The 57,671-nt window shown below is 46.1% G+C and carries 48 protein-coding genes (2 of these 48 cut by a window edge); 32 read left to right on the top strand and 16 right to left on the bottom strand.

What is annotated here, in order from left to right; translation table 11 throughout:
• A protein-coding gene (locus QTP81_RS08920) for a helix-turn-helix transcriptional regulator (RefSeq protein WP_289365006.1) crosses the window boundary here: on the bottom strand, window positions 1–528 show its start. It extends 627 nt beyond the left edge of the window; only the first 528 of its 1,155 coding nucleotides appear in the window; it begins with the start codon at window positions 526–528; the stop codon falls past the left edge of the window.
• A 191-nt stretch (window positions 529–719) separates the two neighbouring features.
• Here QTP81_RS08920 and QTP81_RS08925 point away from each other — a divergent pair, with 191 nt between their 5' ends.
• Together QTP81_RS08925 and QTP81_RS08930 are read left to right on the top strand one after the other, a co-directional pair.
• Window positions 720–1,412 carry a hypothetical protein gene (locus tag QTP81_RS08925; protein ID WP_289365007.1) on the top strand — a complete coding sequence of 231 codons (693 nt, stop codon included), beginning with the start codon at window positions 720–722 and terminating at the stop codon, window positions 1,410–1,412.
• A 107-nt stretch (window positions 1,413–1,519) separates the two neighbouring features.
• Window positions 1,520–3,268: an ATP-binding protein gene (locus QTP81_RS08930; RefSeq protein ID WP_289365008.1), complete on the top strand. Its 1,749-nt coding sequence runs from the start codon at window positions 1,520–1,522 to the stop codon at window positions 3,266–3,268.
• A gap of 91 nt (window positions 3,269–3,359) precedes the next feature.
• Here QTP81_RS08930 and rne read toward each other — a convergent pair whose 3' ends face one another.
• On the bottom strand, window positions 3,360–6,287 hold the full coding sequence (gene rne, locus QTP81_RS08935; RefSeq protein ID WP_289365009.1) for a ribonuclease E: 2,928 nt from the start codon (window positions 6,285–6,287) through the stop codon (window positions 3,360–3,362).
• 521 nt (window positions 6,288–6,808) lie between these two features.
• Between rne and rluC the strand changes: the two genes are divergently transcribed.
• Window positions 6,809–7,765, top strand: coding sequence for a 23S rRNA pseudouridine(955/2504/2580) synthase RluC (gene rluC / locus QTP81_RS08940; RefSeq protein ID WP_289365010.1), 957 nt, complete (start codon window positions 6,809–6,811; stop codon window positions 7,763–7,765).
• 8 nt (window positions 7,766–7,773) lie between these two features.
• Window positions 7,774–8,424: an HAD family hydrolase gene (locus tag QTP81_RS08945; protein ID WP_289365011.1), complete on the top strand. Its 651-nt coding sequence runs from the start codon at window positions 7,774–7,776 to the stop codon at window positions 8,422–8,424.
• On the opposite strand, the gene QTP81_RS08950 is transcribed toward QTP81_RS08945, so the two are convergent.
• Complete coding sequence (locus tag QTP81_RS08950; protein WP_289365012.1) at window positions 8,418–9,053, bottom strand: Maf family protein; 636 nt, start codon at window positions 9,051–9,053, stop codon at window positions 8,418–8,420. The genes QTP81_RS08945 and QTP81_RS08950 overlap by 7 nt on opposite strands.
• A gap of 59 nt (window positions 9,054–9,112) precedes the next feature.
• Between QTP81_RS08950 and yceD the strand changes: the two genes are divergently transcribed.
• The 14 genes from yceD (at window position 9,113) to QTP81_RS09020 (ending at window position 20,089) form a co-directional block, all read left to right on the top strand.
• Window positions 9,113–9,640 (top strand): 23S rRNA accumulation protein YceD, encoded by a 528-nt coding sequence (yceD, locus tag QTP81_RS08955; RefSeq protein WP_289365013.1) that lies wholly within the window; start codon window positions 9,113–9,115, stop codon window positions 9,638–9,640.
• Window positions 9,641–9,643: 3 nt separating this feature from the next.
• On the top strand, window positions 9,644–9,814 hold the full coding sequence (gene rpmF / locus QTP81_RS08960; RefSeq protein ID WP_289365014.1) for a 50S ribosomal protein L32: 171 nt from the start codon (window positions 9,644–9,646) through the stop codon (window positions 9,812–9,814).
• Window positions 9,815–9,842: 28 nt separating this feature from the next.
• The gene (plsX, locus tag QTP81_RS08965; RefSeq protein ID WP_289365015.1) at window positions 9,843–10,868 is read left to right on the top strand and encodes a phosphate acyltransferase PlsX; all 1,026 of its coding nucleotides are present in this window, start codon (window positions 9,843–9,845) and stop codon (window positions 10,866–10,868) included.
• 2 nt (window positions 10,869–10,870) lie between these two features.
• Window positions 10,871–11,830, top strand: coding sequence for a beta-ketoacyl-ACP synthase III (locus QTP81_RS08970; RefSeq protein WP_289365016.1), 960 nt, complete (start codon window positions 10,871–10,873; stop codon window positions 11,828–11,830).
• 14 nt (window positions 11,831–11,844) lie between these two features.
• Window positions 11,845–12,768 carry an ACP S-malonyltransferase gene (gene fabD / locus QTP81_RS08975; RefSeq protein WP_289365017.1) on the top strand — a complete coding sequence of 308 codons (924 nt, stop codon included), beginning with the start codon at window positions 11,845–11,847 and terminating at the stop codon, window positions 12,766–12,768.
• A gap of 11 nt (window positions 12,769–12,779) precedes the next feature.
• Entirely contained in the window at window positions 12,780–13,514 is a 735-nt protein-coding gene (fabG, locus tag QTP81_RS08980) for a 3-oxoacyl-ACP reductase FabG (RefSeq protein ID WP_289365018.1), read from the top strand.
• A 179-nt stretch (window positions 13,515–13,693) separates the two neighbouring features.
• Window positions 13,694–13,933, top strand: coding sequence for an acyl carrier protein (gene acpP, locus QTP81_RS08985; RefSeq protein ID WP_018981476.1), 240 nt, complete (start codon window positions 13,694–13,696; stop codon window positions 13,931–13,933).
• Window positions 13,934–14,012: 79 nt separating this feature from the next.
• Window positions 14,013–15,254 carry a beta-ketoacyl-ACP synthase II gene (gene fabF, locus QTP81_RS08990; protein ID WP_289365019.1) on the top strand — a complete coding sequence of 414 codons (1,242 nt, stop codon included), beginning with the start codon at window positions 14,013–14,015 and terminating at the stop codon, window positions 15,252–15,254.
• Window positions 15,255–15,290: 36 nt separating this feature from the next.
• On the top strand, window positions 15,291–16,181 hold the full coding sequence (pabC, locus tag QTP81_RS08995; protein WP_289365020.1) for an aminodeoxychorismate lyase: 891 nt from the start codon (window positions 15,291–15,293) through the stop codon (window positions 16,179–16,181).
• The gene (gene mltG / locus QTP81_RS09000; protein ID WP_289365021.1) at window positions 16,174–17,181 is read left to right on the top strand and encodes an endolytic transglycosylase MltG; all 1,008 of its coding nucleotides are present in this window, start codon (window positions 16,174–16,176) and stop codon (window positions 17,179–17,181) included. The genes pabC and mltG overlap by 8 nt, the downstream gene beginning before the upstream one ends.
• A gap of 13 nt (window positions 17,182–17,194) precedes the next feature.
• Complete coding sequence (gene tmk, locus QTP81_RS09005) at window positions 17,195–17,818, top strand: dTMP kinase (protein WP_289365022.1); 624 nt, start codon at window positions 17,195–17,197, stop codon at window positions 17,816–17,818.
• On the top strand, window positions 17,815–18,732 hold the full coding sequence (gene holB / locus QTP81_RS09010) for a DNA polymerase III subunit delta' (RefSeq protein ID WP_289365023.1): 918 nt from the start codon (window positions 17,815–17,817) through the stop codon (window positions 18,730–18,732). Before tmk ends, holB begins: the two co-directional genes overlap by 4 nt.
• The gene (locus tag QTP81_RS09015; protein WP_289365024.1) at window positions 18,733–19,506 is read left to right on the top strand and encodes a TatD family hydrolase; all 774 of its coding nucleotides are present in this window, start codon (window positions 18,733–18,735) and stop codon (window positions 19,504–19,506) included. It abuts the gene before it with no gap.
• A gap of 13 nt (window positions 19,507–19,519) precedes the next feature.
• Complete coding sequence (locus QTP81_RS09020) at window positions 19,520–20,089, top strand: pyridoxamine 5'-phosphate oxidase family protein (protein WP_289365025.1); 570 nt, start codon at window positions 19,520–19,522, stop codon at window positions 20,087–20,089.
• Between the two features lie 10 nt (window positions 20,090–20,099).
• Here QTP81_RS09020 and QTP81_RS09025 read toward each other — a convergent pair whose 3' ends face one another.
• Complete coding sequence (locus QTP81_RS09025) at window positions 20,100–20,453, bottom strand: hypothetical protein (RefSeq protein WP_289365026.1); 354 nt, start codon at window positions 20,451–20,453, stop codon at window positions 20,100–20,102.
• Between the two features lie 130 nt (window positions 20,454–20,583).
• Window positions 20,584–22,998 carry a PAS domain-containing hybrid sensor histidine kinase/response regulator gene (locus QTP81_RS09030; RefSeq protein ID WP_289365027.1) on the bottom strand — a complete coding sequence of 805 codons (2,415 nt, stop codon included), beginning with the start codon at window positions 22,996–22,998 and terminating at the stop codon, window positions 20,584–20,586.
• Between the two features lie 249 nt (window positions 22,999–23,247).
• Between QTP81_RS09030 and QTP81_RS09035 the strand changes: the two genes are divergently transcribed.
• Window positions 23,248–25,335: a S9 family peptidase gene (locus tag QTP81_RS09035; RefSeq protein WP_289365028.1), complete on the top strand. Its 2,088-nt coding sequence runs from the start codon at window positions 23,248–23,250 to the stop codon at window positions 25,333–25,335.
• A gap of 50 nt (window positions 25,336–25,385) precedes the next feature.
• Here the strand turns inward: QTP81_RS09035 and QTP81_RS09040 are convergent, their stop codons facing one another.
• Both QTP81_RS09040 and QTP81_RS09045 read right to left on the bottom strand, forming a co-directional pair.
• Window positions 25,386–26,072, bottom strand: coding sequence for a substrate-binding periplasmic protein (locus QTP81_RS09040; RefSeq protein WP_289365029.1), 687 nt, complete (start codon window positions 26,070–26,072; stop codon window positions 25,386–25,388).
• A gap of 61 nt (window positions 26,073–26,133) precedes the next feature.
• Complete coding sequence (locus QTP81_RS09045; protein ID WP_289365030.1) at window positions 26,134–27,063, bottom strand: hypothetical protein; 930 nt, start codon at window positions 27,061–27,063, stop codon at window positions 26,134–26,136.
• 196 nt (window positions 27,064–27,259) lie between these two features.
• Here QTP81_RS09045 and QTP81_RS09050 point away from each other — a divergent pair, with 196 nt between their 5' ends.
• Together QTP81_RS09050 and QTP81_RS09055 are read left to right on the top strand one after the other, a co-directional pair.
• Complete coding sequence (locus QTP81_RS09050) at window positions 27,260–29,941, top strand: M14 family metallopeptidase (protein WP_289365031.1); 2,682 nt, start codon at window positions 27,260–27,262, stop codon at window positions 29,939–29,941.
• 124 nt (window positions 29,942–30,065) lie between these two features.
• On the top strand, window positions 30,066–31,412 hold the full coding sequence (locus QTP81_RS09055; protein WP_289365032.1) for a M24 family metallopeptidase: 1,347 nt from the start codon (window positions 30,066–30,068) through the stop codon (window positions 31,410–31,412).
• A gap of 55 nt (window positions 31,413–31,467) precedes the next feature.
• Here the strand turns inward: QTP81_RS09055 and QTP81_RS09060 are convergent, their stop codons facing one another.
• The 4 genes from QTP81_RS09060 to QTP81_RS09075 form a co-directional block, all read right to left on the bottom strand.
• Window positions 31,468–33,549 (bottom strand): alpha/beta hydrolase family protein, encoded by a 2,082-nt coding sequence (locus QTP81_RS09060; RefSeq protein ID WP_289365033.1) that lies wholly within the window; start codon window positions 33,547–33,549, stop codon window positions 31,468–31,470.
• A gap of 76 nt (window positions 33,550–33,625) precedes the next feature.
• The gene (locus QTP81_RS09065; protein ID WP_289365034.1) at window positions 33,626–35,698 is read right to left on the bottom strand and encodes a S9 family peptidase; all 2,073 of its coding nucleotides are present in this window, start codon (window positions 35,696–35,698) and stop codon (window positions 33,626–33,628) included.
• Window positions 35,699–35,860: 162 nt separating this feature from the next.
• The gene (locus QTP81_RS09070) at window positions 35,861–38,158 is read right to left on the bottom strand and encodes a TonB-dependent receptor (protein ID WP_289365035.1); all 2,298 of its coding nucleotides are present in this window, start codon (window positions 38,156–38,158) and stop codon (window positions 35,861–35,863) included.
• 89 nt (window positions 38,159–38,247) lie between these two features.
• Window positions 38,248–39,309, bottom strand: a complete 1,062-nt coding sequence (locus tag QTP81_RS09075) for a GlxA family transcriptional regulator (RefSeq protein ID WP_353059723.1) — start codon at window positions 39,307–39,309, stop codon at window positions 38,248–38,250.
• Window positions 39,310–39,398: 89 nt separating this feature from the next.
• Here QTP81_RS09075 and QTP81_RS09080 point away from each other — a divergent pair, with 89 nt between their 5' ends.
• Genes QTP81_RS09080 through QTP81_RS09100 form a run of 5 tightly spaced genes read left to right on the top strand, consistent with a single transcriptional unit; the run spans window position 39,399 to window position 44,239 of the window.
• A complete protein-coding gene (locus QTP81_RS09080) occupies window positions 39,399–41,204 on the top strand; it encodes an acyl-CoA dehydrogenase (RefSeq protein ID WP_289365036.1) in 1,806 nt (601 codons plus the stop codon).
• 34 nt (window positions 41,205–41,238) lie between these two features.
• A complete protein-coding gene (locus QTP81_RS09085) occupies window positions 41,239–42,252 on the top strand; it encodes an NADP-dependent oxidoreductase (protein WP_289365037.1) in 1,014 nt (337 codons plus the stop codon).
• Window positions 42,253–42,255: 3 nt separating this feature from the next.
• A complete protein-coding gene (locus tag QTP81_RS09090) occupies window positions 42,256–43,011 on the top strand; it encodes an SDR family NAD(P)-dependent oxidoreductase (RefSeq protein ID WP_289365038.1) in 756 nt (251 codons plus the stop codon).
• Window positions 43,012–43,025: 14 nt separating this feature from the next.
• Window positions 43,026–43,787 (top strand): SDR family oxidoreductase, encoded by a 762-nt coding sequence (locus tag QTP81_RS09095; protein WP_289365039.1) that lies wholly within the window; start codon window positions 43,026–43,028, stop codon window positions 43,785–43,787.
• Complete coding sequence (locus tag QTP81_RS09100) at window positions 43,787–44,239, top strand: YaiI/YqxD family protein (RefSeq protein WP_289365040.1); 453 nt, start codon at window positions 43,787–43,789, stop codon at window positions 44,237–44,239. The genes QTP81_RS09095 and QTP81_RS09100 overlap by 1 nt, the downstream gene beginning before the upstream one ends.
• Before the next feature lie 3 nt (window positions 44,240–44,242).
• Here the strand turns inward: QTP81_RS09100 and QTP81_RS09105 are convergent, their stop codons facing one another.
• Both QTP81_RS09105 and QTP81_RS09110 read right to left on the bottom strand, forming a co-directional pair.
• The gene (locus tag QTP81_RS09105; RefSeq protein ID WP_289365041.1) at window positions 44,243–45,433 is read right to left on the bottom strand and encodes an amino acid aminotransferase; all 1,191 of its coding nucleotides are present in this window, start codon (window positions 45,431–45,433) and stop codon (window positions 44,243–44,245) included.
• Window positions 45,434–45,533: 100 nt separating this feature from the next.
• Window positions 45,534–46,310 carry an NRDE family protein gene (locus tag QTP81_RS09110; RefSeq protein ID WP_289365042.1) on the bottom strand — a complete coding sequence of 259 codons (777 nt, stop codon included), beginning with the start codon at window positions 46,308–46,310 and terminating at the stop codon, window positions 45,534–45,536.
• A 91-nt stretch (window positions 46,311–46,401) separates the two neighbouring features.
• On the opposite strand from QTP81_RS09110, the gene QTP81_RS09115 reads away from it, so the two are divergent.
• Together QTP81_RS09115 and QTP81_RS09120 are read left to right on the top strand one after the other, a co-directional pair.
• The gene (locus QTP81_RS09115) at window positions 46,402–47,049 is read left to right on the top strand and encodes a lysophospholipid acyltransferase family protein (protein WP_289365625.1); all 648 of its coding nucleotides are present in this window, start codon (window positions 46,402–46,404) and stop codon (window positions 47,047–47,049) included.
• 3 nt (window positions 47,050–47,052) lie between these two features.
• Window positions 47,053–48,297, top strand: coding sequence for a cystathionine gamma-synthase family protein (locus QTP81_RS09120; RefSeq protein ID WP_289365043.1), 1,245 nt, complete (start codon window positions 47,053–47,055; stop codon window positions 48,295–48,297).
• 86 nt (window positions 48,298–48,383) lie between these two features.
• Here QTP81_RS09120 and QTP81_RS09125 read toward each other — a convergent pair whose 3' ends face one another.
• Window positions 48,384–50,582: a fasciclin domain-containing protein gene (locus tag QTP81_RS09125; protein ID WP_289365044.1), complete on the bottom strand. Its 2,199-nt coding sequence runs from the start codon at window positions 50,580–50,582 to the stop codon at window positions 48,384–48,386.
• A gap of 217 nt (window positions 50,583–50,799) precedes the next feature.
• Here QTP81_RS09125 and QTP81_RS09130 point away from each other — a divergent pair, with 217 nt between their 5' ends.
• The gene (locus QTP81_RS09130; protein WP_289365045.1) at window positions 50,800–51,402 is read left to right on the top strand and encodes an FMN-dependent NADH-azoreductase; all 603 of its coding nucleotides are present in this window, start codon (window positions 50,800–50,802) and stop codon (window positions 51,400–51,402) included.
• 103 nt (window positions 51,403–51,505) lie between these two features.
• Here the strand turns inward: QTP81_RS09130 and QTP81_RS09135 are convergent, their stop codons facing one another.
• Window positions 51,506–52,063, bottom strand: a complete 558-nt coding sequence (locus QTP81_RS09135) for a glutathione peroxidase (RefSeq protein WP_289365046.1) — start codon at window positions 52,061–52,063, stop codon at window positions 51,506–51,508.
• Between the two features lie 172 nt (window positions 52,064–52,235).
• On the opposite strand from QTP81_RS09135, the gene QTP81_RS09140 reads away from it, so the two are divergent.
• Window positions 52,236–54,743 carry a S9 family peptidase gene (locus QTP81_RS09140; protein WP_289365047.1) on the top strand — a complete coding sequence of 836 codons (2,508 nt, stop codon included), beginning with the start codon at window positions 52,236–52,238 and terminating at the stop codon, window positions 54,741–54,743.
• Here QTP81_RS09140 and rrtA read toward each other — a convergent pair.
• Window positions 54,740–55,348 (bottom strand): rhombosortase, encoded by a 609-nt coding sequence (gene rrtA, locus QTP81_RS09145; protein WP_289365048.1) that lies wholly within the window; start codon window positions 55,346–55,348, stop codon window positions 54,740–54,742. The two genes, QTP81_RS09140 and rrtA, sit on opposite strands and share 4 nt — an antisense overlap.
• A 107-nt stretch (window positions 55,349–55,455) precedes the next feature.
• Here rrtA and QTP81_RS09150 point away from each other — a divergent pair, with 107 nt between their 5' ends.
• Window positions 55,456–56,217, top strand: a complete 762-nt coding sequence (locus QTP81_RS09150; RefSeq protein WP_289365049.1) for an enoyl-CoA hydratase-related protein — start codon at window positions 55,456–55,458, stop codon at window positions 56,215–56,217.
• Window positions 56,217–57,671: the 5' portion of a gamma-glutamyltransferase gene (ggt, locus tag QTP81_RS09155; protein ID WP_289365050.1), read on the top strand. 300 nt of this gene lie beyond the right edge of the window; the window shows 1,455 of its 1,755 coding nt (coding positions 1–1,455); the start codon lies at window positions 56,217–56,219; the stop codon falls past the right edge of the window. Before QTP81_RS09150 ends, ggt begins: the two co-directional genes overlap by 1 nt.

Consider the following 57,671-nt stretch of genomic DNA (forward strand, 5'->3'; position numbering starts at 1 on the left):
CTCTGCGAAGGCATGTTTTAGTGCACGGCGGTAAGTTACTGTTTTGAGGATAATCGCCCCTACATATGCCAAACTCATTAGGCACCAAAAGCACATAGCGATAAAGAAAAAGCGAGCAACAAACTGGGTATACGATGACGTTACCGGTTTAGCACCAAAAAACATTTGCTCGAATTCACTATTAGGTAACGTCCAGAGTAAAACTGAAAGTGTTACGCCGATGATTACTGGAACAATATGTAACCAGAAGGCGGGGCGCCAACGCCAAGCATGCGGGCAAACTAAGCTATCGTGATAAAGCCACATGCTCGGTAATAACACAAAAAACAAGCTGGGTAATAAACTGATGTATAGACGCTGGTAGTCAAATTCGCCTGCCATTAGCAACGGGCCTGTGGCGATTGCGGCTAATATCAGAAGTAGACTGAATATTGGGGTGCGAGCATAGGGAGCTGATTGCAAATGCAGCAGCAGTGCAGTAAATAGCGCAATGCCAATTGCCATTGAGGCGCTAATCAACTCGAACATTTAATACCTAACCGATGTATTGCCTTATCGACCTAGAATTCTACCTTAACTGTTAAGGCAATGACCAAAGGTTGTGGTTCCCAATCTGAATTTAACCTGTCCGACATACATAGGACAGACGAATTTAACGCAACGTATTGTTAATTTAGCCTCAGATTTAACGCATTGAGTACAGTTTTGGAGGCTAAATAATGCAATCGCAGAGTATACAACCCAATCCGCAACGAGTCGGTGCAATTTCCGCTATAGGTATGGCACTTTGTTATATCACCTTATTTGTTATCTTTGGTGCCATACTTGAATTCCCTCAGCAAGCCGACATCAGCGAAAAGCTGGTTTATATAAAGTCCCAGCGCCTGACTATTGATACCGCTTATGCAATTGGTTATCTAATCTTTGGTACTTTACTGTTGTTCACTGTACAGGCGGTACACAATCGGCTAGGGGATAGCTACAGTTTAATTTTAAACACCGCCAGTATTTTTGGATTGATATGGGTTGTATTGATGATGTGCGCCGGCATGATCACATTAGTGGGTTTAAATACTACCTTAAACCTCTTGGAAACTTCGCCTAAAGCTGCCGAACATTTGTTTTATACCTATACAACCATTGCCAATGCGTTAGGTGGGGGAATCGAAATTGTCGGTGGACTGTGGGTATTGTTATTGAGTATTCGCGGGTTGTACATCCAAAGGCTGTCGAAAGGTTTACATGTATTTGGCTGTATTGTTGGTTCAATTGGCATCATGACATTGTTACAAAGCGCACCGCTGTTGAAAGATGCGTTTGGATTAACGCAAATCGTCTGGTTTACTTGGCTGGGGTTCGCGCTTTATCCTGAGGCATCTGATGTTAAGAGGCCAGGGACAGTGTCAAATTAACGTTGCTTTGCTTTTGGCTTATTTGTTTGAGCATATATTAAGGTAGTTGTAAACACTACGACTTGACCTACAATCAAAGCTAAAGGCCTCAGGAACGTATAATTTTAGTGAATCAACAAAAAAGCATTGAGGGCGTAAAAAGTTATTTAGTCAACGTAGTTTTGACCATACTTTCTGTAATGGCGTTGCCTGGTCTTGTCGGCTCTCTTGCTAGGATCGTCGAGTTTGGTTTCCAAAGTACCATGCTCGTTCATATCACCTTGGCCCTATTAATGTGGTCTGTACTTTTAGTTAGAAATCGATTACCCCTTAGATTCAGAGCCAATTTTATTATTGCGACTCTTTTTCTTATCGCTAGCGCAGGGGTTTTAAAGTTTGGCGTGATGAGTACAAGTCCAATATTTTTTATTGGCGCATTGATCATTACCACCACTATTTTTGGTGCCCGCATTGGCGCTGTGGTTTTGACTTTGTCTTTTGGAGTGATCGGTTTAGCGATGTGGCTTTCGACCAGCGGCATGCTCAATTACGGCGTCGATACTGACATTTATGTCGATAACTTTCTAACGTGGCTCAATTATGTATTGTCATTACTAATGATTAGCATTGCGCTTCTAGTGCTACTTGGACGTCTTAATGGTTTTCTTTATTTGCAGGTGAAGGAATTAGAAAGGCGTGTAAGCGAGCGCACTACTGATTTACAGAATAAAAACAGCCAATTGCTCGAAGCCAAAGAAGTGGCGGATAACGCCAATAAAGCTAAGTCTGAATTCCTGTCCAATATGTCACACGAAATTAGGACGCCGATGAACGGTATTCTCGGAGTTTTGCAAGTCTTAGAAAAACAGCCTCTCGACACAGACCTTAAGAATTTGGTCTGGCAAGCAAGATATTCAGCTGATTCTTTATTAACAATTATCAACGACATTCTCGACTATTCAAAAATCGAGGAGAATAAGTTGGAAATTGAGTGCTTACCATTCTCCCTAATTGAAGTAACCAAATCTGTGAGTACAGATTTACATCCGATTAGTAATGTTAAAGGCATTGAGATTATCACGGAAATTGATAAAAACTTTGTTGACGGCTGGCTGGGCGACCCAGTGCGTGTTAAACAAATCCTACTAAATTTGGTTTCAAATGGGGTTAAATTTTCGAAGGAAGGGAATGTAGTCATCAAGTTAGGTCATGCAGAGTTACATGGAAAAGACGCCGTCAAGTTCGACGTTATCGATTCTGGTATTGGCATGAACAAAGAGGCAAAAAGCCGATTGTTTGAGCGCTTTGAGCAGGCTGATAAATCCACGACTCGCAAGTTTGGAGGAACCGGCTTGGGTATGGCAATTACGCTCAATTTGGTAAAGTTAATGGCAGGTTCAATTCTGGTCGAAAGTGAAGAGCAGCAGGGAACGCATGTCACTGTTGTACTGCCATTAGTGCGGACTAACATAGACGAAACCTCTGAGCCCAACATACTGTCAGAGCAACCCGATCTATCGGGCAAAAACATCCTAATAGCGGAAGATAACGAAATTAATCGAGCAGTAATCGCGGCTATATTAAAGCCCACCGGTGCCAATCTGGTCATTGTCGAAAATGGAGTGCGCGCAATTGAAGCTATCGAAAAAGAATCATTTGACGTAATTCTGATGGATATCCATATGCCTGAAATGGATGGTCTAGAAGCGCAACAAATCATTAATCAGCGCTACCCTCAGCTGCCGATTATCGCATTAACTGCGAACGTAATGGCTGACGACATTAAGAGTTATTTAGCGCAAGGTTTTGTGTCTCACCTTGGGAAACCTTTCGAAAAGTCTGATTTATTTGCGCTATTGAATACATACTTAGATTGAGACACAAACTTTCGACTTGTGAAAAAGCGCTGTTGTGCCTTTTAGAAGGCACAAAAAAGCCGGCTGATGCCGGCTTTTCAAAGCGTAAATTTTAATCAACGCTGGCTGGAGTTGCCATTGGTGCGTTAGCTTTTGACTTGACCGCAGCCATAATGGCCGAGCGTCCCGAAACAATAAGTTCCGGTCGTTCGTCATTAGCAATCGCTTTAATAGAAAGTTCTGCAAAGTCTTGCTCAATTGACTTCGGTGTGGCCATCGGGTGGCTAGCACGCTTAATGACAATCGCTGTTTTTTGCGACTCCTTTTTGCTGTTTTCAGCAGCGACGGGCTCTGCAACAACTTCGCCAGCGCTCTCTTCTGTAGTTTCTGCGCTTGTATCATCACTGGCTTGTGCATCAAACAAATCAGCAACCACGGGTTGTTGCATAGATTCATCTGACTTTGCATCTTCATTCGCAATTGTTTCTGCTGACTCCTGCGCAACTTCCGGCTCAATACTGCTATTTTCGTTGAAGGGGGCAGCTTGTTCTTCAACTGCAGTTTCGGTCACAACGTTATTTTTAACTGTTGTAGTCTCTGCAACAGGCTGTGCTTCAACCGGCGTTTCTGGTGCATCAAAGTTTAACTCGTCTTGCGCTTGTTCAGAATCGCTTTGCTTTTTACGCTTCTGACCAGCAGCGCGCGTGTGTCGAGGTGTACGACGACTGCGACCATTGCCTCGTGAAGCTTTTTGCTCATCTTTTTCAGTAGTAGCATCCACATCGGCACCAGCCGCTGTTGCGTCTACTTCTGGTTGAGCGACCGCAGCGGCTTCGCTTTCATTCGCTACTTCAGCCTGCGGCTTTTTCTTCGCTCGAGGCTTAGGAGCACGCTTCTTAGGTGTTTTCTCAGCAATTGCATCTTTCGTTTCTGCAGGTTTTGCATCCGCTCCAGTCTCTGCTGCTACTTGTTCTGCACTCTGAACTGGCTGCTCAACCGCTTGATCGTTCGTTTTACTGCGCACGCTCTTGCGATTGTTGCGACGTGAACGACGCTCTTTGGTCGCTTCTGTCGCGTTATTGTCTTTTTGTTCAGTATCGCTATCGGCTTCATTGTTGCGGTTGCGGCCACGCGTACGCTTGTCATTTTGATTGCGACGTTGCTTTTCACTCGGTTGATCGGCCGCTGACTTATTCTCTTCGGTATTTCTACCTTTACCACCGCGACGGTTTTCATTGCGGCGCTGGTTACCCTTGGTATTATTACGCGAACGATTATTGCGTTTTTGTTGGTTACCACCGCGTTTATTACGGCCCTTACGTTTGGGTTGCTCTTCTTCTTTACCAAATAATTTTTTCAACCAACCAACAAGCTGTTCTACCACGCCGGGCTCATTTATTGCCTTCGCTTTAGGTTTTTCCTTGCTTGGTGCTGGTGCAGGTTGTGGTGGTGCAATTAGACCTTGTAGTGCTGGCTCCTCGCGCTTGGCAACCGGAGCTGCTTGAATATCTGATTTATCGTTGTCTAACTCGATCAAATCTACTGAGTAGCTCGCATCTGTGCTTAGCTCGTCAGCACGACGACGTTCAATGCGATAATGCGGGGTGTCTAAATTCGGGTTAGGTAATAATATTAACTCAACACCGTGACGTTGTTCGATAGAGCGAATGGCCTTGCGCTTCTCATTAAGCAAGTAGGTTGCAACGCTAACAGGAAGCTGAGCCTCTAATTGGCGTGTGTTCTCTTTAATGCTCTCTTCTTCCAAGATACGCAAAATAGACAGAGCCAAAGACTCAGTGCCTCTAATGGTGCCGTGGCCATTACAGCGTGGACACACGTGGTGCGCTGAATCACCCAATGACGGGCGCAATCGTTGACGCGACATCTCCAGTAGGCCGAAGCGCGAAATTCGTCCGATTTGTACTCGTGCGCGGTCTGGACCAACAGCGTTTTGCATGCGATTTTCGACTTCGCGTTGGTTGCGCACCGGCGTCATATCAATAAAGTCGATGACCACCAGGCCGCCAAGATCTCGAAGACGCAATTGGCGCGCAATTTCATCAGCGGCTTCTAGGTTAGTGTTAAGCGCTGTCTCTTCAATATCACCGCCTTTAGTTGCTCGGGCAGAGTTGATGTCAATTGAAGTTAACGCTTCCGTTGGGTCGATAACAATCGAACCACCGGACGGCAAACGAACTTCGCGTTGGAAGGCTGATTCGATTTGGCTTTCAATTTGGTAATGGCTGAACAATGGCACTTCGCCTTTGTACATTTTTACCCGATTGACAAAGTCTGGGCGCACTAACTCGATATGTTTACGCGCTTGCTCAAAGATAGCCTCTTTATCAATCAGAATTTCACCAATATCTCGACGCAAGTAATCGCGGATCGCTCGAACAATGACGTTGCTCTCTTGGTGAATAAGGAATGGAGCAGGGCGCTCTTCAGCAACAGTGCTGATAGCATTCCAGTGGGTAAGTAATACACTTAAATCCCAGGCTAGCTCTTCGTATGATTTACCTACACCCGCAGTTCTAACGATAAGCCCCATGCCTTCGGGTAAATCGAGCTGGTTAAGTGCCTGTTTTAATTCAGTACGCTCATCGCCTTCAATGCGACGCGAGATGCCACCCGCACGCGGGTTGTTTGGCATTAATACCAAGTAACTGCCGGCCAAGGATATAAACGTCGTTAGCGCTGCTCCTTTTTGGCCGCGCTCTTCTTTATCGACTTGAACGATAACTTCTTGGCCTTCTTTAATGACGTCTTTAATGCTGGGACGACCATCGAATTTATAGCCTTGCGGGAAGTAGGTTTTAGCAATTTCTTTAAGAGGGAGAAAACCGTGACGTTCAGCGCCGTAGTTGACAAATGCGGCTTCTAAGCTTGGCTCAACACGAGTGATTGTGCCTTTGTATATATTCGCCTTTTTTTGCTCGTGTCCAGGGCTTTCAATATCAAGGTCGTAGAGTTTTTGCCCATCTACAAGGGCGACCCGCAACTCTTCTGATTGAGTTGCATTGATCAACATTCTTTTCATTCTATCTTTTCTCAGTAATAACACCGACAAAAGACACATAACCGGATGCTACACCTGCTGTAGTCATCGTCTCGACGAGCCTTGGGTGTAGGTGGCCAATTAACCGCAAGCCCGCTACATCCGTCTGTTTTTCAACGGTCATTATATGTAGTAGCGCGCTTGCCGTGTCGGGAAGGCAAACCCTATTTGTTCTGTCTTGTGATCCTAAGCCTGTTTGAGCGCTTAGCATTCATCCAAATCTGTATCTTCAATCGGCGATAGCTTTATTTTTATCGCGATGCAGACTTTGCCCCCAAAAAATTGTCGGCATTTGCCGCGGGGTCGCAAAACTATTATCTGCATAAATGTACGAAATCACGCGGCGTAAATTAATCTTCGCAGGTTTCGTGTTAAATCCGATTAATGAAGTGGTATGGTCAACACACTCCTTGCGGACGTCGCATTATCGCTTTTTTTCCGTTTTCAGGCAAGCAAACAAATTTTTAATTGGTTTATGGCGCAATTGCGTTAAACTGCGCGCCATGCAGCCTGAAATTACATCCCCAAATAAAGTCCAGTTTTGTGAGATCGATGACGATCATCACGGCCAACGCGTGGATAATTTCCTCCATACCCATCTAAAAGGTGTTCCCAAGTCGTTGGTGTACCGGATTTTGCGTAAGGGTGAAGTCAGAGTTAATAAAAAACGGGTAAAGCCAGAGTACAAGTTGCAAAGCGGCGATGTGGTGCGTATTCCACCGGTGCGCCAAGCTGAACCTAATGCACTCCCTTCAACCAAATTGGACAAAGTCGCAAATTTAGAAGCGGCCATATTGCATGAAGATGATCGCCTTATTGTGTTTAATAAACCGAGCGGTCTGGCGGTACACGGTGGCAGTGGTTTAAGTTTTGGCTTAATCGAAGGCCTTCGAGCACTGCGACCACAAGCTAAGTTTATGGAGTTAGTGCATCGACTCGATCGCGATACGTCGGGTTGTATTTTAGTCGCCAAAAAGCGCTCTGCCCTTAAAGACCTGCACGAACAGCTGCGAAATAAGTCAGTAGATAAGCGTTATTGGGCACTGGTAAATGGTCACTGGCCAGCGAATCGATTCAAAGTCAAAGCACCACTGCACAAGAACGTGCTGCAGTCGGGCGAGCGTATGGTGTTTGTTAACCCACAGGGTAAACCGTCAGAAACGCGCTTTCGAATCTTACAAGCCTATGCGGCGGCAACACTCGTTGAGGCGTCTCCTATAACCGGGCGAACGCACCAAATTCGCGTACATTGTCAGCATGCTGGGCACTGCATTGCAGGCGATCCCCGTTATGGTGATGAGAGTTTTGAGGACTATTTACAGCCCTTGGGTAGTTCGCGTCTGTTTTTACATGCGCATTCGATTGCATTTATTCACCCTCACACTGGCAAACCGGTGCGCTTTGAAGCGCCTTTAGATAACGCATTAACACAGTTACTCAATAAATTGCCGAAAGTATAAGGTTTGCGATGCACTATCAATTAGTTATTTTTGATTGGGACGGAACTGTGATGGATTCCGCTGATAAAATCGTCAAATGTATGCAGCTTGCAGCGGTAGATTGTCAATTGGACATACCGAGTCGAGAAGCCGTGGCAAACATCATTGGTATCTCACTATCACCAGCCATTGCTAAACTGTTTAACCTCACGGATCAACAATTAGTGGCGCGTATTGTAGAGCGCTATAAACATCATTACTTAAATTCAGACCAAACGCCGTGTCCGCTGTTCCCCGGTATCCTACCTTTATTAGAGGCGCTTGTGCAGCAAGGTTGCACGCTAGCTGTTGCAACAGGTAAAGCGCGCAGGGGATTAGAGCGTGCATGGGATAATACTCATACGCGGCAATTTTTCAGTTATTCACGCTGCGCCGATGAAGCACAATCAAAACCATCGTCCGATATGCTTGAGCAACTCCTCACTGAAAGCCAAGTGCCGATTGAACGCGCTGTTATGATTGGCGACACAACCTATGACATGCAGATGGCACAAACGCTAGGCATGGATCGTATCGCGGTTAATTATGGTGTCCATCAAGAAAGCGCATTGCGCAAGCACAATCCGGTATTTATCGCTGAGAGTGTTGCGCAATTGCATCAATACTTACTGCATCATTGATTTTGATGAAACAGTGGGTCATAACCAAATGATAACAGGCCTTCAATCGTTTTAATTAAGGGTAATCCAATCAGGGAATTGGGATCTGAGCTTTCAATTGATTCAAATAATCGAATACCCAAGCCTTCACATTTAAAACTCCCCGCGCAATCAAGCGGCATTTCAATCGCAACGTACCGCGTTATTTGCTCATCAGTTAGCCTGCGAAACTTCACCGTAACAGTATCGACAGCAGAGAATAAATGATTGGTTGATTGGCGGATAATGGCCAGTCCGGTGTAGAAAGTCACCGTATTGCCGCTGAATCTCTTTAATTGTCCAATTGCCCGTTCTACGCTTAACGACTTGCCAAATTGACTAGTACTACCATCGGGGTTACGCAGTTCGGCAACTTGATCTGAACCAATGACTAATGCTTCTGGGTGCAAGATGCTAATTGCTTTGGCTTTTTGTATAGAAAGTCGCTCGGCAAGCGCAGTGCTGAGTTCGTTTTCTGTGGCGCTTTCATCAATATTAGGTGCAACGCAATCAAACGGGATATTTAGCGTTTCTAATTGAGCTCGCCGGTATCGGGATGTTGATGCGAGAATGAGCTTTGCGTCTGAACTGTTGTGAGGGCTTGAATCCATAGGCTTTTGACGAATAAATCTTTGACTCTGTAGTGTATTCTCTATATTATGCGCGCGCTATGCAGAAAGTGAAACTGCCCCAAAAGATTGATCCAGCCAAAAGTGCAATGAAACGCTCAGATTATGAGGGTGTAATTGCATCAAAGGATTTGGTGCGTTTATTGGATGCAGTGACTGGGTGCAACGACTATATTGACGTACAAGTGAAGTTTGAAGTAGACGCGCAGGGTCTAGTCATCTTCCACGGCAATGTCAGCACTGAGGTTACACTTATCTGTCAACGGTGTTACGGTGAGCTTGCTCACTCTCTCGATTTGACGTTTTGCTACAGTCCAGTGCAGGGACCGGAGCAAGCTGACGAGATACCCGAAGCGTATGAACCGATTGAAGTAAACGAATATGGAGAAGTCGATTTATTTCAGTTGCTGGAAGATGAACTAATATTAGGTTTACCCATTGTACCCCTTCATGCAGAGGAGGATTGCAAGGTTAAATCAGAAGATATGACGTTCGGTGAGTTAGCAGAGGAACAAACGCGACAAAACCCATTTGCGGTTTTGAAAGAACTTAAGCGAGATCAGGAGTAATTTATGGCAGTACAACAAAATCGTAAAACACGCTCTAAGCGTGGTATGCGTCGTTCACATGATGCGTTAACTGGTTCGACTTTGTCTGTCGATTCAACATCTGGTGAAACACATCGCCGCCACCACGTAACCGCTGACGGTTACTACCGTGGTAAAAAAGTTGTTGGTGCGTAAGATAACTGCATAACGCAGGTCAATTATCTTGGCACAGCTAACCATAGCGTTAGATATAATGGGGGGCGATCATGGCCCCCTAGTTATTTTAGCGGCTGCCATTCGCGCAGTTGAAAAACATTCCCATTGTCAATTCGTATTATGCGGCGACCAAGCCGTTATCCGACCTGCGCTTGAACCGCTGTCCAACGAACAATTATCACGTATCGAAGTCGAACACTGCGAGCAAGTGGTGTTGATGGATGAAAAGCCGACACAAGCGCTGCGGAATAAAAAGCAATCCTCAATGCGCAGGGCGTTAGAGCTTGTTGCTGAAGGGCGGGCCGATGCATGTGTCAGTGCCGGTAATACTGGTGCTTTAATGGCAATGGCATTTTATGTATTAAAAACCTTGCCCGGCATAGACCGCCCAGCATTGGTTACAGCCATGCCAACGGCTAGTCATCATCGCGTATTCTTACTCGACTTAGGTGCAAACGTTAATTGCGATTCTGAAGCCTTGTTTCAATATGGCGTTATGGGCACGGTGTTGGCGCAGCAATGTGCGCGCATCGACAACCCGCGTGTCGCTTTGCTCAATGTTGGCGAGGAAGACATTAAAGGCAATGCCCAAGTAAAGTATGCCGATCAGCTATTTCGCAATGCCGAGAGTATTAACTATATCGGCTATGTTGAAGGTGATGATATTTTCACTGACGTGGCAGATGTAGTCGTAACAGACGGTTTTACCGGTAACGTCGCGCTGAAATCCAGTGAAGGCCTGGCAAAATTAGTGATTAACGAAGTGCGTCGCGTGTCGCAGCAGAATTGGTACACGCGACTACTCGCGAAAATCTCCTTACCCCTACTAAAAAGTATTTATACTCGGGTGAACCCCGACCAGTATAACGGTGCGAGTCTGTTAGGATTGCGCGGCATTGTGGTCAAGAGCCACGGGAACGCCTCAGCGGATGCCTTTTACTACGCAATTTCACAGGCTATAAATGAAGCGCAGATGCAAGTTCCTGAGAGAATAAAAAACAGAATAGAGCAGGTATTGTTGGAGCATCATTAAGCATGTACTCAAGATTTATTGGTACTGGAAGTTATTACCCAGAAGATATTCGCACTAACGCAGATTTAGAATCAATGGTCGATACATCCGATGAATGGATTACAGACCGAACTGGCATAAAAGAACGTCGTATTATTGGCGCTGACGAAACTGCCGCCACTATGGGCGCTGAAGCCAGTCGTAAAGCGATTGAAGCAGCAGATATCGACCCAAAGAGCATAGATATGATTGTCTGTGCAACCACGAGTGGTCGTTACGCGTTACCCTCTACTGCGTGCGAAATACAACGAATCCTCGATTTAGACGGCATTCCTGCCTTTGACGTAGCAGCCGCTTGCGCGGGTTATTGTTATGCGTTGAGTGTAGCTGATCAATACATTAAATCCGGTATGGCTAAGCGTATTTTGGTCGTTGGTACAGATTGCTTGAGTCGTCTGATTGATCCGGCTGACCGCAGTATGGTGATTTTATTTGGTGATGCAGCTGGCGCTACTATTATTGAAGCCAGTGAAGAGCCTGGTATTCTATCGACTCACATTCATGCGGCAGGTAGCTATGGTGATTTGCTATACGTCGGTAATCCAACCCGAGGAGACGAAGCGTCAGCCCACGAAAACTGGGGAGTGATGAAGGGCAATGAGGTGTTTAAAGTTGCCGTGACTAAACTCAGTGAAGTAGTTGAACAAACACTTGCTGCTAATAATATGCAAAAGTCCGATTTGGATTGGTTGGTTCCGCATCAGGCTAACTTCCGCATTATTAAGGCCACAGCTAGAAAACTCGATATGAGTCTTGATCAAGTGGTGCTAACCTTAGAAAAATACGGTAACACGTCTGCTGCAACCGTACCTACAGCGCTAGACACGGCCATACGCGATGGTCGAATCAAGCGCGGTCAGAATTTGTTATTGGAAGCTTTTGGCGGTGGTTTTGCCTGGGCTTCAGCATTAGTTAAATATTAATTACAGGAAACTTCATGTCTGTAAACGCTTGTGTATTTCCGGGACAAGGCTCCCAGAGTGTTGGCATGCTTGCGGCGATGGCCGACGAGTATCCACAAATTGAACAAACATTTGAAGAAGCATCAGCAAGTCTTGGTTATGACTTGTGGGATCTAGTGCAAAATGATCCAGACCAACAACTCAATCAAACGCATGTAACCCAACCTGCGTTGTTAACAGCTAGCGTTGCGCTGTGGCGCGTTGCTCAAGGCACTATTGGCGATGTCGCTTACTTAGCCGGACATAGCTTGGGTGAATATTCAGCGCTTGTTTGTGCTGGCGCGATATCACTGAGTGATGCGGTCAAATTAGTCGAAGCGCGCGGTAAGTTCATGCAGCAAGCTGTGCCTGCCGGTGAAGGTGCCATGTATGCGATTATTGGCTTGGCTGATGATGCGATCGTACAGTGCTGTGAAGCCGCGGAGCAGGAAACTGGTGGCGTAGTTGCACCGGTTAACTACAATTCACCGGGCCAAGTAGTTATCGCTGGAGCTAGTCAAGCTGCTGAATTGGCAGCGAATGCGTGTAAAGAAGCCGGTGCTAAGCGCGCTCTACCATTGGCAGTCAGTGTGCCTTCGCATTGTGCGCTAATGAAACCAGCAGCAGAACAACTAGCGGCTTTGTTAGACACCATCAATATTGCTGCACCGCAAATTCCAGTGGTTAACAATGTCGACGTAAGTGTTGAAACTAGCCCTGATGCGATTAAAGATGCACTTGTCCGGCAGCTTTATTGTCCTGTTAGATGGACAGAAAGCGTTGAGTATCTCGCCAAACAAGGTGTTGATACAGCATTTGAAGTAGGGCCAGGTAAGGTTTTAACCGGTCTCATTAAGCGAATCGATAAGTCGATTAGCGCGTCTCCTATGAACGAACCTGCACATTTTAACGCGGAATAAGAGAATTTAAGATGGAACAGATTAAAAAAATCGCGCTAGTTACCGGCGCAAGTCGCGGGATTGGTAAAGCGATCGCAGAAGCTCTCGTAGCGGCTGGGCATTTTGTCATCGGCACAGCGACAACCGAAAATGGTGCTGCGTCTATTAGTACTTATTTAGGTGAAAATGGCACGGGTATGGCACTTAATGTGACGGAAGCCGACAGTGTCAGCGATGTTATTAGTACGATTACCAAAGAGTATGGTGGTGTTGACGTATTGGTGAATAATGCAGGTATCACCCGTGACAATTTATTAATGCGAATGAAAGACGATGAGTGGGACGATATTATGAGTACCAACTTAAAGTCTATCTTTACGCTATCTAAAGCGGTATCTCGCGGTATGATGAAAAAGCGCTTTGGTCGCATTATAAGCATTGGCTCTGTTGTGGGCAGCGCAGGTAACGCCGGTCAAGCTAACTACGCAGCTGCAAAGGCAGGGGTAATTGGCTTTACTAAGTCGTTAGCCCGAGAAGTAGCGAGCCGTGGTATTACGGCGAACGTTGTCGCGCCAGGGTTTATTGATACGGATATGACGCAATCATTAACGGATGATCAAAAAGCCGCAATTTTTAAAGATATTCCGGCCAATCGCTTAGGCGCACCAGCTGAAGTCGCTGCTGCGGTTGCTTTCTTAGCCAGTGATGCTGCGGCTTATATTACTGGTGAAACATTGCACGTAAACGGTGGAATGTTCATGCAATAACCAGTTAAACGGCTAAATATGATTTAGTCGCTTGATTGTTAAGAATTTGTTGATACACTTTTTGTTGTTAGCTGGTTTGACCTCCTCGATTTAAACGATTGTTACTTGCAAGGCGTTTTGAGGCTGAATAAACTAGCGGCAGTTTTTATATCTAGTGACGTAAAGGGAAATCTAGAACTATGAGTAACATCGAAGAACGCGTTAAGAAAATCATTGTTGAGCAACTTGGCGTAAAAGAAGAAGAAGTAAAAAGCGAAGCCTCTTTTGTTGACGATCTTGGCGCAGACTCACTTGACACTGTTGAGTTGGTAATGGCGCTAGAAGAAGAGTTTGATACCGAAATTCCTGATGAAGAAGCAGAGAAGATTACTACGGTTCAATCGGCTATTGATTATATCAACGCCAACAAAGACGCTTAATCTAAGTATTCCTAAAAACGGCTCTTTTTGAGCCGTTTTTCCGTTTATAGACTATCAGTTTTTTTCTATCGAGGGCAAAGTGACCAAAAGGCGCGTTGTTGTTACCGGTATGGGCATGCTTTCTCCGCTTGGCAATACCGTTGAAGAGACTTGGGGAGCGATCCTCAAAGGGCAGAGTGGCATAGGACCGATCACACATTTCGATCCTGAGCAGTTATCTACACGTTTTGCGGGTGAAGTCAAAGATTTCGATCCTACGCAGTACATCGAGCGCAAAGAGGTCAAAAAAATGGACCGCTTTATTCAGCTGGGTATTGCTGCTGCAAAACAAGCGATGGCTGATGCGGCGCTTGACGTGAATGAAAGCAATGCACATCGCATTGGTGTTTCAATTGGCTCGGGGATTGGTGGCTTGCAGTTGATTGAAGAAAATCACACTAAGCTAACCAATAGCGGTCCGAAACGTGTATCGCCATTTTTTGTGCCTTCGACAATTACCAACATGATCTCGGGTTTTTTGTCCATTATGGAAGGTCTTAAAGGGCCTAACCTCAATGTTGTCACTGCTTGTACAACTGGTGTGCACAACATTGGCATTGCTGCGCGCACAATTGCGTATCACGATGCCGATGTTATGGTGGCTGGCGGTGCCGAAGCATCTATTACGCCATTAGGTATGGCTGGGTTTGCTGCGGCTCGTGCTCTCAGTAGTCGCAATGATGATCCACAAGCTGCAAGTCGTCCATGGGATAAAGGTCGCGATGGTTTTGTTATGGGCGAGGGCGCGGGTGTCATCGTGTTAGAGTCGCTTGAACATGCACAAGCACGTGGCGCTAAGATTTATGGTGAAGTGGTTGGTTTTGGTATGAGCGGTGACGCTTTCCACATGACTTCACCACCTGAAAATGGTGAAGGTGCCGCGATGTCGATGAACAATGCGATTAACGACGCCGGTATTGATGCCAATGCGATTGGTTACGTCAATGCTCACGGTACATCTACACCAGCCGGTGATATTGCTGAGTTACGTGCGGTTAAGTCCGTATTTGGTCAAGGCACCAGTGTTAAAGTGAGTTCGACAAAATCTATGATTGGCCATTTATTAGGGGCCGCCGGTTCTGTTGAAGCGATATTTACCTTGCTGGCGTTGCGCGATCGCTTGGCGCCACCCACAATTAACCTCACTGATCCCGACGATGAGTGTGATGTAGACCTAGTCCCCAACGAACCCAAAGCGTTTAACGAGGATTATGCCTTGTGCAACTCGTTTGGTTTTGGTGGCACGAACGGATCACTCGTATTTAAGCGCATGGATGGGTAAACTGCTCATTCTAGGATAGTAATAGCGAGCAGTATTTTGAGTGACCACTCATTGGTAATGGCGACAAACAGTCGCGCAGCGAACTACGGCGATGGTTGTTTTACTACTATCGCCGTTTTAAATGGTCGCTTACAACTTGCTGATTACCACTTAAAACGCCTGCAATCTGACTGCACTCGATTGGGTATTGATCATCGCGCTATCTCATATGTATGCGATGATTTGCTGACAAACGAAGCTAGTAACACCGAAGCAAGTCAACAAGTGATTAGTTTGCAAGCGCTAATGGCAATGTTAGATTCGCATGTCGACCACGAACAAGCCGTACTTAAAATTTTAATCAGTCGAGGTAATGGCGGGCGCGGTTACTCACCGGCAAGTTGCTCTAATCCAGAAGCAATCATCACTCTACATCCCTTTCCACAGTACTATGCACAATGGCGAGCACGAGGCGTAGCACTGGGTGTCTCGCCAATACAGTTAGCAGAGCAGCCGTTATTGGCTGGTCTTAAGCACCTTAATCGCTTGGAACAAGTGCTAATAAAACAAGCGTTGGAAACGACAGAGTATGACGATGTGCTGGTTACAACGTTAAGCGGAGAATTGATTGAAGCGTCTGCCGCGAATGTTTTTTGGTTAGCCCATGATGGTACTTGGTGCACGCCGAAGATCACTCATGCAGGGGTGAACGGTGTTTGTCGACAGTGGATCCTCGATTTTTTGTACGGTAAAGACTTGCCGGTCAATGAGGCGCACTTCAAACTCAGTGATGTAATGGCCGCGCGAGCTGTTTTTTTGTGTAATGCTGTGATGCAAATAATGCCAGTTAACTCACTGGAGTCACCCCAAGGCAAGGCTAGCTTCGCATTAGAACCAGTATTTAAGTTAGCAACAAAGATAGATGATGAGGCTATACAACGTGCGTAAAAACCTAACTCTTCTTTTTGCAATTTTGTTTGCAGTTAGCATTCTAGCGGGTCTGTTCGTTTTACATAAAGCAAACAATGCGATTTCTCAGACGGCTAAAAATAAGACTGATTATCTGTTTACGCTTGATCCTGGTACCAGTTTGTATCAGCTGATGAGTCAATTGGACGATGCAGGCGTTTATCAGCAAAGCGATTGGCTAAAAATTGCCTTTCGGTTACAAGCCCAAGTTTCGACCATTAAAGCCGGAACCTATGAGATTGCGCCCGGATTAACGCTTACGGAACTGTTACAAGACCTCTACCAAGGTAACGAAAAGCAGTTTTCTATCACCTTGATAGAGGGTTTACGTTGGCGCGATTGGCTTGCACAACTCAATGACCACGAATACTTGGTCGATCCATTAGACGCGGCTGATATTGCCCAATGGCTTAGTGAAAACCCAGTACCAGGTAATAACTTAGAGGGTTGGTTGTTGCCTGATACCTACGCATTTACGGCAAATACCCCGGTGATTGATATTGTTGAGCGTGCGCACCGAGCAATGCAAACACTGTTAGAGGAACAATGGCAAAACCGCTTCCCCGATTTACCCTATGAAGCAAGCTATGATGCGCTAATAATGGCATCCATTATTGAAAAGGAAACAGGTGTTGCTCACGAGCGCGAGCACATAGCCGGGGTTTTTGTGAATCGACTCAACAAAAACATGCGTTTACAAACCGACCCAACTGTCATTTATGGCATAGGGGAGAGTTTCGATGGCAATATTACCCGCAAACACTTGCGCACGCCGACCCCTTACAATACTTATGTGATCAAAGGATTACCGCCTACGCCAATCGCGATGCCGGGTAAAGCCTCAGTTTTAGCGGCCTTCAATCCGTTAATTACCGATGATTTATATTTTGTGTCTAAAGGCGATGGCACACATTTTTTCTCATCAACCCTCGAACAACACAACCAAGCTGTGAGAGAATATCAGCTAGGTATCAAGTAAAGTCGAAAACAGTTTGAAATCAGGCAAATTTATTGTAGTTGAAGGCCTCGAAGGAGCCGGCAAGAGCTCAGTCATTGCGCAAATCAATACCGCACTTAAAGACGCTCAAAAAGACGTGGTAAATACCCGCGAACCCGGTGGTACGCCCATGGCGGAAGCCATTCGAGCATGTGTTAAACAACCATGGGATGAGACAGTAACGACCGAAACTGAGCTTATGTTGATGTACGCAGCGCGGTCACAATTGATCGAAAACGTGATTAAACCCGCTATCGAGCAAGGGCAGTGGGTAGTTGGCGACCGCCATGATTTGTCATCAATCGCGTATCAGGGCGGTGGTCGTGGTGTTGATCGCACTCTTTTAGATACCATTCGCGGTATTACACTGCAGGGTTTCAAGCCCGACTTAACCATTTACTTGGATGTCGAGCCTGCAGTCGGTTTAGCGCGGGCGAGAGGCCGGGGTGAATTGGATCGCATAGAACTTTCGGGATTAGACTTTTTTGAGCGTGCGCGAAGCAGTTATTTAGCTGAAGCCGATAAGGATAACAGCATTCGCGTAGTAGATGCCATGCAAGACATGGATGCCGTACATCAATGCGTTGTTAGTATAATTAATCAATTTGTGCAGCAATGACATTACCTTGGTTTGACTCGAATTTAACGACCCTTGCTCAGCGCGCCATTGCACGTCGTTTGCATCATGCTTTGTTGTTTTCTGGCCCGCGAGATATAGGTAAACAACACTTTGCCCGTGACTTGGCACAAATGCTGTTGTGTAAAGATGTAACCACGCATAATCGCGCGTGTGGTCAATGCCAAGCATGTAATTTGTTTATCGCTGGTAGCCATCCAGACTTCATTTGGCTGACAACTGAAAAGACGCAAATTAGTGTTGATGCGATCCGCGAAGCGATACAACAACTCAACACCACGGCACAATTAACCCACAACAAAGTCTTGGTGATACCCGACGCACATTTGTTGAGTGAATCAGCAGCTAATGCATTGCTAAAAACGCTCGAGGAACCTACGCCATCAACTTTTATTATTTTGCTCACGCCATTTGTTAGCCGCTTACTGCCAACCATTTTAAGTCGCTGCGAAAAACATACGTTACACACGCCCGATGCTACACAAAGCTTGCCTTGGATAACACAACAACTGCATGCACAAGGGCACAATGTCGATGTTGAACCATCGACGCTAGCGGCCTATGGCAATGCACCTTTTGCAGTAATCAATAGCGTCGTTAATGCCGACGCCTTGAGTTTTGATGAGTTCAGTCAAACATTGCAAGCGGTGTTAGCTCGCCGTTTGTCACCACTGGATGCCGCGGAAAAGTATCAAAAAGATTACTTACAGGTGATCAATTGGGTACAACGTGATGTAAATAGCAAGACTAAAGACGGTCATCAACAGCTACTTGAACGCCAATGGCAAGCGGCTAATAGACTAGATGAACTAGCGTTGAGTGCCCGCCATGCTGGCGTTAATAAAGTATTGTTACTGACCGAAATTTTTGACACCGTTTTAGAAAGTGTAGAGTAAATGTTTGTAGATTCGCATTGTCATTTAGACCGATTAGGTCAATCAAAAGAGGAACTAGCTGCAACATTAAAGTTTGCCAAAGACCGCGGCGTTGAACACTTTTTGTGTGTTTCAGTGTCGGTAAAAGATTATCAACCTATGCTAAAAGCCATTGAGGGACTTGATAATATTTCTGTATCTTGTGGTGTTCATCCCTTGCACCAAGAAGACCGCTGCGCCAAGCAAGAATTACTCGATGTGTGTAGCGATGAGCGCGTAGTAGCAGTCGGTGAGACAGGCCTCGATTATTTTTACAGTGAAGACACCCGCGATGTGCAAATGGCATCATTTATCGATCACATTCACGTTGCCAACGAATTAAACAAACCGCTGATCATTCATACGCGCGACGCACGGCAAGATACACTGGATGCCTTACGTAAGCACAAAGCCGAATCTACACAAGGAGTTTTGCATTGCTTTACCGAGTCTTTGGAGATGGCAGAAGCGGCAATAGCGTTGGGTTTCTACATTTCTTTTTCCGGCATAGTAACGTTTAACAGTGCCAAGGAGTTACGCGAAGTGGCAAAAGCCATTCCACTGGATAGAATACTAATAGAAACTGACTCTCCATGGCTAGCACCAGTACCACACCGAGGGAAACAAAACCAACCCGGGTATGTCGTTGAAGTCGCTGAGTTCATTGCACAACTGCGCGGTATCAGTGTTGCTGAGCTCGCTGCCGCCACAACGGCAAATTTCTATCGTTTATTTGATCGCGTAGAGGCCGCCTAAATTGGAAAGCACTATGCTACCACTATGGCGTCAACCACTTGCGCGCAGCTTATATAAGAGTAAAGGACATCCTGAGAGTCGATATCTACAGCTGGCGACCGTCAGTTTAGAAGGCTTACCCAAAAACCGTACCTTAGTGTTCCGCGATTTTGATGATAAGAGTCGGCTACTTATGATCACCGATAGCCGTACAGCAAAATGGCAAGACTTCCAGCATTCCACCAAAGCTGCTATCTGTTGGTACATTGCTTCGACACGTGAGCAATATCGCTTAGAAGGTAGCATAGAGTTACTTTCTGCATCAGATAAAAAAGCCGCTCAAGAGCGGCAAAGAAGGTGGGAGAGTTTGTCTTCGGCAGCAAAACAACAATTTTTGTGGGGTAGGCCGAAGACCCCACGGGCAAAACACACTGATTTAGTGGTCGACTCCGATGCAATGACCGAAGTCCCCCCCGATCACTTTGAACTGATTGCGTTCGAAGCTGAGTACGTTGATTACCTGAATCTCAAAGGTAATCCTCAAGATCGCATTATTTACACCTGTACTAACGCCCAATGGTGTGAAGAGCGCGTGATCCCCTAGCGATTAACAGCTACCAAGGTCCTTGCACAACATTATTAACGTGACTGTCGTTAATGGTTAACCCTACTAACGAAACCGAATATTGAGTACAAAGCGCACGGATCGTGAGTTGTTCCTCTTCTGGTAAATTTAAGTTTTCCACGTATATGGTTTCGCAATTACCCGATGTAATAAGACGCTTAATCCAGTTCGGCACTTGCTCATCTTCCGGCTTTTGAATTCTAATTGCGTGGATGTTGCTATGGTTAAGTGTCTTTTCAAACACGACACTTTCAGCAATTAAGTAATGCCAGCCAGGCTGTTGGCGTTGTTGCGCATGTAATTCAATAATGTTGTTGGTATTGATAGTCGCTGCTGTGTTCATAGTCTTAACCTGATATTTATACAGTGTATAAGCATACAGTAATACTGTATAAAAACACATGCAAGTGTTTTTTTGATTAATTTTCGCACTAACGGAGACTTTTTAAATACTGGCAAGGTTTGCCGAGTGGTTAAACCGAGTATTTCTTTAGTAAACCGTACAAGGCATTCATATCGATGGGTTTGCCAATATGCGCAACAAATCCATGCGCTAAATAGGTTTGCACATCTTCGGCCATAACATTGGCAGTTAAAGCAACGACGGGCGTACTGGGCTTAATCTCACGGATTTTTTGTTGGGCTTGAAGGCCATCCATTATTGGCATTTGTATATCCATGAATATCAGGTCAAAATCTATTTTTTGTGCGGCTGCAACAGCTTGCTCACCATTTTCAACAGTGATCACTTTCGCTTGAGTATCGGCCAGCATAGTCTGGATGATGACCTGATTGATATCGTTGTCTTCGGCCACTAATATTTTTTTGTCTGCAAGCGCTGGGGGGAGGAGGGCTTTTTGTGATTCTGACTCGGTGATACTAAAGTCTTTGGTTGGTGGTAGTGGCAGTATCACTTCAATGGTGGTGCCTTTACCCTCTGCGCTGGTCAGTTCGATGCGGCCGCCCATCATTTTAATTAAATTGACAGTTATCGCCATGCCAAGGCCTGTACCGCCAAACTTACGAGTAGTGGAGCTATCTGCTTGAGTAAAACGCTCAAAAATGCGTTGCTGAACTGCTTCGCTCATGCCTATACCGGTATCAATTACTTGGATAATCAGCGCGGGTTTACCCTTGGAATGGCCATTGCGAATATCGATTGTAACACCGCCCGTTTCGGTAAATTTTACCGCGTTAGATACCAAATTAAGCAAGATTTGTTTGACCCGAACGATGTCGCCGATATAACCATCAACAAAATCCTCATCAATGACTGTTTCGAAATAAATACCTTTGTCGTTAGCTAAGGTGTAGACATCGAATTGTACTGACTCAATGACTTGAATTAACGAAAAGGGCTTCTGTTCGAGATCGAGTTTGTTCTCCGCGATCTTTGAGAAGTCTAATATATCATTGATGATTGTTAGTAAGGATTTTGCGGAGGAAACCGCATTATCTAACAATAGGCGAGAGCCGCTGGGTATGGTTTCTTTGCGCAATAGTTGCAGACCACCGAGGATAGCGTTCATAGGCGTGCGTATCTCATGGCTCATATTGGCCAAGAAGGCATTCTTGGCTTGGTTGGCATCTTCTGCGGCCTGCTTGGCAATTTTTACTTCGTCTAATGCTTTTACTGATTCAGTTATATCGTAATTGACCCCAATGACTTTTAACGCTTGACCATCCGAGTCACGGATCACTTCAGCGCTGGCTTTGATAAATTTTATTTCCCCAGCAGGGGTTATGATACGAAACTGCGGGTCATACCGACCGTTTCCGGCAATGGCTGCAGTTAGCCTGCCAATGGTGTAATCCATATCATCAGGGTGAACACAGCTTTCCCAGGCTTCATAGGCTCCACTAAACTGTTGTTTGGTTACACCGTACAACTTGTACATCCATTCATCCCAAAGCAGTTTGTCATTGACGACATCCCACTCCCAAATCCCCATACCCGCCGAGTCATTGGCTAATTGCATCCTAAACGCATTCATTTCTGCATCTTCTTTCGCTTTAGTTAACTCCAGTTGAACGGCCTTTTGTTGTGAAATATCTTGCACCACAGACCAAATAAACTCTTCACCATCACTGCGAGCAATTCTTACACCGGATAACAGTACTGGGTAGCGATGGCCATGTTTGTGAATATATTCTTTTTCATAAGGGCCGTAGCGGCCTTGTTCGGTTAGGAGGGTGAGTTGATGCTGTTCTTGTTCGGCATACTCTTCCGGCGTGAGTTGCCAATAATCCATGCGATTTAGCTCATCGACGTCATAGCCTGTAAAGCGGCTAAACTCATCGTTCACATACTCAAAAGCGCCATCTTGTAAACGATTGATGGTGATTCCGACTGGGGCGAGATTAACGAATTGTTGGAACTTCTCGCGCTCCTCTAGATAAGCCGCCTGATACTTGTGTAAATCCGTCACCGCACGTTCCAGCTGCTCTTGCGTGTCTAATACTAGGCTTATGTCACGACCAATGGCCATTATCAGTTGTTTCCCATTGAGTTCAAATGCCGTGAGGGAGACCAAGCAGTTAAATGTGCTACCGTCGAGACGCGAGTGAACCCACTGAAATAATTGTGGGCCCTCATTTACTGTCTTATTGATGTAGTATTGGGCCAACTCTTCTGAGCGGGTACCACAGGGCTGGAATTCTGGTGACAAGTCCGCGGGTCTGGTGTTAAGGAAGTTAGTTTCGTTTTCAGTGCCGTGAAGACGAACAGCCGCTTCATTACATTCGATAAATGTACCTGTACTCAGGTCGATAATTGATAAAGCATCGGCCGACACTTCGAATAGTTGCTTGTACTTGGCCTGTTCTGCATTAGCAGTCGCAAGCTGTGCTTCAAGCTGCGCAATTCGCTGTTCTAATGAGTTTGACATGGCCGCTTTTATGTCCTTTTTCTCAAAGACTTACATTCCACGAGTCAGTATAGAAGTAAATCCTGACCCTTACCTATTTATTACCTTTCATTGAACGTTAATAGCTCGTGGGATTGATGCCGAATGGTCATGCAAAGTTGCATACAAAGCCTATGCTGTTTACATTGACAGGGTAGCAACGGCTGTTGGTAGAGTCGTTGTGAAGCCCTAATGACTACTATTAACAATAATATGGATATAAAATACGTTATGAATCACATTAAAAGTATTGCTCCAATTTGTTTGTCACTGACCTTGTTTGCGTGCTCAGAAGCGCCTACAACAAATGCGGTAGACAATACAACGGTTGCAGACCAGAGCGCAGTTACCAACGAACCCGTAGAGCTGATACCGCGCGAACTCATTTTCGGTAATCCCACCTACAGCAGTGTTCAAATCAGTCCGAATGGCAAGATGATCAGTTATTTAGCACCGCTTGATGGTGTGATGAATATCTGGGTTGCGCCGGTTGATGCTTTAAGTGCTGCTAAAGCCGTTACCGCTGACAAAGGCCGTGGCATACGCGGTTATGGCTGGGTTGCGGGTATGGAGCACTTACTATATGTCCAAGATAAAGGCGGTGATGAAAACTTTTTACTCTACGGTGTCGATCCGACAACGGGCAAGGAATCAGCCTATACGCCATTTGAAAACACGCGCGTTCAATTCTTGGCCAGTGATTCGGATATCCCCGGCAAACAAATTATAGGTATCAATAATCGCGATCCGCGTTGGCACGATGTTTATGAGCTTGATATCGCAACGGGTGAATTGACGCTGTTATTTGAAAATACTGAAAATTTTGGCGGTTTTGATTTTGATAACGATCTAACACTGCGCTTTGGGCAAAAATCTACCAGCGCCGGTGGTGCAGAATATTACAAGCGCACCGATGATGGTTGGGAGCTGTTTTTAAGTGTTTCTCCTGAGGATTTATACACTACAGGCCTGGCAGGATTTAGCGAAGATAATAAAACGCTCTATCTACAGAAAAGTGTTGGGCGTGATACCAGCGCATTGTTTGCGATGGATTTAGCGACCGGTGAAGAAACGTTGATAGCGCAAGATGATCGCGCCGATATCGGTGGTACGTGGCGAGACAAAGACACCGGTGTTCCCTATGTTTACACGGTTAATTACGACAAGAATCGCTATTTCGCTATGGACGAGCGCGGGGAGCAAATTCTCAAGCGTCTGAATGAGCGTTTTGAAGGTAATTTCTCACGGACATCTGCAACCGATGATGAGTCCAAGTGGGTTGTGCTTAATTCTCAATCTAACAAAGTTGCGACTTATTATGTTTGGGATCGCGGCGCTGACGAGTTCACTGAACTGTTTTCAGTGCGCCCTGAACTGGCGGACAAAACGTTAGCGGTAATGACGCCAGAAATGATTACATCGCGCGACGGTTTAACCTTGGTTTCTTATCTTACTCTACCACCAGGGGCAGACACTGATGGTGATGGTCGTCCTGAGCAACCACTTCCGATGGTATTAAATGTTCACGGTGGCCCATGGGCGCGAGACTCCTATGGTTATCGCTCGAGTCCACAGTGGCTGGCTAACCGCGGTTATGCCGTTTTGCAAGTTAACTTCCGTGGCTCAACAGGCTTTGGTAAAAGCTTCGTCAATGCCGGTGATTTGGAGTGGGGGTTAAAGATGCATGACGACCTTATTGATGCGGTTGATTGGGCGGTTGAGCAAGGTATCACGCAAAAGGATACCGTGGCGATCATGGGCGGTTCGTACGGCGGTTATGCAACCCTGGCAGGGCTGACATTTACGCCCGATCGCTTCGCCTGTGGTGTTGATATCGTTGGACCTTCAAACTTGGTAACTTTGCTTGATTCAATTCCACCTTATTGGGAGAGTTTCCGCCGCGTGTTGGAGCTAAGAGTTGGCGATCCCAATACCGAAGAGGGTATGGCGATTCTACAAGCGGCTTCACCTTTAAATAAAGTAGAGATGATTAGCAGGCCGCTACTTATTGGCCAAGGCGCTAATGATCCGCGCGTTAAGCAGGCCGAATCAGACCAAATCGTCAATGCAATGCAAGAAAAAGGCATTCCAGTTACTTATGCGCTTTTCCCTGATGAAGGTCATGGTTTTGCGCGCCCAGAGAATCGCTTGGCATTTTTTGGTGTGGCTGAAGGTTTCCTAGCGACCTGTTTAGGCGGTAGAGCTGAGCCTTTAGGTGATGATTTACAAGGTTCAAGTCTCACAGTACCCGTCGGTGAAACTTACGTTGAAGGATTGGCAGAGGCTCTTGCTTCATTTAGTGCTGAAGAGCGCGGTTAACGTTAATGTAAACAGCTAAGAAAGGGGCAATAAATATTGCCCCTTTTATTTTAAGGCAATACTGCGTTGAAGCGTTGCATAAGCTGCTCTGCATTTTCGACGTTGTTGTGCATCGCCAAATAAATTGGTAGCTCGGCAATCTTCATATTATTAATTTGTGCATTAGGATAGTTTTTTTGCAAATAACTCATGACGGCCCAGTAGCCCAATACGTAATCAACCTCCTTATTCATTAACATTTGCAAAGCTACTTTTTGATTTTCCGCAGTGACAAATTCCAGTTGTTGATCGGACTGAATATTGGTGGCTAACAGTCCACCGTAGGAATAGCCTTTGATCAAGGCCACTTTATGCCCGCTTAATTGAGAAAGGGCTTGAATGTTTTCAGCTCCATCTAACCAAAAAGCGCGCAAATCAAAATGTGCAAACGGCCGCTCACTGAATACAACGTTTTCCATCCCAGCGCGGCCTTTAGGCATTGCAAATAAATCTATTTTACCGGTAGCGGCTGACGCATAAAATCGCTTGATCGGCACATGCACGGCATTAAAACTTATACCGGCTTCTTCGAGCACTGGGGAGAGTTGCGTCATCCACAAGCCGGACAGCTCTCCATCCATATCAACATAGACATAAGGTGGGAAAAACGGTGAACCCAAACGCAATTCTTCAGCACTTAAATGCAGGTTTGCGCCAAGCAGACCAACAAGCAATAGGAACGTTTTTATTCTCAACATAGGGTACCCCCAACAAGCTCTTAGTCTGAGTATAGCAAGGGTAGCAAAAAACGTTATTCTGTTAGGCTTGCTCAATCGCTGTAAAGATATTCATGCTGCGATATTTTTTACACATCATTTGCGCGAACTCCAGAGAATAATACTCGCCAATACGATAACTAACGCCGCCTTTATCGGTTACTTTGGTAAAAGTAGGCAGTAAGTGTTCTAACATATCTTCTTGATCGGTATTTTGCGGTGCGATTAAGACCTCATATCGGGGGAGCTCTTCATCCCCGTTGAGGTAATCGTCAAAAATTCCATAGATCTCTTGAAGAATGAACGACTCTTCATCACTGACGTTGTTGTCTATGTTAGCAATCGTTTCGAGCAATCCCTTCACTTCAGATACTTGTTCATACGGCGGATTATAGGCCACATAATCAGCGACTGAATCACGTAATTCAATAAAACTGAGTTCCTTTGAGGAATTGGCTAGCTCATCAAAATCTATAGTTAAATTCCATATCTTGTGAAAGCTGTTCAGCAATTCACGCTCTTTGTCATCGATGCGACCATCAATCAATACCAACTGCGTAAAAATTTTGCTAATGCGTTCAGCGTGCTTAGGTTTTACTAACGCCTTGATCAGGTCAGTTGCTTCATTGTTTTCCTTTTTGATCGCTTTAATAAAGCGTTGCCAAAACGTCACGTTAGCTGTTTTCTGCTTGGTCCAGAAACCAATACCGACGAGTAAGAAGAATGTACCAACGGCCAGTCCTATGCCGGTTTGAAGCGCACTGGCATAGTCCTGATCAATTAATAAATATTTGATAAAGAAAGGTAATGCAGAAACTAAACCGAGCAAGGCGGCATATACAGAGATACTCTCAGCGACATTGCGATCGTGCTTACGCGTCCAAATCTTATTAACGGTAAGATAAGACTTAATCATACCGATGAATACCGAAGCGTAGGCAAACCAACCTACGAGTAATATAAGCACTTCCATACAAACTCCTACAACGCGCTATCTTGAGTCTTACAGTTCCGAACTAGTGGATTAATCAATTTCTTGTCTTCGTGGTATAGCATATTCGCAATTGCATCAATAACCAACGATATTATTGCTCCGTGCGCTCGCTTTGCGTAATCTGTAATTATGTAATCAAATGACCACTTAACACTTAGTTCTAAGGAAATGTTTCATGTCTAAACGGTTTTTATCCGTTCTTTTATTAAGCGCTGTCAGTGCGTTTAGTTCGCCTTTGTTACACGCTGAAGCCGACTCCTTCCCACCCATGTGGCCAAATGTAGAATACACTGCACAAGTACCTACATTTAAGGACGTGCTCGGTTATAACGTGGGTGAGCGGATCACTCATCACAGCGATATGATTCGGTTCTTTGAAGCCCTTAAACACGCAGCCCCAGATCGTGTGAAATTAGTTGAATACGCCAAGAGTTGGGAAGGGCGCAGTCTCATCTATGTGGCGATAGGAAAGCCTGAATACATCAGTAATTTAGAGCAATTTGCTACAGACATGCAGGCGCTAGCCGATCCACGTGTGACCAACAAATCGCAAGCTGACCAACTCAAAGCAAGATTACCGGCTTCAGTTTGGTTGCAATATGCGGTGCATGGCAACGAAATCAGTGGTACCGACGCAGCCATGCAGATGGCCTATCATTTACTAGCGGCGTCGCAAGATCCGGTGGTGCAGACAATCTTAGACAATACCATCGTATTTATTGACCCATTACAAAACCCCGATGGACGTACGCGTTTCACCACGCGCTACTATGCAACTGTTGGCATGGAGCACAGCAGCGACCGAGTCAGTGCTGAGCAAAATGAACCATGGCCAAGTGGCAGAACCAATCACTACTTGTTCGATATGAACCGCGATTGGTTACCCATTTCTCAACCAGAAACGCAAGGCAGAGTTGCAGCATTGAACAAATTCAAGCCACTCGTTGCGGTAGACATACACGAGATGGGGGGCGATATGACTTATTATTTCGCGCCAGCAGCCGAACCTTTTAACCCGCATATGACCGCACAGCAAATTGCCAATATGAATGCAATTGGCCGCAATCACGGTAAGCATTTTGACGAATTTGGATTTGATTATTTTACCCGGGAGATATTTGATGCCTTTTATCCGGGTTATGGTGATAGCTGGCCAACCTTTTACGGCGCGTCGGCTTCCACCTATGAAGTCGGTTCTGCGCGAGGCCATCACTTTATGCGTCGTACCGGAGATGTACTAACGTATTGGGACACCGTACAACAACAATTTATCGCTTCAGTTTCAACCGCTGAAGGTACAGCACTGAATCGTGAGCAGCTGTTGAACGATTTCTATCAATACCAAGTGACTGCGATTAGCGAAGGCAAAAAGAATGATGAACGGGTGTATATCATTCCAACTCAAGACAATCGCGAAGGCACGCATCGCTTAGTCACGTTAATGGCAGAGCACGGTGTGGAAGTGCGCAAAGCGAGTGAAAATTTTAAAGCGTGTGGCGTCAATTATCCTGCCGGCAGTTACTTTATCGATACAGCGCAACCCAGAGGTCGATTCGTAACCACAACCTTTACCGACCAAGTAGATATGGATGCTGACTTTTTGCGTGAACAAGAGCGGCGTCGCGAGCGCAATCTCAACGATCAAATTTATGACGTGACGGGTTGGTCTTTGCCAATGATGTACAATGTCCAAGCAAATGCTTGTGATCGCGAGGTTAAGGCAGATAACGAACTTATTGGCAAAACCGAAGAACTCGCTGGAACGGTTAACAATCCCGATGCCAGTGTTGGTTTTGTTGTGGCTTGGGGCGATATGGCTGCCGGACGATTTTTAACAATGGCACTGCGCGAGGGGCTACAGGTTAAAAGCGCTAACGAAGCGTTTATGCTGGAAGGTAATCAAGCGTTTCCCGCGGGTTCGCTGATTATTGAAAAACGCGCGAATGGTAAAGATATCGCCGATCAAGTCGCGCAGATAGCAAAAGCAACCGGAGCGATAGTTCAAGGTGTAGATTCAAGCTGGGTGATTCAAGGGCCAAGTTTTGGTAGTCCACGCACGATGATAATGACAGCACCCAAAGTGGCGATAGCATGGGACGCTCCAACGTCTTCACTAAGTGCAGGGAATACCCGATTTGTGATTGAACGTCAGCTTGGCTACCCGGTAACGGCGATCCGAACGGAGCAATTAACCTATGCTGATCTGGGCAATTACGACGTATTGATTTTACCAGAAGGCAATTACGCCGGTGTGCTTGGGCAATCAGGCGCAGACAACCTGCGCGATTGGGTTCAGCAGGGCGGCATTTTGATTGCACTTGGCAGTGCAAACCGATTTACTACTAATGCAGACTATGGCTTGCTGGATGTTAATCGAGAGCTTGCCTTCCGCGATGCAGGGGAAGGTAATGCCGACTCACCCCAAGGCACGGTGTCTGGTCAGTTGTTTGATGAGCGCGGTGATTTAGACAATGCCATCGTCGAGGCGCACACCCATTTGCCGTCTGTATCAGGTGCACTCGCTAATATTGAAGTCGACCAAGAGCATTGGTTAACAGCTGGTGTTGATAGCAGCCTTGTTGCGCTTGCCTACGGACGCGACGTATACACGCCAATTAAGTTAGATTCAGGTAAGAATCTGGCGTGGTTTAAAGGCAAAGATGAGCTTTTAGCCAGTGGTTATTTATGGGACGACAACAAAGCTCAGTTGGCCTACAAACCATTTCTGATCTATCAACCTACAGGCAATGGAATGGTCATTGGTTATACCCAATCACCCACAATCCGTGCGTACTTAGAAGGACTTAATGTCCTGTTGACTAATACTATTTTCCGCTCAGCAGCCGCTGTTCAGTGAGTACTCGTAAAGACCGATGTGGAGTAATAACCCATATCGGTCGTTGCTGCGCGGTTTGTGAATTGATCCTTTTTCCCAAACGCTGGCATACTAGCTAGGGAACAAACTACAAGAAGAACAAACTATGCGACTAACTCTGACTCTATTGCTCGTGTTCGCAGCTACACAAGCGTTTGCTAACAACTATACTCAAGGGCGACAAATCACCGAGATGCCGGATGTTTTGTCGTTCAAAGAGCGTGTTGAGCCACTCAATACCATGGTGGTCGACCGCTTGGATAACCTCTTACCAAAGCTAATGGATGAAGCCGACTTGGACATGTGGTTGGTGATCAATAGAGAATACGGTGAAGACCGTCTTTTCTACACCTTGGTACCACAACCCACCTTTGCAGCGCGCCGTACGACCATCTTAGTCTTCGCGCGACAAGCTGATGGTTCAGTTGAACGCTTTAGTGTAAGCCGCTACGCCATTGGTGATGTGTATGCCACTGTGTGGGATGGTGGTACCAAAGAGCAGCAATGGCAGCGGCTGGCTGAAGTCATCGCCGAACGCGATCCCAAGCGTATCGGCATCAATATCAGCAAAGACTGGGCGTTGGCTGACGGTTTAAGCGTTGGGTTGCACAATCAGCTACTGAAGTATCTTCCGGAAAAGTATCAGCAGCGATTAGTGAGTGCACAAGATTTGGTTGTGCGTTGGTTGGAAACGCGCAGTGAAATGGAATTAAATGTTTATCCGCAAGTGGTTACCATTGCACGCCGCGTTATCGCAGAAGCCTTTTCGAATAAAGTGATTACGCCAGGCGTGACTACAACACAAGATATTGCTTGGTATCTTCGTGAGCGCTTTGAAGAGCTGCAAGTTCGTCCTTGGTTCCAACCTTATGTAAACATTCAGCGTCAAGGTGATAAAACCACTAAGGACGATGTATTTATGGGGGTCTACGGTCGTACAGTACTACCCGGAGACATTATTCATACTGATGTGGGCATTTGTTATTTGAATATGTGTACTGATACGCAAGAAATGGCCTATGTATTGAAAATGGATGAAACTGATGCACCACAAGGGCTAAAAGATGCGATGGCTGTTGGCAACCAATGGCAAGACATCCTCACCGGAAATTTTGTCACGGGTCATACGGGCAATGAAATTCTCGCCAATACGATTAAGGATAGTGAGTCTCAAGGGATCATTAGCAGCACATATACTCACCCATTGGGGTTCGTTGGTCATGCCAGTGGCCCCACAATTGGTATGTGGGATAATCAGGGCCCAACACCTATTCAAGGCGATTGGCCTTTATATCCCAATACAGGCTATGCAATTGAAGGGAACATCAGTACGCAATTACCAGAATGGGACAATCAGTGGATCCAGATCAAACTGGAGCAAAGCGCTGTATTTGATGGTGAAACGGTTTGGTATTTAGCTGGACGCCAAACTCAATGGCACCTGATTCGTTAGGATTCTTGTAAAAAAAGAGCAGCCAAACAGCTGCTCTTTTTATTTCTGGATAGGCTTATTCTTTTTCGCTTGCATCATTTTGCGTGCGGTACTTTTCAAACCAAGCAATGATACTTTCGATTTTGCCAATCATCCGAGAAGGCTTACTGGCAATCCCATGCGAGGCACCGGGGACTTTAATCAAAATTGTGTCGACTTTGCGCAGCTTTAACGCTTGATAAAACTGCTCGGTCTCAGACATTGGGGTGCGCTTATCTTCTACACCTGTCATCAACAGTGTCGGAGTCTTTACATTGCCAACCAGCGATAATGGCGAACGCTGCCAGTAATGCTCAACTTCTTCCCACGGCATGCCCGGAAATTGATGAGGTATTTGATACATACCGCTATCCGCTGTTAAGACTTTAGATAACCAATTGATTACTGGCTTTGATACCGCTGCCGCTTTGAAGCGGTCGGTCAGACCAATTGCGTACGCTGAGGCAATGCCACCCGCTGAACCACCTGCAATAAAGAGTTGTTCTGGATCAGCGATACCCATCTCAATGAGTGTATCAATGCCAGACATATGGTCTGCAAAGTCGTATTCAGATGAGTACTTGTTTTGCAGCAGTAATGCAAAGCGCTCACCATAACCGGTCGAGCCACGGTGGTTACTGTAAAACACTACATAACCTTCGGCTGCCATGCGTTGCAGTTCTGCTGTAAATACCGGACCATAAGCTAAGTGCGGGCCACCGTGGATCTCTGTGACCAACGGATACCTTTTACTGGCGTCGTAGTTCGGTGGCAAGATATACCAGCCTTGGATCTCTTCACCATCAATCGAAGATTGATAAACGACTTCTTTAACTTCCCCTAAGGTTTTATGGCCAAAGACATCTTCATTGAGCGCTGTTAACTGTAATTCGGAGCTTCCGCGTTTAACAAACAGATCCGCGGGTCTATCCGTTCTACCTCTGGTAAAAGCGACCACGCCATCGGCGGCATGGAAAGTACCGCTAGTGTATGGACGACCTAACGAGACGCCGCTCAAGCCAGTGGCAATATTTCTGTGCTTGCCGCGCAAGGTTACATAGTCGACCTGTGTAATGCCGCGCAACATTTGTTGATAGTAGATACCGGTGTTGTCATTCCAAATGAAGTTTGACACCGCATTGTCTACATCTGCACTCAAGTTTCGGTCATTACTGCCATCGATGTCCATAACGTGTAGGTAGCGATTGCGATAGGCCAGTTTTTTATCGTCGCGGCGAGAGTAGGCAATCATCTCACCATTGGGTGAGACCACTGGGGCAGATTCGCTACCGGGATAATCGGTAATTTGACTGATTACACCCTGCATATCCACTTTGTATATATCTGCTTCACCAGGCTCATATTCCCAGTTATCACTGCGATTGGCCGAGAAAAAGATCGCTTGGCTATCAGCAGCAAAACTCAAGGTGCCGCGATGATGATAATTTCCGCTGGTAAGCTGTCGTGCAGTACCTCCTTCACTGGGGACAATGAAGATATGGGTATAAGCTGGGTCAAGCACGCCTCGACCGTCAGCGAGATAGCGGGCACGAGTGATGTACTGAAAACTCTCAGACCATTCAGCCCCCTTCGGTTTGGCCGGCATATTGACTTTTAGTGGTTGCTCTTTGACATCTACACTCATGGTAAATGCGATCGTTTTACCATCCGGCGACCACGTAATGGAAGAGGGTGATGAAGCGACATTGGTGACTAAAGCCGTTTGCCCGGAATCCATCCATCTAACGAATAGTTGCGGCTTACCTTCGGTATCAGACAGATAGGCTAATCGCGTACCGTCAGGTGACCACCGTGGCGCATAGTAGTTTTTTGTCGAAGACAGCAGTGGTCGGTGACTTTCACCTTTGCTATCGGCAATCCAAATGCTCGAACGGGTGGAGTCAGATATGATGTCATTTGAGCGACGCACATAAACCACGTGGTCACCATTTGGCGATACTTGGGGGGATGTCGCAACTTCCAGCTGAAAGATATCTTCTGGCTGAAATAAGTGCTGGTCGTTAGTAGTCTCATTCTCGTGATCATCAGCATGTATTTGCAGCGAGCACAGTGATAAAACGACAGTAGATAACAGCGAAAATTTTGTAGTTATTTTCATAGTGTTTCACATAGATTAAAAGTAGTGGATAGTCCATCGCAGAGCCCTTGTATAGACCTGCGATGGGAGTATTGTTTTACTCTGTAGTGTCAGATTGTTCTGGCGTGTGGTATTTCTCAAACCAAGCCAGAATGTATCCGACCTTGCGTGCTAGGTTAGATGGACGCGCAGCAATACCGTGATAGGCACCTTGGACCCTGACCAGTGAGCTTTCAACGCCTTCTAGTCGCAAAGCACCGTAATATTGCTCACTTTCACTCATTGGAGTGCGCACATCGAGTTCACCAGTCAATACCATCGTTGGCGTTGTCACATTGCCAACTAAAGACAGCGGTGAGCGTGACCAATATTGTTCGTAGTCATTCCACGGCAGGTCAGTAAACCAGTAACGCGTCATAAATGTATAGATGTCCGAGGTGCCAACCATGCTCGCCCAGTTTATAACAGGCTTGGCGACAACAGCAGCAGCAAAACGGTCGGTGTTGCCAATGATCCAAGCGGTCAATACGCCACCACCAGAACCGCCAGTGACAAATAATTGAGACTCGTCGATGTAGCCTTTGGCGATAACGCCGTCAACCATATCCATCAAGTCGTTATAATCTTCTGATGGATAATTCTTATCAATGGTGTTGGCAAATTCAGCACCGCGTGACGTTGAGCCTCTCGGGTTCCCATACACAACAACATAGCCCGCGGCGGCAAACAGCTGAACTTCGGTTGAAAACTCAGGGCCATAAGCGGTGTGAGGGCCGCCGTGAATCTCGAGGATCAGTGGATATTTTTGCGTGGGGTCAAAGTCTGGTGGTGTCACGATCCACGCATTGAGATCGCGCTGATCGACACTGCTTTTTACCGTCATCAGTTCAGGTGCATTTAGCTTTTTATGGCCAAAGACGTCGCTGTTTAAGTCAGTTAGTTGCGTGACTTTTCCGCGCCGATTAACCACGGCTAAATCCGCTGGTCGAACACCGGATGAGTGGGTGTAAACAACATTATCCCCCGGTGCGACGTCGTAGTGGCCTGAAGTGTAGGGACGACCAATACTTAAGCCGCCTAATGCATCAGTTTTGGTCGAAATCTTGCCCGCCAAAGTCACATAACCGACATGCTTTTTACCGTTGTCATCGTAGCTGAAGTAGATACCTTTGCTGTTATCTGCCCATTGGATGTTGCCTACAGAACGATCCAGATCAGGGGTGAGTCTGCGAATGTTACTGCCATCAAGCTCCATAACATAAAGTTCGGTGATATGGTTTGAAGTCCCTTGGTCAGCGAAGCCTGTAAACGCAATCATGTCGCCATCGGGACTCAGTGTTGGACTACTCTCAGGACCTGTTTCGTTGGTCAACTGAGTGGTTTCACCCGTGATCAAATCAACTTTATGCAAGTCGCTATTAAACACATCGAAGTCTGAGTCTTCACGAGTGTTGGCTGATACTACAAGACTTTTACCATCGGCTAACCAAGCAATTGAGCCTGCGAAATCATGTGCGCCATGTGTTACCTGACGTGGCGTACCACCAATAGTTGGTACGACATAAACGTGCAAGTTACCCGGGCGATTCATCCCCAAACCATCGCGTTGAAATAGCGTTTGGTCAATATATTGCGCATCATCTGCCCACTCAGCGCCTTTAGGTTTGAACGGCAATGTAAATAACGGTTGCTTTGTTGCCGGGGTGAACATCACAAATGCGATCTGCGAACCATCTGGCGAGAAGCTCATGCTACTGGGGCTCATGGCGACATCAGTCACTTTCGCGGTCAAGCCTGAGGCCATATCGCGCACATATATTTGGGTTTTATCTTCTTTGCTCGACAGGTAGGCCATTTTTTTACCATCTGGTGAAAATAATGGGCTGTAGTGATTCTTACCGTCAGACAGCAGTGGCAAATGGTTGTCACCATCCAAATCGACTGTCCATAGGTTGCGACGTAAACTGTCACTCATAATATCCATGCTACGGCGTTCATACACCACGCTCTCGCCATCAGGCATAACAACCGGATTGGCGGCATATTCTAGGTTGAAAAGATCTTGATAGGTTAAATGACTTTTGTCGTCGTGTTCAGCGCTTGCATGAGCGTTAAAAAAGGCTGCAACTGCAAACACAACACTTGCGCGTATCGTCGCTGGTTTATTCATAGTGTTCTCTGTCTGGTAAGGTGCTTTATTATATTGCGTTACTAGGCTAGCAGATCAGTCGCTATAGGGGATCGCATTTCGCCTCTTGAGAATAGCGAGTTAACTCAAGCAATAAAAAAGCCGCTCAAGGAGCGGCTTTTTAGTATTCACAGTGATGTGTGCTTAGTAGAACGTTACCTTAGCTTCAACACCCCAGATACGCGGCTCATTTACGATACCGGTAAGGTTGTTAAAGTCGATGGCACCACGAACATTGTGTTCATCGGTAATGTTACGGCCAAAGAAGGCAATGGTGTATCCATCGTTAAAGTTTTCGTAACCGATGCGTAATCCACCTTCGTAGTTGTCATCCGTTTTGAATTCTACTGAGTCATACAAGAACAAGTTAGTTTCACCTTGGAACGCCCAGTCAGTAAACACAAAGAACTCACCGTCATCGCCTGCTGGAATAGTATAGCGAGCAGTGAAATTGAAGATCGTTTCAGGTGCTTGTGGGAATGGGTTACCATCGATAAATGCACGATTGTCGTCAGTGCGAGGGTCTAGCACTGTGCAGTTACCACTAAAATCTGCATTTGAACCACAAGGTTGCACAGTCAACGTATCGTCTTGGATTTCAGTATTGTTATAACTGAACCCAGCGGTAAGCGTTAGCTCGTCTGTGGCTAGCCATTGCGCGTCAACTTCAAAACCGTAACCAACACCTTTGTCAGCGTTAACTAGCGCAGTAAAGTTGCTACCGCCACCAATTGCTGAGAACTGAATGTCGTCGATCTGATAGTAGTATGCCGCCGCGTTTAGGCGCAGTTTGTCGTCAAGCAGATCGCTTTTAAAACCACCTTCAATTGAATTGATCGTTTCAGCGTCGGCAACACTTGGGCTACCTTCAAAAGCCACGTCACGACCTTGAATCGTTTGTGCACGGAAACCGTTAGCGAAACGTGCAAATAGTGATGTGTCATCCGTTAAACGGTAGTTTGCACTGAGTTCAAAGCTAACCTGACCGTCATCAACGTCAATGGGATCATAGTCTTGAATCGAGGCCGCGCCAATCACTAATGCAAAGCCATTAACGTTCTGCTCACCCACTACGAGTGACTTGTCGTCATGGGTGTAGCGAATACCACCAGTTACGTTTAGCTTCTCGTTAACCTGATAATCAGTTTGTGCAAATACAGCCCATGTGGTGTTTTCATGCGTTACTGTTGTTGCACCAAAGAATCCATCGATACTGGTTACGCTGAACGAAGAATCAAACAAGAATGCACCGGCTTGCCAGCGCAATGCATCATCTGTGTTGCTTGCGAAACGAAACTCTTGGGTCAATTGTTCAAGGTCGTTTAGGTTGTCTTGCGTGACTGCATCAAACGGAATGAAACCCGGGAACGATGTTTCAACATTGCCATCACCATTGATGTCTTCTGGTGCAAACAATGAAACACCGCCATCGATATCACCCAAACTGAAGCCTTCTGCCTCTTCGTATGCGGTAATTGAAACGAAGTCTACCGTGTCCATTGAGTACTCTAACTTCAATGAAGCACCAAAGTTGCGGTATTCTTGTGGGTTATTATCTGCACCGTCGCCCGTTAGGTCGCCGTTGTAATATACGACTTCACGCTGATAGTTCTCATTTAAATCGTTTGAACCGTTAGTGAAAACATTTGCACGGAAAATTGACGCCGTACCTTCTAGGTCACGGCCGTGTAGGTTTAACAATGCAGAGAAATCGTCTGAAGGTTGATAAAGCAGCTGTGCACGCCATGCTTTTTCATCAAAACCACCCAATGCGTCTTTTTGACCTGTGTACGCATTGTCAATATAGTCGTCACGGTCTTGTGAAAGCACGGAGATACGACCTGAAAGCTCATCTGTTAAACCGCCACCAACAGCACCTTCAAAATTAATTGTGCCAAAGCTACCGAAACCGAGTTTGGCATAACCATCAAAAGAGTCAGACGGCTTTACAGAATCGAATTTGACGATACCGGCAGTGGTGTTTCGGCCGAACAACGTACCTTGTGGGCCGCGAATAACTTCAACCTGTTGTACGTCAAACAATGGGAAGCTTTTTAGTACCACGTTTTCCATGACAACATCGTCCATGACGATTGAAACGGGTTGCGAAGCGGCTAAGTCAAAATCAGTGTTACCCAGACCACGCATGTAGAAGCGCGGCGCAACACGGCCATTTGATGACTCAGCGTACAAACCTGGAACGCGTACTGCCAATGCAAGAATGTCTTCACCGCCAGAGAATAACGACTCAAAGCGTTCGCCGTTAAGAGTCGCAATTGAAATAGGAACTTCTTGGATTGATTGTGTACGCTTTTGCGCTGTCACAGTAATGGTTTCTAATACCGCTTCTTCCGAAGCCGCTGGTTCTTGTGCAAGAACTGCTGTACTAGACAAAGCGAGAGCGATGCTTGTCGCGAGCGTTGCTGTCTTAAATGTTGTCATTGTGTGTTCCGAAAAGGTTATTTTTTATTGGAAAGTCGTAGCCGATGGGAGCCGGCCGGAACTCATTATACCAGTAGCCGGAAGCTTATCTAGACGATATTAATCTTTTGAAACGATTTACGGTAATAACCGGGCGAAAATCCGGTCAAACGCTTAAATAATCGGGTGAATGAACTCACATCTTCATAGCCGATTTCATTCACGATCTGGCTGATCGGCATGTCGTCATAGCCCAATAGGCGCTTGGCTTCTTCAACGCGCAAGAATTGCAGGTACTGCTGTGGTGTTTGGCCTGTTGCGCGCTTAAACCGGCGGATCATCGTTCGCGGAGTTAACGCTATGCGTACCGCCATGGACTCAATACTGATGTTTGTCCGGTATTGTTGTTCAAGCCAATCTTGTAGTTCAGAGATTTCTTGGTCATGGTGAAACTTGCGCCGTTGTAAAGGGGCATAAGCGGCTTGTTGACCGCGGTTAAAATCTACTACATGCGTCTTAGCGGTGTCTGCCGCAACGCGTTGCCCACAGTATCGCTCAATCAGTTTCAACACCAAATCAAACCAAGCCATGCCACCTCCGGCACAGAACACTCGTTCATCTTCAGTGATCAACTGTTGGGGTTGTAAGAGAGCCTTGGGAAACATGGTTAGAAATTGCTCGGCATAACCCCAATGCGTGGTAGTTTTGCGTCCATCGAGCAAACCTGCGTTGGCAAGAATAAACGCACCGGTACAGTTACTCGCCAAATCAGAACCGGCTCGATGTAGGCGAATAAGATGAGGTAATAAACCACGGGTTTGCTCCAACACGTGGCCAATCTCACCACCAATTGTTGGGATCATGACAATATCCGACTGTTGGACTCTATCGAGCGCCACAGAGGCCTGCAATACGTGTTGGTTGATGCAATGGATTGGTGTGCCATCTAAGCTGGCTAATTGCACGGTAAAGTATTGTTGAATGGGTTCCTGATGGATTCGCTGCCATGCAACACCAGCGAGTGCAAACATGTCCATGGCACCAGTAATGGATGAGGCGAGGGCGTCATCAAATCCAACTATAGTGACTACAAAAGGGCTATTGCTGGTCTGGTTCACTGCTTCCATAAAACGAATGAAGTGTGCTCTATTGAGATAAATGATAGGTGGCATTATAGGCCATAAATATGTCGTAAGTGACAATTATTTTTAGCTCAGCTACATGCCAGAATAGAGCTTTTGGTGTTACTAGAGTTACTGCTATGGCAAACCTACTTGTCCCTCGCGACGAACTGGAATTCCAGTTGTTTCAAAACTTAGATTTAGACAGCGTTCTGCAACGCCCATATTTTTCTGATCATGATCGAGGTTCTATCGCAGCCATTCTGGATACGGCTGAGCAAATAGCTGAAGAGCAGTTCTTACCGCACAACGCTGAAGCCGATAAAAATGAGCCGGTATTCGACGGTCAGAAAGTATCGATGATGGATGAAGTGAAGATCGCTTTCGATACCTATCGAGAAGCCGGTTTTATTGCCGGGCGTTATAGCTTTGAAGACGGCGGGATGCAATTACCAGAAACTGTAATGACGGCATGTGCCAGTTACTTTATGGCGGCTAACCCATCATCAACCGCGTATCCGTTTCTAACCGCGGCCGCGGCGAATGTGATTTGTCACTTTGCAGGTGATGAACTTAAACACCGTTATATGCCACGTATGTTGACCGGTGAATTCACCGGCACAATGGCATTAACAGAACCACATGCGGGTTCATCATTGGCCGATATCCGCACGTCGGCTACACCGCAGGATGACGGTACGTATCGCCTCAAAGGCAGTAAAATTTACATCAGTGGTGGAGAGCACGAGTTATCCAGCAATATCATTCACTTGGTACTGGCTAAGATCCCCGGTGGTCCGGCAGGAGTTAAAGGTATTTCATTGTTTATTGTCCCTAAATATCGTCTAACCGAGGACGAACAAATTGGTGCGAAAAACGACGTCACTCTCGCTGGACTCATTCACAAAATGGGTTATCGCGGTACCACCTCTACGGCACTAACCTTCGGCGAAAACGATGATTGTCATGGCTATTTAGTGGGAGAACCGCACCAAGGTTTGCGCTATATGTTTATGATGATGAACGAAGCGCGCATTGGCGTTGGTTTCGGTGCTGCAATGATTGGTTACCGCGGTTATCGCTATTCTTTGGAATATGCTAAAGATCGCGTTCAAGGGCGTAAACCACCGCACACAGGCCCAGCAGATCCCGCCGTACCCATTATTGAACACGGTGATGTGCGTCGCATGTTGTTGGCCCAAAAGGCCTACACCGAAGGCGGTATGGCACTGTGCTTCTATGGCGCTAAACTTGTCGATGATCTCACCAGCATGGAAGAGGGCGCAGACAAAACGGCCACTGCTGAACTACTCGACCTATTAACCCCAGTTTGTAAAGCCTGGCCCTCTGAATTTGGTCCCAAAGCTAACGATTTGGCCATCCAAGTGTTAGGCGGGGCGGGCTATACGCGTGAATATCCCGTTGAACAATGCTGGCGTGATAATCGTCTAAACCCTATCCACGAAGGAACGAACGGTATTCAAGCGCTGGATCTAATGACTCGTAAGTTGTGGCAAAATCAACAACAAGGTTTACGCGCCTTCCAAAAAGTGCTTCAGCAAGACTTAGCCCAAGCCACTTTGCCGCGAAGTGCCGCATTAGTGGCACAGCTACACCCATACCTCGGCAAACTTGAACAGATCATTGGTCATATCGGCCAGAGCTTACAGTCTGAAAAACAATCGGCGCTATTAAGCGACGCCCAGTGTTTTATGAACATTTTCTCTTCGGTGGTAATGAGTTGGATGTGGATCCGTCAAGCAACAGCCGCTGAAAAACAAATGAGTGAGCTAGATACTGACAATCCGAAATATCATTTTTACGCAGGTAAATTACACGCTGCCGACTACTATTTACGTTGGGAACTCCCCCTGATCGAACGCGACTTTGCCCTACTTAAGGCGCTCGATGATACCTGTGACTCAATGCAAGCCGAGTGGTTCTAAGGCAACTAACAATTACTATAAAAGGACACAAACTATGCAAAACAGACAGTACTTATTAGCGTCACGTCCAGTGGGCGCACCAACGAAAGACAATTGGTCTTTTGTAACAACAGAAACCCCAGCGTTAGGTGAACGTGAAATCTTGGTGCGAATCGATTACATCTCTTTAGACCCAGCCATGCGCGGGTGGATGAACGATGGTAAATCCTATATTGAGCCGGTAGGCATTGGCGAAGTCATGCGCGCAGGCACAGTCGGTGAGGTACTTGAGTCCACGGATCCAAATTTCGCTAAAGGTGATTTCGTGTACGGTCATTTCGGTGTTCAAGAGTATGCTGTGGTGAGTACTAAAGGCGTGCATAAAGTTGACCCATCACTTGCGCCGCTACAGCGCTACCTAGGCGTGTTGGGCATGCCAGGCATGACCGCGTATTTTGGGATCCTTGATACCGGCAATCCACAAGAAGGTGAAACCGTTGTGGTCTCTGGTGCTGCTGGTGCTGTTGGCACAGTGGTGGGTCAGATTGCCAAGATCAAAGGTTGCCGAGTCGTTGGCATTGCTGGTGGTCAGGATAAATGTGATTACTTGATCAACGAGCTAGGCTTCGATGGCGCTATCGATTACAAAAATGAAGATGTTAAGAAAGGCTTAAAGCGCGAATGTCCGAATGGGGTAGACGTCTATTTTGATAACGTTGGCGGTGAGATCTTAGATGATGTGTTAACTCGGATTAACTTTAAGGCACGTATCGTTATCTGCGGTGCGATCAGTCAATACAACAATACTACGCCGGTTAAAGGCCCATCGAATTACTTGTCTTTACTAGTTAATCGCGCCCGCATGGAAGGTATTGTCGTATTTGATAACGCCGCTAACTACGGTAAAGCTGCGCAAGAAATGGCGGGCTGGATCATGCAGGGTAAGCTAAAAGCTAAAGAGCATGTGGTCGAGGGATTAGAAAACTTCCCAGAAACCTTAATGATGCTATTTAACGGTGATAACTTTGGCAAGCTTGTGCTCAAAGTTGACCACCCGAACGAGGCGTAGTCGATGTCAGTATCAGGAAAACGAATTGTAATTACCGGTGGTGCATCAGGGATTGGTGCGGCCAGTGCTAGGGTACTCGCCAGTCGCGGTGCAGCAGTATTAATTAGTGATGTCAACGAACAAGATGGACAGGCACTTGCTGCGGAGCTCAACGAAAGCGGTGCAACTGCACACTTTTATGCAACCGATGTTGCTGATGTAAATGCAGTGGGTGAGCTTATCAAAGAAGGCTGTGCAAAGCTTGGTGGTATTGACGTAATGATCAACAACGCCGGAGTCGATCACAACCCAAACAACATGCTAGAAGTGCCACAGGCGGATTTCGATCGCAATATAGCAATTAACTTAGCCGGCGTTTGGCACTGTATGCGCGCAGCTTTGCCAGTGATGTTGAAACAAGGCAACGGTCAAATTATCAATATCGCTTCGGTCGCGGGCTTGCGCTCGTCACCGATGTTATCAGCGTACAGCGCAGCGAAGCACGGAGTTATCGGTCTTACTAAAGCTGCAGCAGTTGAATTTGCCCGTGCGAATATTCGCTGTAATGCAATTTGTCCAAGTTTTGTTGACACGCCAATGGTACAAAATACCCTGAAACGTGTAGATGAAAAAGCGCAACGCGCTATAGTTGGTGCCAATCCGATGAAACGTTTAGGCAAAGTAGAAGAGATCGCTTACGCTATTGCTTGGTTGAGCTCAGATGAATCAAGCTTTATGACAGGTCAAAACGTAGTGCTCGACGGCGGAATGCTGGCTTAATAACAGGAACAGTTATGCAAAATTTATTTGATTTAACCGGAAAGGTTGCTTTAGTTACAGGTGCTAGTCGCGGCATCGGAGAGGCGATTGCTCGTTTGCTCGCACAGTATGGTGCACATGTTATCGTATCAAGTCGTAAAATTGATGACTGCCAAACAGTCGCAGACAGCATAGTCGAAGCGGGTGGTAAAGCATCGGCATTGGCTTGTCACGTCGGTGAGATGGCACAAATTAGCGCAGCGTTTGAACAGATAAAAGCGGAGTTTGGTCAGCTAGACATTTTAGTTAATAACGCTGCAGCAAATCCGTATTTCGGCCACATCCTTGATACGGACATTGCCGCCTATGAAAAAACCGTCGATGTAAACATTCGCGGTTATTTCTTTATGTCGATCGAAGCTGGCAAGATGATGCGCGAGCAGGGCGGTGGTGTTATTCTCAATACGGCGTCAGTTAATGGTAAACGTCCAGGCGATATGCAGGGGATTTATTCGATTACTAAGGCTGCCGTAATTAGTATGACCCAATCCTTCGCTAAAGAGTGTGGTCGCTTTAATATTCGCGTAAACGCGCTATTACCAGGTCTTACAGAGACCAAGTTTGCGTCAGCACTGACAACTAATGAGAAGATCTTGAAAACGGCACTTATGCAAATACCACTAGGACGCACTGCACAGCCTGAAGAGATGGCGGGTACAGTGCTGTATTTGGTATCTGATGCTTCGAGTTATACAACCGGCACAACGGTTGTCGTTGACGGCGGGTTCTTAGCTTAATGGCGATCTGGGTCGATGCTGACGCGTGTCCAGTGTTGGCCCGTGATATACTATTCAAAGCGTCCCAACGCACCAAAATGCCGGTGTATTTGGTGGCGAATCAAAGTTTGCGTACGCCACCAGATAAACAAATCCAAAGTATTGTTGTTCCCAAAGGTTTTGACATTGCTGATGATCACATCGCGCAATCGGCTAAACCCGGCGATTTGGTTATTACCTCTGATATTCCTCTAGCTGCTGAAGTTATCGCTAATGGCGTAGATGCACTAAACCCAAGGGGTGAAATGTACGATCGCAGCAGTATCAGGGCGCAACTGAATATGCGTGATTTTATGGATACCATGCGCGCTAGTGGCGAACACACCGGAGGGCAGCGCAGCTACGGGCAGAAAGAAAAGCAAGGATTTGCGAACAGTTTAGACAGGTGGCTCGCACGAGCCACCATACAATAAAGCTTATAGAACAGCGATTAAGGCTTCAGCTAGGCGCTCAACATTGTTTTGGTTGATGCCAGCAATATTTACCCGACTGCTATCCACAAAGTAAACGCTGTGCTGGTCGCGCATTGCGCGTACTTGCTCTGGGCTAATACACAAGTATGAGAACATGCCTTTTTGTTGATTAACAAATTCAAAATCTTGCTTATCTTGGTTACTGTTTAGTGCATTTGCTAACAAACCACGCAATGACTTCATGCGCTCACGCATTTCATCAACTTCGTTAATCCATTCTTGTTTTAACTCTGCATCGCTCAAAATGATATCAACCAATGCACCGCCATAACTCGGTGGCATTGAATAAATACCGCGTGCAACGCTTTGGATTTGTGATTGCGCTATAGTTTTCACTGCGCTTGTTTCACCTACAATTGCTGCTAATCCAACACGTTCGCGATATAAGCCAAAGTTCTTGCTGCACGAGGCGGCAATGATAACTTCAGGCAAGGTTTCTACGAACAGGCGTACGGCGTAAGCGTCGGTATCTAAGCCATCGCCGAAACCTTGATAAGCAATATCGAAAAACGGTAAGAAACCCTGCTGCTGTGTAACCGCAAGGACTTCACACCACTGCTCTTGCGTTAAGTCTCCACCCGTGGGGTTGTGACAGCAGCCGTGGAACAATACAACATCGCCTTTCGGAATGGTTTTTAGCGCATCGATCATCGCGTCAAACTTGATTGATGCTGAGTCTTTGTCGAAGTACGGATAGGTCTTGATCGCAAGACCGGCATTGCCAATTAGTGGAATATGATTCGCCCACGTTGGATCACTGACCCAAACCGTTAGATCTTTGTTCACGCGAGTAAGCAACTCAGCCAATATACGTAGGGCACCACAACCACCTGGCGCTTGTACTGCGGCCACGCGATCTGCCAATAGTGCAGGGTGGCTTTGCCCTAAAATCAAGGTCAACATATTGTCGATAAAGCCTTGTACGCCCTGTGGAGTAATGTAGGTCTTACTTGTTTCTGTCTCAATCAAACGACGCGCAGCTTTAGCTACGGCAGATACAATCGGAGTATTGCCTTGCTCATCTTTGTAAACGCCAACACCCAAATCGATTTTATTGGGGTTCGGATCTTTTTTATAGGCAGCAGACAAACCTAGTATTGGATCAGGGGCGAGTTGCGGTAGCACGTCGAACACGAGTATTTCCTCTTTGGTTGATTGATTAGATAGGCGGCTGGCATTATGACACTACGCGCTTGTCAATAACTAGCACTAATATGGTTATTTAATGGTTTTTTTAACTTTCGAGGCTGAATTCGTATGCGGCTTCATTCTCGACAATGGCGCTGGCGTTAAAATTGCGCTCGTACCAGTTTACATGGCTATGCTGATCGACAATTAATAGAGTGCTGGTCCGCGTGCCGTATTGTTCACCTTGAATGAATATCGACGACAATTGTTTTTCCCATTCACTGGGTACGCCAGTGTCAGGTAACAAATGATCTTCAGCTTTGGTTTGATCGCCGAGCAAGGCAAAAAGCGCTTCGATATTGAGCTCTTTGTGTGTCTCACAATAATCGGCTAAGGCAAGTTTACCCCGTTCAATTTTAGGCCACGGCGTATTGAGGCTCGCATTTGATAAACCATAATACCCGTTTTTTAATGTTTGTAATTGCAGTGAGTGGTTGTTGAATACTTGTAATTGCCCGCGCTTGATGTCGCCATATAGCAAGTTGTAGCCATTGTAATCATCAGCCGTATTTTGTAACTGTTGGGCAAAGTCTGAATAGCCAGAATTACCGAGTAAATAGTTTACCGTCAGTTCACCCCGCGACTTGGCCTGGTCATTCTGTCGTTTTGGGTCACGAATATTGGTTAATGCGGCTATTCTACCGTTACGCGTAACACCCATCCAAGTGCCTCCGGCCTTTACATCACGGCCAGCTAATAGGTTTTCGCATTCAGGCCAGAAACGGCTGCTTTGCGTAGGGCGTTGATGAAACTCATCGCGATTAGCAGCGATGATTAACGGATACTTTGGGTGTTGGTTAACCGCAATAAACAAAATACACATAGTTTAGTTCTGTTCGATTATGCAATCTGGCGGCATAAGCGTTAATCTATTAACTTATTATTTCTAATCACATTGTGCCGTAGTGACCGAGATGCGACCAGAAAAATTACACAACAATAATAAAATGGGTTCGAATTCAAATCAGCCAAACAATGATAGTCAATCACCGCCAAGTGGTGGCAATGCTTTTTCGGGGTGGTTGGGACGAACTTTGTTACGCATTACTGGCTGGAAAATCGAAGGCAGCTTACCACGTTATCCGAAAATGGTTATTGCGGTAGCGCCCCATACGTCAAACTGGGACTTCTTTTTGGGCTTAGCCGTTTTGTTTGCCCTGCGGATCAAAATCCGATTCTTAGGTAAGCACACAATTTTCATTCCGGTGATTAAACAATTGTTAGAGTTTATTGGTGGCATGCCAGTAGATCGTCGCAGTCCACACGGTATTGTCGATCAAGTGGTGGATGCATTTAATCAATCTGATAAGATGATCCTAGCGGTGGCACCAGAGGGAACACGGTCGCCAATCTATCCATGGAAGACTGGCTTTTTAGCGATTGCACATAAGGCACAGGTCCCCGTAGTACTTGTCGGCTTTGACTTTAAGCACAAGACTGTTAAATTCGGCCCCAGTTTAGAACACCACAACGGTATCGAAGACAATATGCATACTGTGTATTCGTTCTTTATTGACATAAATGCAAAGTACCCTGACAAGGTAAAATATTCGGAGCAATAAATTTTGGCAAAACGCGGTTTCACTACGCAACTGATACATGCAGATAGGCAACTCAATTCGCCAGAATTTGGCGGCGCGCATAGTTCTACAACGCAATCGGTTTTATTTGAATATCAGGATGCGCAGGAGCTTGTAGACGTATTCCAAGGTAAAAAATTAGGCCATGTTTACTCGCGTTCGTCGTCAGGTTCGGTATCTGCACTGCAAAATATGCTTAACCATATGGAAAGTGGTGTTGGAGCCTTGTGTTTTGCCACAGGTATGGCTGCGATTGCCAGTACATTAATGGCGTTGTTGCGTGGCGGTGATCACATCATTGTTTCGCAGTTTTTGTTTGGTAACACACGCAGTTTGATGCAGACGCTCGAAGATTTTGGTGTACGGATCAGTTACGTCGATGTTACTGACATTCGCAATGTGGTTGACGCCTATGCACCTGATACCAAAATGGTATTTTGTGAAACCATCGCCAACCCTGTAACTCAAGTGAGTGATTGTGAGGCAATTGGCAAGTTTTGTGCGGAAAATAAGTTACTGTTTGTGCTCGATAACACCATGACTCCGGCGTATTTGTTTGACGCTAAAAATGTGAAAGCTAGCCTTTTAGTCAGTTCTTTGACTAAGTATATCGGCGGCCACGGCAACGTATTAGGAGGATCTGTAGTTGACACCGGCTTGTTTGATTGGCGTAACTTTGACAACATCCATGCAGCCTATAAAGGTGCTGACGACTCACAGTGGGGGCTAACGCAAATTAAGAAGCGCGGCTTACGCGATATTGGTGCGACATTGGCGCCGGATTCTGCGAGTCGTTTATCGGTGGGGATGGAAACATTGGCTTTGCGACTGAACAAAGCCTGTGAAAATGCTCTGCAGTTAGCAACTTGGTTAAACTCACACTCGCAAGTTAAGCAGGTTTTTTATCCTGGGCTCGCCGAACATCCTCAGCACTTCATAGCGCGTCAACTATTCTCATCATTTGGTGCTATTTTAAGTCTTGAACTGGCCGATCATATCGATCCCGTGGCGTTTTTGAATGAGTTAAACCTGGTGTTGTCGGCCACTCATTTGGGGGATACGCGAACATTGGCATTACCTGTGGCGTCGACAATCTTCTATGAAAATGGGCCAGAGGCGCGAGCAGCAATGGGGATCAGTGACACTATGATCCGCTTTTCAATAGGTATTGAAGATATTGATGATTTAATTGCTGACTTCACCCAAGCGTTTAATCAGTTAGGTAAATAAGATTCAGTTTGAGTCTACCTTTTATTCAGGCAATCAAAATTCAAAAAAGGCCGCAGATACTGCGGCCTTTTTCGTTCTACATGTTTTTACTCGAGTGTTTCGGTAATGACCGTATCGATCACATGAATAACACCGTTGGTCGTATAAATATCAGTTGTGGTGACATTTGAACCTTGGATTTGCAAAGCAACCTGTGGCTGATCAACGGTGTACCAAACATCACCTACACCTTGACCATTGGTATCACCAGCGGCCGTATCGTTGGCAAAGAAGTACAATGGGCGTCCTTGATAAGCCGCTTGCATTGAGCCATCTCCGCGTTCAATGACAGACAAACCAGGGATTGATGAAACATCACCGTCAGTGACAATCACCGGTGGCCAGTTAGTCGCACAACCGTCAACACAAGCGCTACCACCAGTACCTAGGTCATTGTCGAACGTGTATAACGTGAAGCCAGGATTATCAGAACCTAGACCACCGACCAAGCGTTGGTTGACAGCATCATAGCTGACTTCCGTTGAATCGGTGTTTTCAGCCTGAGCAAAGTTTACGATCGCGACCGAAACATCTTCCATAGCCGCGGTATCAACATTAGAACCATTAGCTGCATATGCGCCTAATGAGTTAACTTCTGCGCCGATGATTACGTGCTGTAGCAACACATTGGTCAGAGCATCTGTATCTGCAAGCAGACCATCAAGTGCCATGTCTTCGATTTTATCAAATGCTGCGTTGGTTGGCGCGAACACCGTGAATGTTTCCATCTCATCGGCTAGAGTTGTATCTAGACCTGCGATATCTAACGCTGCCAGTAAGGTACTGAAATTGGCGTTACTAACTACCACCTCTGCAATATTTTGGGTCGGCTCACCGCGGTCAGCAGGCGGCAAAATCACTTGATCAACCACGTGAATAACGCCGTTATCGGCCATCACGTCTGCAAGTGCTACGCGCGACGCATTGACGTATAAATCGGAGCCGCTTAGCGATAGTGCAGCATCTTGCATATTGGTCATTGTAACCAAGCTATCGTTAGATTGGGCAACCGTTACTGCCGCGTCTTGAAGGATAGTCGCCCCCGAGATTACGTGATATTGCAAAATATTAGATAATGCTGCTGTGTCCATTAATAGGTCGTCAATGGCGTCTTGGCCTAGTAACGCGAATGCTGCATCAGTTGGTGCGAATACTGTAAATTGTTCATCAGTGTTGGCTAATACAGTATCAAGGCCTGTTGCCTGTAGAGCTGCAACTAGTGTTGTAAAGCTGCCATTCTCAACCGCTACATCAACGATAGAGACCGGGGGCGCGGGAACTTCAACGTCAGCGACGACTACCATATCAATAACATGAATCACGCCGTTGGTAGTGTATATATCGGTTGTTACAATGTTAGCTCCGCCAAATGTCAACAAATCAGTATCAGCATTTAAGCCTACGGGGATAGTTGCACCGGAAGCTGTTTCTGGTGACTGGCCCACCAAGCTGAACGCGGTAATCGAGTTTACTGTACCTGGCACTACGTGCTGGAGGAGTATACCTTCAAGCACATCAGGATTGTCGAGTAACACGTCGATAGTATCTTGACCCAACATAGCAAAGGCATCATCAGTGGGCGCGAAAACGGTAAATTCAGCATTTGGATCGCTTAGAGTATCGGCAAGGCCTGCCGCCTCAACCGCCGCAACTAGTGTTTCAAAGCTACCTGCAGCAACAGCTGTCTCAACAATGTTTGCTGTCGGTTCACCGCGCTCAGCAGGCGGCATCAAAACCGCGTCGATCACATGGATAATCCCGTTATCAGTTTGAATATCGGTTGATGTCACTGTTGCTTGGTTAACGAACAGTGTGTCATTCACGAAAGACAGGCCCACGCTATCTCCGTTGAACATCTCAACTGTTGCACCAGCGGCTGCTATTGCCGCTTCTGCGTTCACTTCACCATCAATAACGTGATATGTCAGTACATCAGTTAGTTGATCTTGGTTGGCGAGCAAATCATCTATCGCATCTTGTCCCAACAACGCAAACGCGTCGTCAGTAGGGGCAAATACTGTAAAGGATGCGTCAGGATCTGAAAGAGCATCGACCAGTTGCGCTTCTGTTAGTGCAGCGACTAACGTCGTGAAGCTACCATTGTCTACGGCCACATCAACAATTGTTACCGGCGGTGGTGGTGGCGCCGGCGGAGTGGGGGGCGGTGGCAGATCATCCGAGTCAGAGCCACAGCCAGATAGGGCTAATAAACTAACCGCGCCTACAAGTAACGAGAGTTTATGCATTGTAGTTTCCTCTTAATGTGTTCGAGGTGCTTACGCATGCAGATTCTCTGCTAGATCAGGAATTCGGTGAAGATTACAAATGTTTAACATTTGCGTTATGTTATAACACTTATGTTCTACATATTAGAACGGTAAGTGTTATTTAATGCGATTTTAAATCTAAATATTAGTAACTATAGTTGGGCCATACCCACTGATTAAGTTACCGAGGTTTATTATGAAAAACGTATTAGCGATTACAAGCAGTTTGCAAACAGGTGCCGGCAATTCAACTAAATTAGTCGATATCTATCTCGATAAATTGGCCACCACAACGACAACTAATGTGGTTCGTCGTGACTTAGCAGCCACAGACATCCCACACCTGACTGATAGCGAAATGGCTGCATGGGCAGTCGAACCTACCGCGCGTAATGATGAGCAACAGCAATTGGCGCAATTGTCAGAAGACATCATCGCTGAAGTTCAAACTGCGGATGAAATAGTACTTGGCGTACCCATGTACAATTTTGGTATCCCTAGCGCATTAAAGGCTTGGATTGACCGTTTGGCACGAGCGGGCATAACTTTTACTTACACAGAAAATGGTCCGCAAGGCTTGCTCAACGGCAAGAAAGTGACGATTTTAGCCGCGCGTGGAGGGATGTACGCGGGAACAGCACTGGATACTCAAACTGAATATCTGCGCAATTTTTGGGCTTTTCTGGGTGTGACTGATGTTGAGTTTGTTTATGCCGAAGGTTTGGCGATGGGAGAAGAGTCAGCCCAGCAAGCTTGGCAAAAAGCCGATGAAAAAATATTGGAACTTATTGCTAACTAGTCCGGTCTATTTAACTGTAGGTCACTGTAATTGAGCAAAACCTACTGTGTGTTCCAAGTTGAGTGTGCTTGTTGCCCCGCCATGTAGCGGGGCTTTTTTTTAACTAGTCTTGTATCGCCAGTGCGGCTTCAAGATCTTTAATCAAACTGCTGCTAGTGGGACTAGTCCAATTGGAATAGTAATCAACCACATTACCTTTTTTGTCGACTAGATATTTATAGAAATTCCATTCTGGCGCTTTGCCCGCTTCATCCGCTAGGCGTCTAAATAATGGGTCTGCGTCATCACCTTCAACTGACAGTGGCTCGAACATTGGGAATTGAACACCGTACTCTAATACGCATTGTTCAACAATTTTGCCTTCGTCTTCATCTTCTTGATTGAAATTATGGGCTGGGAAGCCCAAGACAGTAAAACCTTGGTCCTTGTACGTACTGTATAGCTCCTCTAAACCCTCAAACTGTTTTGTGAAACCACAATAACTTGCCGTATTTACGATCAGTAGTGTTTGTCCCTTGTAAGCATCACACATATTGACCATTTCTTGTGAGTTCAATTTGCGCTTCATAAATTTTAAGATGTCGGGACAATCATTCGCCTGTGTCGTAAGCGATGTCAGTGCCAGTGCCGCGATACTGAGTTTCAATAGCAATTGTTTCATGTTTATTCCTGTTGAGTTTTGTTTGTTGTATTCCTATTAGAGTGAAAAAGATCACTGCCTACTACAATTTTAAAACGTTGAACTCACTAAAATTTCAGGACGAGATCATTTGACCTTGTGCGCATCGTTAATGCTATAGTTTCGCACGGTTTTAACAGTCTCAGTAGATCCAATGAAAAACACCCATAAATTTTTACTCGTCATGGGCAGCGCGGTAATTTTATCTGCTTGCGCAGCGACTCAGTCAACAAATGGCACAGTTGACGTTGTCGCCCCTCCATCCGCAAGCCAACCCGAACCGACGATTATTACTCCGGTTGTTGATTCAAACGCAATGCAGGACGACATAGCTATAACGCTAGAACAAATTATGGCTGATCCCGATTGGTTAGGTCGCCAGCCTGAAGCGCCGTCGTGGAGTTTAAATGGCGAGCACTTAGTTTATGAGCGAAAGCGCGTAGGAAGCCATCTGCGGGATTTCTATTTGGCATCCCCCGGAGTCAGTGGAAACGGCGAGAAGGTTGCACTGGCGCAATTACACCAAGTTGATCGTAGCCAGCAAGTGTCAAATGCGAACAATGATTTAACTGCTTGGGTGTTTGATTCCAATATCTTTTTATACGACCATTCCTCAGGTGTTTTACGCCAGCTAACTAAAGATTCTGACTACCCACGCAATCTAACCTTTCTAAGCGATGAACGTCTCGCCTATCAGGTTGGTAATAGCTTTATCGCCATTGACCCATCAAATGGAATGCGCGAAGAGTTAGTGAAATGGCAATATGCAAGTAAACCACAAGCCGTTAGGCCCCCAGCAGATTTTATCGCTCAAGAGCAGCAAGAGTTGATTGAATACGTTGCGCTGCAACGTCGCCAAAGGCAGGAGCAAGCGGATTACGATGCACAGCTGCAAGCGCAAAATAATGGCATTACCGCAGCACCGTTTTATTTAACCGAAGGGCATCGCAACGTACAAGTGGCGCTTTCGCCCAATGCTCAGTATGTGATAGTGGTGAGTACAGAAGACACACCAAGTCGCAGTGAATCTGACATTATGCCTAATTACATCCAAGAAAACGGTCGTATTGCTGCGGAAGAAGTGCGCCGTCGCGTCAGTGATGCAAAGCCCATTACTCATAAGCTATGGCTTTTAGATTTAGCCCAAAATACCGTCAGTGAATTATCGCTGAATCAGTTACCGGGCTATAACGATGATGTACTTGCAGCGGTCAAGCGTGAAAACGCTGCGGCGCGCGGTGAGGATTATCAAGTTAACCGGTTGCCGAGAGCAATAGGTATCTTGCAAAGCTGGTATGGTCATTCCGCTATTCAGTGGCACACCAGTGGTGAACACGTGGCAATAATGCTTGAGGCGTGGGATAACAAAGATCGTTGGATCGTAACGGTAGATTTTGACCAGCAGCGGTTAGTCACCCAGCATCGTTTATCTGACGAGGCATGGATAAACTACGCATTTAACCAGTTTGGTTGGTTGCCTGAATCGCCAAGCTTGTACTATTTATCGGAACAGAGTGGATACTCGCACCTGTACGTCAAACCCGTTGATGGTAAAGAGCGTGCGTTGACACAAGGGCGTTTTGAAGTTGATGACATTACCATCAGCCGTGATGAGCAATGGGCATATTTTAAAGCTAATGTGAAGCACCCGGGGATTTATGAAATTTATCGCGCGCCTTTATCTGGTGGTGAGATTCAGGCACTCACCGATTTGAACGGTATGACAGACTACTCGTTGAGCCCGGATCACACCACGTTGCTCCTTACTCACAGCACACTGACTATGCCGCCAGAGTTGTACACTTCAGTAATCAGTGATGATGCAATGACACAGCCGGTAAAGATTACCAGCACTGTCAGCGATGAGTTTCTTAGCATGCCATGGGTCGCACCGAGTATTGTACCGGTTGAATCATCACACAGTGATGCGCCGATCTATTCACGCGTGTATTTACCGACAAACGTCGACGAGTCTGAACCCCGTCGGGCAGTCATTTTTAACCACGGCGCGGGTTATTTGCAAAACGCACATATGGGATGGTCGGGTTATTTCCGTGAATTTATGTTTCACAGCATGTTAGTTCAGCAAGGTTATGTTGTAATGGATATGGATTATCGCGCCAGTAAAGGCTACGGCCGTGATTGGCGAACAGCGATTTACCGGCAGATGGGAACGCCAGAAACCCAAGATCTGGTAGATGGTGTTGAATGGTTAGTGGCGAATGCTAACGTTGACCGCAATCGAGTAGGGACTTACGGTGGTTCATATGGTGGATTCATGACTTTTATGGCGCTGTTTACAGAACCGGATCTATTCCAGGCCGGAGCGGCACTAAGACCCGTTAGTGATTGGGCACATTATAATCATCCGTATACTTCGAATATTCTAAATACGCCTGATGTCGACCCGATTGCCTATCGTCGCAGCTCGCCGATTTACTTTGCTGAGGGTTTGTCAAAACCATTGCTGATGAATGCGCCAATGATTGATGACAACGTATTTTTTGTGGATGTGGTTCGTTTGGTACAACGCCTAATTGAATTGGAAAAAGAGAATTTTGAAACAGCGATATATCCGGTTGAACCACATGGTTTTGTCCAACCTAGTTCGTGGTTAGATGAGTATCGCCGTATCTACAAATTATTCGAGCAACACCTTTAATGGCGTGACACTTGCGTGGCTTTAGACGGCGCAAGTGCTATTTGCATCACACCGATAATTAAACCGGCAATTGCGCCGTAAAGGTGAGCATTAACCGCAACGGCTGCATCAATGAGTGCAGCCATGCTAGCGGCATCGTCAAACCATTGCTCATAAACGATTTTAATGCCAACTCCCAGCAGTAGTAGCCAGCCAGTCGATTCACCACGTTTAATATCCAAGCACGCACCCCATACAAAAACGCCGTGTAATACCCCAGATAGGCCGACATATTGAGCAACATTATCAAAGGCTAAGATACAAATGCTGGTTGCAACCGATAGCAATAACCAAACTACTGCGAATTGGCGGGGGTAATAGTATTCGCCATGGAGTGCCCAAAGCAGCCCAAAGCCCAAGATATTGAGCAGTAAATGCCAGCTATTGGTGTGTAACAAGTGGCCAGTGAGCAAGGTAAAGCTTGTTTCGAGCGCAAAGCTAGGCGGTTTTAGGGCGAACCATACGCTGCTGTGCGGCTCTAACAAAAAGCCCAGTAGGGAACAGAGAATGATGAAAAAAGGCAGGATCCAATAGCGAATGAGCGTTGGAAATGTGAACATATTCATTAAAATAAGTCGCAGAGACTTTTACTATAGGTATCATGATCGTATGAATGCATGGTGGCATAAAAACCACGCTTTGCCTATACAGTCGCAATTGAGAAGGAATGTTAATGTCTGATATCAAAATTAACACCGCAGATGCAGTAATGCGCATTTGCATCAATCGTCCGGGGAAGAAAAATTCACTCACCCGCGAAATGTACGAAACCATGGCTGTTGCAATCGAGTCTGCAGCGGATAGCGATATTCGTGTCATAGTCATTGAAGGTGAGGGCGACTGTTTCACCGCGGGTAATAATATTGCCGATTTCGCAACGGTTGAAGAGGCTGAACACGTCAATGAAACCGCCCATTTTATGACGGCACTGATGACGACTAAGCTACCGGTAGTCGCTAAAGTCAGAGGTTTAGCCGTCGGTATCGGCACAACGATGTTGCTGCATTGTGACTTCGTATACAGCGATAATTCAGCAAAATTTGTGATGCCGTTTATCGATTTAGGCTTAGTTCCTGAGTATGCGTCTAGTTACATGCTACCGCGCTTAGTTGGCCATATAAAAGCGGCTGAGTGGTTGATGCTTGGCAAACCTTTTGACAGCGCCGAGGCCCAACATTTTGGGATCGTAACAGACGTGTTTGCCACAGAAGACTTGGACGGCATGGTCGATAAGGTCGTCGACGCCCTCAGTAAGAAACCTAAAGAGGCGCTGGCTATGACGAAGCACTTACTGAAATCCAATGCTGACACTGTCAGTGAACACATGAACTCAGAGCTCGACTACTTTGTCGATGCTATGCGCTCAGCGCCAGCGCAGGAGGCCTTCTCTGCATTTTTAAATAAACGACCGATAAATCCCGAGATTTTTAAATAATGAGATTGATATTCAAGCGATTAAGTGTCGTTTTACTCACTTGCGTCAGTACCTTTAGCATTGCTCAAACGGGTATAGAAGGGCGGGAAGACCGCGAACCTGAGGCGCGCACAGGATACAGCGAAAAGCGCGCATTTACTGCCAACGATTACATGGTTGTGGCGGCAAATCCCTACGCGAGTTGGACAGGGCGTAATATCATCGAAAATGGCGGTAACGCAATTGATGCAGCAATTGCCGTTCAAGCGATGTTGACACTAGTCGAGCCCCAGTCTTCGGGCATTGGCGGCGGAGCGTTTATTTTGTATTGGGATAATGAAAATAAGCAACTGCATGCATTCGATGGACGCGAAACTGCACCAGCCAAGGCAAATGCGTATTTATTTACAGAGCAGGGTAAGCCAATGCGTTGGCGAGATGCTGTTGTTGGTGGAAAATCAGTGGGGGCTCCAGGCGTATTGCGTGCGTTAGCCATGGCACATGATGAATTTGGTCAAATGCCGTGGGCAAAGCTGTTTGACGATACGATCAAGACCGCTAATGAGGGATTTCGGGTGAGTGCTCGATTGCATGGTTTGTTGGCCCTCGATATTCACCCGGGTCTACGTGAGTTTCCGGTTTCGAACAGTTATTTTTTTCCAGGTGGTGAGCCTCTTGCCGAAGGCTCGAATAAGAAAAATCCATCCCTAGCCAAAGTGTTAGCCAATATCGCGAGTCAAGGAGTGGAGTATTTTTACACAGGTGAACTACCCCAACGCATCGCTGACACGGTGCAGTCAGCGTCAATTAACCCGGGTCTATTGGAAGCAAGCGATATAGAAAACTACATGCCGTTGAAGCGTCAGGCTATCTGTGGCGAGTACCGTGAACACAAAGTGTGTGGTATGCCCCCACCGAGCTCTGGGGGGATTAACGTTTATCAAATTTTAAAGATGCTTGAACCATACAATGTGGCAGCTATGACACCGAACTCACTAGAGTTTGCCCACCTTTATACCCAAGCTACAGCGATGGCCTATGCAGACCGAAGTATGTATATCGCTGACACTGATTTCACGAACTTGCCCTTTGCGGCTTTGATAAATGACACCTATCTGAACAGACGGGGGGACGATATTAAAGCCGATTCTCCGATGCGTAAATTTAAACCGGGTAAGCCTTATACCGATGCGCAATTGAGTCCAGATTATTCGCTTGAGCTTCCTAATACTAGTCATATATCTATCATTGATAAGCAAGGAAATGCCGTTTCAATGACCTCGAGCATTGAATTTATGTTTGGTTCTGGACTGATGGTAGATGGTTTTCTATTGAACAATCAATTAACGGATTTTTCCTTTGCTCCTACCCAGAACCGTTACCCAACGTTAAATCGTGTTGAACCGAATAAGCGACCGCGCAGTGCGATGAGCCCGACCATTGTTTTTGATCCAGCAGGTGATGTGGAATTGGTG

It is taken from the genome of Neoalteromonas arenosi (assembly GCF_030362855.1).
Lineage (GTDB): Bacteria > Pseudomonadota > Gammaproteobacteria > Enterobacterales > Alteromonadaceae > Alteromonas_E > Alteromonas_E arenosi.

Bases quoted from the DNA above. Each gene is read 5' to 3' on its own strand.
- fabD (WP_289365017.1), top strand. From the start codon at position 11,845: ATGTCTGTAAACGCTTGTGTATTTCCGGGACAAGGCTCCCAGAGTGTT.
- rne (WP_289365009.1), bottom strand. From the start codon at position 6,287: ATGAAAAGAATGTTGATCAATGCAACTCAATCAGAAGAGTTGCGGGTC.
- rrtA (WP_289365048.1), bottom strand. From the start codon at position 55,348: ATGAATATGTTCACATTTCCAACGCTCATTCGCTATTGGATCCTGCCT.
- QTP81_RS09025 (WP_289365026.1), bottom strand. From the start codon at position 20,453: ATGAACACAGCAGCGACTATCAATACCAACAACATTATTGAATTACAT.
- yceD (WP_289365013.1), top strand. From the start codon at position 9,113: ATGCAGAAAGTGAAACTGCCCCAAAAGATTGATCCAGCCAAAAGTGCA.
- rluC (WP_289365010.1), top strand. From the start codon at position 6,809: ATGCAGCCTGAAATTACATCCCCAAATAAAGTCCAGTTTTGTGAGATC.
- QTP81_RS09150 (WP_289365049.1), top strand. From the start codon at position 55,456: ATGTCTGATATCAAAATTAACACCGCAGATGCAGTAATGCGCATTTGC.
- QTP81_RS09020 (WP_289365025.1), top strand. From the start codon at position 19,520: ATGCTACCACTATGGCGTCAACCACTTGCGCGCAGCTTATATAAGAGT.
- QTP81_RS09135 (WP_289365046.1), bottom strand. From the start codon at position 52,063: ATGAAACAATTGCTATTGAAACTCAGTATCGCGGCACTGGCACTGACA.
- QTP81_RS09040 (WP_289365029.1), bottom strand. From the start codon at position 26,072: ATGTTGAGAATAAAAACGTTCCTATTGCTTGTTGGTCTGCTTGGCGCA.
- QTP81_RS09030 (WP_289365027.1), bottom strand. From the start codon at position 22,998: ATGTCAAACTCATTAGAACAGCGAATTGCGCAGCTTGAAGCACAGCTT.
- QTP81_RS08950 (WP_289365012.1), bottom strand. From the start codon at position 9,053: ATGGATTCAAGCCCTCACAACAGTTCAGACGCAAAGCTCATTCTCGCA.
- QTP81_RS09130 (WP_289365045.1), top strand. From the start codon at position 50,800: ATGAAAAACGTATTAGCGATTACAAGCAGTTTGCAAACAGGTGCCGGC.
- QTP81_RS09050 (WP_289365031.1), top strand. From the start codon at position 27,260: ATGTCTAAACGGTTTTTATCCGTTCTTTTATTAAGCGCTGTCAGTGCG.
- QTP81_RS09100 (WP_289365040.1), top strand. From the start codon at position 43,787: ATGGCGATCTGGGTCGATGCTGACGCGTGTCCAGTGTTGGCCCGTGAT.
- QTP81_RS08970 (WP_289365016.1), top strand. From the start codon at position 10,871: ATGTACTCAAGATTTATTGGTACTGGAAGTTATTACCCAGAAGATATT.
- QTP81_RS09110 (WP_289365042.1), bottom strand. From the start codon at position 46,310: ATGTGTATTTTGTTTATTGCGGTTAACCAACACCCAAAGTATCCGTTA.
- QTP81_RS09085 (WP_289365037.1), top strand. From the start codon at position 41,239: ATGCAAAACAGACAGTACTTATTAGCGTCACGTCCAGTGGGCGCACCA.
- QTP81_RS09080 (WP_289365036.1), top strand. From the start codon at position 39,399: ATGGCAAACCTACTTGTCCCTCGCGACGAACTGGAATTCCAGTTGTTT.
- QTP81_RS09125 (WP_289365044.1), bottom strand. From the start codon at position 50,582: ATGCATAAACTCTCGTTACTTGTAGGCGCGGTTAGTTTATTAGCCCTA.
- QTP81_RS09140 (WP_289365047.1), top strand. From the start codon at position 52,236: ATGAAAAACACCCATAAATTTTTACTCGTCATGGGCAGCGCGGTAATT.
- QTP81_RS09095 (WP_289365039.1), top strand. From the start codon at position 43,026: ATGCAAAATTTATTTGATTTAACCGGAAAGGTTGCTTTAGTTACAGGT.
- QTP81_RS09015 (WP_289365024.1), top strand. From the start codon at position 18,733: ATGTTTGTAGATTCGCATTGTCATTTAGACCGATTAGGTCAATCAAAA.
- QTP81_RS09055 (WP_289365032.1), top strand. From the start codon at position 30,066: ATGCGACTAACTCTGACTCTATTGCTCGTGTTCGCAGCTACACAAGCG.
- rpmF (WP_289365014.1), top strand. From the start codon at position 9,644: ATGGCAGTACAACAAAATCGTAAAACACGCTCTAAGCGTGGTATGCGT.
- fabG (WP_289365018.1), top strand. From the start codon at position 12,780: ATGGAACAGATTAAAAAAATCGCGCTAGTTACCGGCGCAAGTCGCGGG.
- QTP81_RS09060 (WP_289365033.1), bottom strand. From the start codon at position 33,549: ATGAAAATAACTACAAAATTTTCGCTGTTATCTACTGTCGTTTTATCA.
- QTP81_RS08925 (WP_289365007.1), top strand. From the start codon at position 720: ATGCAATCGCAGAGTATACAACCCAATCCGCAACGAGTCGGTGCAATT.
- acpP (WP_018981476.1), top strand. From the start codon at position 13,694: ATGAGTAACATCGAAGAACGCGTTAAGAAAATCATTGTTGAGCAACTT.
- QTP81_RS09075 (WP_353059723.1), bottom strand. From the start codon at position 39,309: ATGCCACCTATCATTTATCTCAATAGAGCACACTTCATTCGTTTTATG.
- QTP81_RS09045 (WP_289365030.1), bottom strand. From the start codon at position 27,063: ATGGAAGTGCTTATATTACTCGTAGGTTGGTTTGCCTACGCTTCGGTA.
- QTP81_RS09065 (WP_289365034.1), bottom strand. From the start codon at position 35,698: ATGAATAAACCAGCGACGATACGCGCAAGTGTTGTGTTTGCAGTTGCA.
- QTP81_RS09035 (WP_289365028.1), top strand. From the start codon at position 23,248: ATGAATCACATTAAAAGTATTGCTCCAATTTGTTTGTCACTGACCTTG.
- QTP81_RS08945 (WP_289365011.1), top strand. From the start codon at position 7,774: ATGCACTATCAATTAGTTATTTTTGATTGGGACGGAACTGTGATGGAT.
- QTP81_RS09115 (WP_289365625.1), top strand. From the start codon at position 46,402: ATGCGACCAGAAAAATTACACAACAATAATAAAATGGGTTCGAATTCA.
- holB (WP_289365023.1), top strand. From the start codon at position 17,815: ATGACATTACCTTGGTTTGACTCGAATTTAACGACCCTTGCTCAGCGC.
- QTP81_RS09070 (WP_289365035.1), bottom strand. From the start codon at position 38,158: ATGACAACATTTAAGACAGCAACGCTCGCGACAAGCATCGCTCTCGCT.
- QTP81_RS09090 (WP_289365038.1), top strand. From the start codon at position 42,256: ATGTCAGTATCAGGAAAACGAATTGTAATTACCGGTGGTGCATCAGGG.